This is a genomic window from Mesorhizobium sp. M0001, from assembly GCF_040324255.1.
GTDB lineage: Bacteria > Pseudomonadota > Alphaproteobacteria > Rhizobiales > Rhizobiaceae > Mesorhizobium.
Genome location: NZ_JAMYVS010000004.1, coordinates 1 through 56,968, shown reverse-complemented (window position 1 = coordinate 56,968; position 56,968 = coordinate 1). Strand labels below are relative to the sequence as shown.

The following is a 56,968-nucleotide window of genomic DNA, read 5'->3' as shown; positions in this document are numbered from 1 at the left end:
TTCCAGCGGATCGAACCCGTTGGCGCGGCGCCTCATTACGCCAGCCGACAGGATGAAGCAAGCATGCGCGGCAGTGCAGAATAGGCTGTCCATGCCGGCGCAAAATCGGAAACCACTTTTGCTTGACGCGCTTGGATGCTAAACGCCCGCGTTCAGGCCATGCCGGGCCGTTCGGACCCGGCGCTTTCAGGAAGAAACAATGCCCGCCTTCAAGTCCGATTTCCTGCGCGTCATGAGCGAGCGCGGCTTCATCCACCAGATTTCGGATGAGACCGGGCTGGATCAACTTTTCGCGAAGGAAACCGTGACCGCCTATGTCGGCTACGACGCCACGGCGACCAGCCTGCACATCGGCAATCTGATATCGGCGACCATGCTCTACTGGATGCAGGAGACCGGCCACCGGCCGATCGCACTGATGGGCGGCGGCACCTCGATGATCGGCGACCCGTCCTTCCGTGACGACCAGCGCAGCCTTTTGACGCCCGAGGCGATCGCCACCAACATCGAGGGCATCAAGCGAATTTTTGGCCGCATCCTGCGCTTCGGCGACACTGGCAACGACGCCATCATGGTCAACAATGCCGACTGGCTGATGAAGCTCAACTATGTCGAGTTCCTGCGCGATGTCGGCCGCCACTTTTCGGTCAACCGGATGCTGACCTTCGACAGCGTCAGGCTGCGGCTCGAGCGCGAACAGTCGCTGTCCTTCCTCGAATTCAACTACATGATCCTGCAGGGCTATGATTTCGTCGAGCTCAGCCGCCGCCACGACTGCCGGCTGCAGATGGGCGGTTCGGACCAGTGGGGCAACATCATCAACGGCGTCGATCTCGGCCACCGCATGGGCAGGCCGCAGCTTTATGCGCTGACCACGCCGCTGCTGACGACATCGTCGGGCGCCAAGATGGGCAAATCGGCCAAGGGCGCGGTGTGGCTGAACGGCGACCTCTTCTCGCCCTATGATTTCTGGCAATACTGGCGCAACACCGAGGATGCCGACGTCGAGCGCTTCCTGAAGATCTTCACCCGGCTGCCGCTTTCGGAGATCGCGCGGTTGGCCGCCCTTGGCGGCTCGGAGATCAACGAGGCCAAGAAGGTGCTGGCCACCGAAACCACGGCCATCGTGCACGGCCGCGAGGCGGCGCAACAAGCCGAGGAGACCGCGCGCAAGACCTTCGAGGAAGGCGTGACAGCCGAAACGCTGCCGACCGTGGAAGTGGACGGCGCCGCGCTGGAAGCCGGCATCGGCATCCTGTCGCTGCTGGTCAGCGGGGGCCTTGCCGGGTCCAACGGCGAGGCAAGGCGTCACATACAGGGTGGCGCCGTGCGCCTCAACGACCAGCCGGTGGCGGACGACCGGCGGATGGTGACGCCTCAGGATTTGAGTCCGGAAAACGTCGCAAAGCTTTCAGTGGGCAAGAAAAAGCACGTGCTTGTGCGGCCTGCCTGAGCCGTCTTCTGGGATCCTCAGCGATACTCGAAGATCGACCGGAAAATGCCCGGCGCGATTACCGATAGCGGGTTGATGTCCAGCACCGGCTTGTTGGCGTTGCCCTTAAGCCGGTAGGTGACGCCGATCAGGCCTCGGTCGCGGCCGTTGCCGAGCAGAACGCCGACCAACGGCAACTCGCCGAAGATGCGGTTGAGGCCATAGGCCGGCATGAAGGTTCCGGTCATGTCCATATTGTTGTTCTGGTCGTAGAGCGTGCCTTGGAAGGTGGTGCCGATGCGCGGGCCGCGCAGCACGCCATTCGCCAATTTCAAATAGCCCGACCCCTTGTCGATCTCGGTAAAGCCGCGCTCGAATTTTACCCGCGAGGTGTCGATCTTGCCCTTGACCGCTTCGTTCAGGCTGCGGCTGTCGCCGGTTGGCGTGGTCGATACGATCGACGCAAGCTTCGGTTCATTGACGATGAAGAAGTTGCTCGAATCGACTTGGCCCCGCATCGGGCCGTCGGCTGCGCCGCTGAGCGCCAGCGTGATCGATCCGCCTTCCATATGCTCGTAGATGTTGAGGAAGCGCAATATGGCGCCTGCGTCGGCCGACTTCATGGTGAGCGCGCGAGCACCATTGCCTGCCGTATTGCTGATGGTGATGGCGGCGCCGGAACTTGCCGCGGCGCTGACCTTGAGCCTGTTCACCCTGGAACCGGCGGCACTGTAGTCGAGCTTCAAATTGGACAGGACCTCGTCATGGAACCCGCTTAGCGAATTGACGTCGGCGCTAACCGAAACCGCGTCCGTGCCGGTGGTTTTGGTGGCGGTATCGACGTCGGAGGTGAACTGCTTGATCAGCGAGCGGGCATCGAGCGCGTTGCCGCTGACATCGACTGCGAAGCCCTTGCCCGACCGCTTCACCGTCACGGCGACATCGTCGCCCCGGTTCAAGGCGACTTTGCTGAAGCGGGCCGAAGACAGCGCGCCCTTGACCAGGACGACATCCCCTTCGACCGAAAAGCTCTTTCCGTCGAGGTCGAAGTCGGACAGCGTCGTGGTATCGCCGGACTTGCTCATGGTAAAAGTGGCATTGGCGGGAATGCCCGGCCCCTTGCTCCAGCCTGCCCAGGGAATGTCCAGCCTGGCGCTCGTCAGGTCAACGTCGACGTTCTGGCTGCCGCCTTCGCCGCTCTTGTCGATTGCCACCTTGATGGTGCCGGAAATCAGCGGCGACAGGCCAGGCATGGCGATGGCGCGCGTCTTGTCGTCGAGCACAAGCGCCACCTTGCGGCTGCGCGGCGGCCCGCCATCCCTGAGCGGCTCGACCAGATCGAGCTCGGCTGGAATGCCGTTCAGCCGCGCCTTGGCAGAGATCACCGCCTTGCCGGGCCCGACTTCGATCGAGCCGTCGGCATCGGTCACCATCTGGCCTTCGAACGGCTTGGCGAGCGACAGGTCCTTGTAGTCGAGCGATACCAGCCAATCGAGCTTCGACGTGTCGACGCCGGATTGCAACGGAATGTCGGCCTTGACGTGGCCGGTCACCGTGCCCGACAGGTCGTCCGGCAAGATGCCGACATGGCGCATGGCGTTGATCGGTTCGTAGGAGGCAAGTTCGGCGATGGCCGGCGCCTCGCCGGCGACGTCGATGTCGAGCGCGCCGATCACCGGCGGGTGGTTTGCCGCCTTTACCGACAGTGTGCCATTGCTTGCCGCCACGGTGCGGCCGCTCGGCATATAGACGCTGCCCGACGACAGCGCGACGTCGACATCGTTGCCGTGGAAGGAAACGACGCCGACGGCATCGCGTATCGGCGGGATGCGGCCGGCGGTGTCGAAACGCGAGCCCTCGACCTGGAAGCGGCCGAACACCTCGTCGGCCGAAAGCGGCACGCCGTTGCCGAGACGCCCCGGCACGACCTGGAACTGCAGGCTGGCATCGACGACGCGGCCGCCAAACAGGTTCTGCAGCACCCACAGCCGCGCGTTCTTGGCCGAGAACCAGGGCCACAATTGCTTGACGTGCGAGACCGCCATGTCGTGGACGTTGAGCGACACCGAGATACCCGGCGGTCCGTTGTCGATGAAGGAAACCGCAGCGGTTCCCAGCACTTCGCTCCCCGATCCCGACCTGATGCCGATCTGGTCGGCGACAAGCTTGCGGCTCTTGATCTGATAGACGCCGGCGATGCGGGCGAAGAAATTCAGCGCCGGCTCGGGCGATTCCGAAGGCGCCAGCGTCGAGCCGTCGCTGGTCAGGTCGTAACGATAGGAAGGCTCCTCGCCGGCCGCGCCGGTCGACGGCTTTGGCCCGATCGAGCCGGCGAAATTGAACGCCGAGCGCCCGGTCTTCAGAACCAGCCTGCCGACATCGATCTTGTTGGAGCCGGAGACAAGGGCGGCGTCGACATCGACATCGGCCGGCAACAGCCCGCGTGTGCCGAGGTCGAGCACCGAGCCGGTTAGCGACAGCGAGCCCGTCAGCCGCGAATCGGTCTCGCCCGAGCCTTCGGATCCCGTGAGCTTCAAAGCCATCGCGCCGGTTCGCCCGCCGGCCGCCGGCGTTGTCTCCGCGACATCCGCCATGTCGATGGCGGCGTTCAAGGCGGTGACGCGCATCGAGCTCGTATCGCGGGTGGCGGTGGCCGTGACGGTGAGCGCGCGGCCATCGACATCCGCCTCGGACGAGAACTCCATGCTGCCGGGGCCTGACTGCAGCACCGTGGCGTTGGCGATCGTGACCAGCTTGACCGATCCGGCCTCGGGCAGCTCGAACGCGACATTTTTGAGTTCGATGCGGCGCATCGAATCCTCGCGCACGGCATCGAGTGCACGATTGACGTCACTGAAGACGACGGCGGCCAGTTTTTCCGGATCGATGAGACCGTCTTGATTGCGCAGGCGCGCTATCCAGTCGCCACCCGACGGCATTGCCGCGGTGACGATATGGGCGTCGGAAATCCTGGCGCTGGTCAGCCGAACCTCGCCCGAAAGCAGCGGGACCAGCCGGATGCCGAAGCGGACGCGCCCGGCATCGGCCATCGGCTTGCCGTCGGCCGTCTCGACGCTGACATCCTTGACCTGCAGCGCAATGAAGCTCGATCCGTCAAGTGTCAGGCTGGCAGGACCGACGGCGACTTTGACGTCGAAACCGGCCAGTTTCTCGATCGCCGTTTCGGCTTCCAACCGCAGCCGTTCGCTGCCGATGCCGGTGGCGCCGATGACGTAGACGGCGGCCGCCGCCAGCAGCACAAGGGCTCCAATGCCGGCAAACAGCCGGGCAAGGATGCGAAAGCCGCGGCCGATCCGTGCCTTGCCGAGCGGCGGCACGCGGCAAGCGGACGGGAAAGCCCCCAGGTCGGTGATCTCGTCACGCCTGAACCGGATTTTCTCGTGCTGCGGTTCTTCCTGATCCACGCAATTTTCCGTTGTGCGAATTCGATCGTGGACGAATCCCCGCCCGACACTATAACGACGCAGGCTAGAGCATGATGCCGAAAAGTGTGAGGCGGTTTTCTCGGACAAACGGTTTCCGTTTGTCCAGACATCATGCTCTATCTCTTTGATTTAGGGCCGCGTAACCTCAAACAAGGGCATCGATATGGCTGATCTCGACGTTGGCGACGTTGCGCCGCAATTCGATCTTCCGCGCGACGGCGGCGGCTCGATCAGCCTTGCCTCGATGCGGGGGAAGCCCGTTGTACTTTATTTCTATCCGCAGGACGACACCACAAGTTGTACCAATGAGGCGATCAGCTTTTCGCAGCTGAAGCCGGAGTTCGAAAAGGCCGGCGCCGTGGTGATCGGCCTGTCGCCGGACAGCGTGAAGAAGCACGACAAGTTCAAAACCAAATACGATCTCACCGTCGGCCTGGTTGCCGACGAGGAGCGCAAGGTGATCGAGGCTTACAATCTGTGGGTCGAAAAGACGATGTATGGCCGCAACTATATGGGCGTCGAGCGGGCGACGTTCCTGATCGGCAAGGACGGGCGGATCGCCGGGATCTGGCGCAAGGTCCGGGTGAAAGGCCATGCCGAAGCAGTGCTGGAGGCGGTCCGCGCGCTCTGAGGCGCCACCGATCTGGCCAACGCCGCGCAGTGCATTAGGGGCATAAGACATATATGCGGTTGGCTGACACCGTTGGTCACTAGCGCGCCCGCGACGGCAAAACTTTGTTAACCCTAATAATGTGTAATCGGGCTTCGTTGGTGTCGTAACGAAAGCTTGGTCCCGTGAACCTAACCGGTCAGTCAGCGGTCTTCGGCAGGCGCAAGGAGCCGCATACGGTCATCATTGCGCGGGGCAATGAAATACGGCATTTCACCATCCGGCCGTGGCTCGTCGCCTTTCTCGGCTCGGCACTGGCGGCGATCGCCATCGGCTATCTCTTGGCGACCTCCTATCTCGTACTGCGCGACGATCTGATCGGCGCCACCACGGCCCGGCAGGCGCGCATGCAGCAGGCCTATGAAGATCGCATTTCCGCATTGCGCGCGCAGGTCGACCGCATCACCAGCCGCCAGCTTCTCGACCAAAAACTGATGGAAACCAAGGTCAGCGAATTGATCGAGCGGCAGAGCCAGCTCAGCCAGCGCCATGGCCGCCTCGGCCCGATTCTCGAGCGGGCCGAAAACGAAGTCGGCACGCCGGCCGCCGCGGATGTGGCGGCAAAACCCGACGAGCATGCCGAACTGACTGGCGGCGAGCCACTCGCCTATTCGGTCGCCAGCCTTGGTTCGGGCGACACCAGGCCATTCTCGCTGTGGTCGACACGTTCCGATCCGCTGCCCAGCGAAACGGCTGCGGACCGCGCCGACAAATTGTTCGTCTCGATCAATGATTCACTGAAGGCTATCGAGAGCCAGCAACTCACCCGCATCGAAACCCTGGCCGACAACGCCTACAAGAACGCCGATGCCATCACCCAGGCGCTGGAAGCGGCCGGTCTGCCGGTCGACAGTGATTTCGGCAAAAACGAAAGCGATGTCGGCGGACCGCTGATCCCGCTTGACAGCTCGATGATGTTCGACAGCAAGGTCAAGGAACTGGACGAGGCGCTGGATACGCTCGACCAGTTGAAGAAAGAGGCGCGGCGGCTGCCGCTCGCCAACCCGGCGCCGGGCCACTCCGTCACCAGCCCGTTCGGCGTGCGCACTGACCCCATCCTCGGCACCGCTGCCCTGCACTCGGGCATGGATTTCCGCGCGCCGGTCGGCATGGCAGCCAAGGTCACGGCGGCCGGAATCGTTACCAAGGCCGGCTGGAACGGCGGCTATGGCCGCATGGTCGAGGTCGATCACGGCAACGGCTTTGCCACGCGCTACGGCCATCTGAGCGAGATCGACGTTGCCGTCGGCCAAAAACTCGCAGCCGGCGACATCATTGGCAAAACCGGCAGCAGCGGCCGTTCGACCGGCCCGCACCTGCACTACGAAGTCCGCCACAATGGCGAGGCCATCGACCCGCTGCGCTTCCTGACCGTCGGCAAGAAGGTCGAGCAGTATCTGTAGGGTCAAGCCAGGCGGCTGGTTGCACGCCCCCGCCTCCTTCACCCGTTGTACAATCCTGTTGTTTGGCAATCCGACATCGCGTGCTCCGGCGTCACGTTCTGGAGCCTGCGGCTGCCGCGCGCTTTGCCGATGCTGTTCTCATCGCTGAAGATTGCCTCGGCCACCGCCGTGATCGGCGCCATTGTCGGCGAATGGATCGGCTCCGACCAAGGACTTGGCGCGCTGATCGTCCAGGCGTCCTTCAACTACCAGTCGGACCGCCTCTACGCGGCGATCGTGCTGTCATCGGGCCTGTCGATCGTCCTGTTTTGTCTTGTGGTGCTGATCGAGCGCCGGACGATCCAATATTGAGCAGATGCGTCAGGCGGGTCGCGGTGGCGTCCGTCGTGGCTGACCGGTCAGGATTTGACATGGATGTCTCGCGGGAATTTGGTCAGCGTCTCATGGCCGGTCTCGGTCACCAGAATGGTCTCGCTGATCTCGATGCCCCAGCCATCCATCCACATGCCAAGAATGGAGTGCAGGACGTTGCCGGGTTGCAGCGCGGTCTTGTCGCCGGGCCGCAGGCTGATCGTGTGCTCGCCCCAATCCGGGGGATAAGCGACGCCGATGGAGTAGCCGATGCGCGATTCCTTCTTCAGCCCGTAGCGCTGGATAACCTTGCGCCATGCGGCCTCGACCGCTTCGGCTGTGGTCCCCGGCCTGACCGCGCCGAGCACCGCATCCATGCCTTCGATCACCGCCTTTGCGGTGTCGGCGACACGGGCCGGCGTCTTGCCGAGTTGCATCGTTCGGGCGAGGCCTGCGGCATAGCGGCGGCAGACACCGGCAAGTTCGAGCGCAATCGTTTCGTCCTTGCCGAAGCGCCGATCGCTCCACATGATGTGCGGAGCCGATGCATTCTCGCCGCCGAGGATGGTCGGCGGCAGTGCCGTGATGTCGCCGGCGAAGTCTGGACTGCCGGCAATCTGCGCCGCCTGGATCGCGGCAATCGCATCGCATTCGCGCACGCCTGGCGCGATGACTTCGAAGGCCCGCGAAACCGCCGATTCGGCAAGTGTCGACGCCTTGCGCAGATAAGCAATTTCGGGCGCGGATTTGACGGCGCGGATCCAGTTCACCAGCAGATCGGCGTCGTGCCATTTCGCATTGGGCAGGCCGGCGACGAGCCGGGCATGCGCCTTCGGCGAGAAATAATAGGCTTCGAGCTCGATGCCGATATGTCTCGCGCCCCAGCCCTTGGCGACGATGCAGGCCGCTATCCAGTCCATCGGATGGCGATCGGCGCGCTGCACGTGGTCCTCGGGGAAGCCGACCACATTCTCCGGCTTCATCCAGGCCGTCAGCAAGCCGCCTGCCGCATCCATGGCGCGGCCGATCCAGACCGGCTCGGCCTCGTTTTCGATCGGGACAAGCACGACCTGTGGCGTGTAGAACGACCAGCCGTCATAGCCGGTGATGTAATGCTGGTTGGCGATGTCGTTGACGACCAGCAGTTCCAGCCCATGCGCCGCCATCTCGGCGCGGATCTTCTGAAGCCGCCGCTGGTACTCATCGCGCGCAAAAGGCAATTCGATCATCGGCTTTTCCTGCTGATCACTGGTCGGGCGAGCCCCGCGCCCGCCTGACGTCATTCACCATTGCGGTGGTTTCAGCCCGGCTGCAATCGGCCAGCGCGACGAATGGGACAGGTCCTGCACCGCCCGGGAACCGTCGCGAATTATTTTTGAATTCCATTTGACTGAATAAATTGCCTGTGCAAGTCTTGGCCTTCCTAAGGGGCGCGGGACATGGCACTGCGGGGGACCAATCAGGAGTTCGGGCGGCCTTACAACCGGCGCATCGTGCTGGAGTCCATCCGCCTTCACGGTCCCATCGCTCGCGGCGACATTGCCAGCCGGGTCGGCCTCACCGTCCAGACCGTATCGACCATCGTTCGCGAACTCGAAGAGCACGGCTATGTGCTGTCGCTGCGCGAAGAGCCGCGCGGACGCGGGCTGCCGCCGGCGACGCTCAGGATCAACCCCGAGGGCGGCTATGCCGTCGGCGTCCACCTCACCCCGTTGGGGATCGACGCGGCGCTCATCAATCTCAGCGGCGATGTTATCGAGAGCATGCATCGCGAGGCGCCGCATGCGACGCCCAACCATGCCTTCGAGCTGATCGGCGCGATGGTGCCGGAGTTGACGGCGCTGCGGCCCGGCGGGCGCGTGCTCGGCATCGGCATGGCGCTGCCTGGACCGTTCGGCGTGGAGTCGATGAGCTTCGTCGGCCCGACGACCATGGCCGGCTGGAAGGATGTCGCGCTGCCGGAACGGCTGGCCGCGTCGACCGGGCTGCCGGCCTTCTTCGAAACCGACATGGCGGCGGCCGCCATGGGGGAACGGCTTTACGGTCTCGGCTCCGGTTATTCCGAATACTACTACCTCTATTTCGGCGTCGGCCTCGGCGGCGTCATCGTGCATGACGGCGCGGTGATGCGCGGCGCCTGGGGCAATGCCGGCGAAATCGGACACATCCCTGCCGTTCCCGGCGGCGAGCCTTGCCCATGCGGCAACAGCGGCTGCCTCGAACGGTATCTCTCGCTCGAAGCACGTCGCCGCCGCAACATCAGCGACGCCGCCTGGGTGGCCGAGATCGCGCCGATCTTCCGCAACGCCATCGTCACCATCGAGAATGTGTTCGACCCGGAAACCGTCATCCTCGGCGGGCTTGCGCCCACAGACCTGCTGGAAAAGCTGGTCAGCGCGGCCGGACAGTTCCCCAATTCGGTCTCGGCGCGGCGCGACCGCAAGACACCGCGCGTGACGGTGGCGACCGGCGGCAAGCATTCGGTGCTGCGGGGCGCTGCCGCATTGGCCGTGTCCGGTGTGCTTTCGCCGCGCTTCGGCCAGATGTTCATTGCCGAGCGCGAGCGCCGGCCAGACCTCATGCACAGCAAGGGAGTGGCGGCATGACCGAACCGCTGCTGGTACTCGAAAACGTCACCAAGAATTACGGCGCCATTCATGCGCTGAGGGGCATCAGCTTCTCGATCGGCAAGGGTGAAGTCGTGGCGCTGCTCGGTGACAACGGCGCAGGCAAGTCGACGCTGGTCAAGATCATTGCCGGCGGCCTCGAGCCGAGCTCCGGCCGCATGCTGTTCGAGGGCAAGGAGTTTCTGGCGAAGACGCCGGCCGAGGCCAAGGCTGCCGGCATCGAGACCGTCTACCAGGACCTGTCGCTCTGCACCAATGTCGACGTCGTCGCCAATTTCTTCATGGGCCGCGAAATCACTCGCAAGGTTCTCGGTGTCCCCATCCTCGACGAGCGCGCCATGGAGGCCGTCGTCGGCAAGGCGCTGGCAAGTGCCGGCACGCGCATCCCGTCGCTGCGCACCAATGTCGAGCATCTCTCGGGCGGCCAACGCCAGGCCATCGAGCTCAACCGCTTCGTGCACTGGGGCGGCAAGCTTGTGCTGCTTGACGAGCCGTTCGCGGCCCTCGGCGTCGAGCAGACGCGGCGCGGTCTCGAGATGATCCGCCAAGTGGCCAACCAGGGCATCGGCGTCGTCATCATCACCCACATCATGCAACAGGCCTTCCAGGTCGCCGACCGGATCGTGGTGATCCGGCAAGGCGTCGTGGCCGGCGATGTCGCACGCAACAAAACAAGTCCCGATGCGGTGATCAACATGATCACCGGTGAGACGCTTGCCGGTGCCGGACCGGCAAGTTGAGGGACAAAAGAGGGGTCCGGTATAAAAGAGGAGCGAACGACATGAAGCGAATACTTGTTCTTGTCTTCGGTATCCTGGCACTGGCTCTTGCCTCGCTCACGCCGGCAATGTCCCAGACCAAGGGCACCGTCTACTATATGGTCCCGACCCTGCTCGATGAATTCCAGACCGGCTCGGTGAGCGCACTGGAGCTGTTCCTCAAGCAGGTCGGCTATGAGGTGAAGACACTCAACGCCGACAACAAGACCGATGCGCAGCAATCGCAGATGAACGACGTCATTGCGCTGAAGCCGGCGGCGATCATCCTGGCCGCCGTCGATTTCAACGCGCTGAAGCCATCCATCGAAGCGGCACGCGCCGCCGGCATTCCGGTGGTCGAGTTCGACCGCCAGATCACCTCGACCCCGTCCGACTTCACCTCGGTAGCGGGCACGGTCGAGATCGGCTACGTCGCCGCCGAGCAGGCGCAAAAACTTCTGACCGCCAAGAACGGTTCGGTGAAGGGCAAGATCCTGCAGGTGCTCGGCGATCCCGGCGATCCCTACACGCTCGACATCCAGAAGGGTTTCGAGGAGAAGTTGAAGGCGTTTCCTGACGTCAAGATCATCTCGCTGCCGGCCATGCAATGGGAAGCCAGCAACGCCGGCACCATCGTTGCCGACCAGATGCTCGCCAACCCCGACATCGACCTGATCTTCAGCCATGCCGCGCATCTGTCGGTCGCTGCCGTCGCCTCGCTCGAGGCCGCCGGCAAGAAGCCGGGCGACGTCATGCTGATGAGCTCGAACGGCGCCCCGGTCGGTCTCGACCTGATCCGCAAGGGCTGGCTCAATGTCGAAGTCGAGCAACCGCTCTACGCGCAGGCCGCAGCCGTCGCCATGTTCATGGACAAGATCGCCGGCAAGCAGGAAATCAAGCCTGGCGAGTATGACGTGCTCGGCTTGAAGTCGACCGTGACCAAGGAGAGCTGGGGCCCCAACATCAAGATCCCGGGCGCCGCCATCACCAAGGAAAACGTCGACAATCCGGCCTTCTGGGGCAACCAGAAGCCGCCGACGGACACGATCAAGTCTGTCGAATAGTCGCCTAGCGAAGCGCTCCGGGCCATTGCGGCCCGGAGCCTGCCCATTCACGACGCCGCGACCCAGGACGCCGTGGCGAACCTAAACCCGCGCCTGAACCCGACGAAATCGAGTTGATTTCTCAGCCTGATTTTCTCGGGGGCGCCAACCGGATCAGCCCATGAACCCGCGCAGCCGCAAAGCCCTGGAGTTCGTCCTCGACAACCTCGTCTGGTTCATGCTGATCTTTGTGGTGGTTGTCTTTTCCATCTTCGTCCCCAACTACTTCCAGCTCGGCATCTTCGCCAACATCATCGAGGCCTCGAGCGTTCTCGGCGTGATGTCGATCGGCCTGTCGCTGGTCATCATTGCCGGCCATATGGACCTGTCGGTGGAATCGGTGGCCGCGCTCAGCGCCATGACGGTCGGCATCCTGTTCTGCTCATCGGGCATCGGCATGGGCATACAGCTCAATCCGCAATGGCTGATGGTTCCGGTTTCGCTGCTGGTTGCGCTGGCCGTCGGCGGCCTCATCGGCGCCTTCAACGGCTATCTCGTGGTCAAGGTGAAGATGAGCGCCTTCATCATCACGCTGGCGTCCTACATCTGGGTGCGCGGCCTGGTGCTGGTGATTTCCGGCGGCCGCTCGGCACAGGATCTGGCGCCGGCCATCCGCTGGTTCGGCATCCAGCGGCTGGCCGGCCTGCCGCTGACCGCCTGGATCGCCGTCGCCTGTTTCGTCCTGTTCTCGCTGATCATGGCCAAGACGCCGTTCGGCCGCCACCTCGTGATGATCGGCGGCAACGAGACCGCGACCTTCCGCGCCGGCATCCGCGTCAACCGCAATCTGATCATCGCCTTCGTGCTGGCCGGCGCCATTGCCGGCCTCGCCGGCTGGCTGCTCGCCATCCGCACCTCGGGCGCCACCGCCAATCTCGGCACCGGGCTGTTGTTCAACGCCTTTGCCGCCGTCGTCATCGGCGGCGTCAGCCTGAAAGGCGGTGTCGGCACCTTGCCCGGCGTCTATGCCGGCGTGCTGCTGCTCTCCTCCATCAACACGGCGATCAATCTGATGGGCTTGCCGGCCAACTTCACCCAGGTGATCCACGGCCTTTTGGTGCTCGCCGCCGTGCTGCTCGACGCCTTCAAGCAAACCATTCGCCAAAGACTGGCATGAGAGGACGGCTCGCATGACCGGACGGCTTGAGAACAAGGTCGCGCTTATCGTCGGCAGCGCACGCGGCATCGGCAAAGGCATTGCGCAGCGCTTTGCCGAGGAAGGTGCCAAGCTGGTCCTGGCCGACAGCGAGGCCGAGGCCGGCCAGGCGGCCGCGGACGAACTCGGCGCTGCCTTCATCCGAACCGACATCTCGCAAATTGCCGACGCAGAAGCCGCGGTTGCGCTGGCGCTGAGCCGCCACGGTCGTCTCGACATCATCGTGCAGAATGCCGGCATCTATCCCTGGCAGCTCATCGAGAACACCAGCCCGGACGACTGGGACCGGGTGATGGCCGTCAATCTGCGCGGCACCTTCAACGCCACGCTGGCGGCGCTGGCGCCGATGAAGGCGCAGGGCTACGGGCGCATGCTCTACACCTCGTCGATCACCGGTCCGCACGTCACCAGCCCCGGCCACGGCCATTACGCCGCCAGCAAGGCCGGCATCAACGGCTTCATCCGATCCGCGGCGCTGGAATTTTCCGGCTACGGCATCGCCGTCAACGGCGTCGAGCCCGGCAACATCCTGACCGAAGCGATCGAGCTGCATCGGGGCGCCACCTACATCAAGAACATGGAGGATTCGATCCCGCTCGGACGCCTCGGCAGCCCGCGCGACGTCGCCAACGCCTTCCTGTTCCTCGCCTCGGACGATGCCAGCTACATCACCGGCACGACCATCGTCGTCGACGGCGGCCAGTTGCTGCCCGAAGGCAAGGATTTCCGGCTGCTGCCGCCGTGATCAGCCGGATTTCTTGTAAAGCAGCAATTCAGGCCGGTACTCGAAATGCATGGTGTCGTAGTGATACCAGCGCCCGCCCCAGATGAAGCCGTTTTTCTCGAACAGTTCCACGATTTCCAGCGGAATCCGGTTCTTGAAGGGAATGTGGGCCTTCGGGTTGGTTTTGTTCCTGTTGTTGTACCAATAGTCGGAGAAGCCGACATTGATATCGAAGGCCGCTCCGAACGAGTGAACGCTCAACCGGTCGGTGCCGGCGATCGGCCGCCAGACAAAGCCGCCGCCGGGCTTGAGCCCATAACGGCTCAGCTCCGCGGGCATCGCCTCGAGCGCAGCGGAGACCTTGCCCAGCCGGTCGTTGATGCCAAACACCTTGGTCACCTGCACGGTTTTCTTGCCGAGCTTCGGCAACCATTTGACGTTGGCGATGTGCTTGCCCACCTCGCCGGCACTTGCCCCGTAGAGCTTTTCGAAGAAAGGTTCGTTGCGGATGCGGCCGGGATCGAAATCCTCCGCTGGGACCAGGGCGCCCTCCGCTGCTCCGGGATAGACGTAGCGAAACATGTCTTCGATGTCGGGGCTCTCCAGCAGCGCCTCGGCGTCGCGCGCCTTGCCGTCGTCCCACACCATTGTGGTGCCGTCGGTCCAGGTCAGGACATTGCCCTTGATGGTGAAAAGTCCGGGATAGGCCTTGAGCAAGGAAGCCTTGGCGGCCGGCTGGTCGACGCCGTCGCCCGCATTCCCTGCAAAGGCGGAGCGTCCAGTGCCGACGATTGCCAATGCGAACAGCAACCGCAGCATCAGGCGCCCTGGATGATCCATCATTGTCCTGCCGTCCCGGAGGGCTTTCGTTCATCGTGCATTTAACAAGGCTGCTGTACCATGCTGGTCGAATCGAACGGGAGACAAATCGTGTCAAAAACCTTCAATGCTTTGATCCGGATGACGTTTACATTCATCTGCCTGGTCGGCCTGGCCTCGTCCGTGTCTATTCTTTTTCCAGCCACCGCATCCGCCCAGCGGATGCAGCGATGCGCCGACGAAGGCGAAATCTGCCGCCTGCCCTACCCCTCGGAAGTGGTCTACGGCGCGCCCGGGCAGACCACTTCGCGCTTCTTCGATCGTCGTTCCGTGCCTTGCTCGAATCGCGTCTTCGGCGACCCGGCGCCCGGCCGCGACAAGGCTTGCTATATCGTGAAGCGCGGGGGCGGTAACGACTATGGCGACAATGACGACGACGGCGACAATTACGGCGATGATGATTACGGCCAGGGCCGCGGCAGATGGGTGGCCTGCGCCCGAGAGAATCAGTTCTGTGATTTCCGTGGCCGCCAAGTGGTCAGATACGGAGCGCGCGGTCGGTTCACGCAAGGCGTTTTCAGGAACGGCGTGCGCTGCGGCAACGATGCCTTTGACGAGGATCCCGCTCCCCGTGCGAAGAAGACCTGCTACATCAGGAAGTAGACTGGTGCCGGCATGAAAGGGGGTGCGGCTCTTTGAGGCCGCGCCCGGAATCCGGGATCTTGGTGGGCGATGACGGGCTCGAACCGCCGACATCTTCGGTGTAAACGAAGCGCTCTACCAACTGAGCTAATCGCCCGCTCCGGCCGGACCTTTAAGCGGTCGCAACCGGCTTCGCAAGGCCAAATGAACAGCTGCGAGCTTAGCCGCACAGTGGTTTTCGCGGGCAAAGTGCCGCCCGTCAAAAAACCTTCTCCTGATGCGTTTATGCTGTCCAGCTGCGCTTGACACCCGGTGGCGAACCCCTTATCCACCGCCCCAACGACGAACACGGCTGACACGTGCTCGTCCAATGCGCGGGTGTAGCTCAGTTGGTTAGAGTGCCGGCCTGTCACGCCGGAGGTCGCGGGTTCGAGCCCCGTCACTCGCGCCATTCATTTCAAGGGGTTAGCTACCGCCCCTTGAAAAGTTTCAACTCTCATTCTCCGGAGAGTTTCAACTTTCTGTATTCGTTCCGTTCCAGGCCAAGCAGCTTTCTGCCCTTGCGGCGGCTGGCATCGGCTGAGCGGACGGCGGCCAGATTGACCGGCATATAGGTCTTCTGCAGCGCCTTGTTCCCGTCGATCGAATTGCCCATCTTGGCCGAGATTGCCTCGACCGACGCGCCTCCGGCATTCGCCTCGACCGCGCCGGAACGCCGCATGTCCATCAGCCGCCGCTTCTCCGATGTCCCGAATACCAGCGTGCGCAGATCGGCAAAGTCGTCGACCAGAGAATCCTTCGTGTAAGGCACGCCGGCGCGCGGCCGGCCGCCCTTCAGGCCCGGCGCGAAACCGCGCGAGCGAAAGATCGGCGCATCGTCAAGCAGGGTGACGCCTAGTGATTCGACATAGGCCAGCACCAGGCGCTGCGTGCGTGACGACAGCGTGCCGAAAGCCGCCTCGCCACTCTTGCTGCGTGCAATCAGAAAACCCCATTCCTGTGCTGTCTGCATTGCCTGCGCCGGTTTGAGCGTGCGCACGTCGACGGGTGAGAAGCTCGTGTCCCACGCAACGGCGATGATGCAGGCCAGTCCGCGGTAGCCGGCGCGCCAGGCGCCCTTGACCATGCGCACCGCCTCGCCTGCCGTCCAGGTCTGGTGGCGCGGTGGTGGCGTCTGGCGGCGGATCGCCTGCGATGGGTCGGAGCCGGGCGGGCATAGCTTCATGCCGGCCATGACATTATAGAGCGAACGCCACGTCTTTACGGCACGGTAGGCGATGTCGACACCTTTGACCCGCAGCAGACGGCCATACCAGTCGTCGAGCAGCTCGAGGGTGATGTCGGCTGGCGGCAGGTCGGCGAAGTACGGCTCGATGAAGGTCCAACCGCGCTCCCAATCCTCGCGGGTGCGCGGTGGCTTGCGCTTCCATGCATCCATGCGGCGATAGCGTGCAAAGGCGTCTCCGATGGAATCCTTTGGCCATACATGCAGGCGCGACGGCTCCCTGCCCTTGCGGAGTTCCTGCCAGCGGTCTTCCCACTCCCGGGCTATCGTCCAAGCCTCAGGCCCGTCGATTCCACAGGAAATGCATCTGAAGCCAGCTTCGACCATCTTCGGCGTCGGCAGCCAGTAGCCGTATTTGCCCTTACGGATGACGTAGTGCTTCAACTTGATCTTACCCAAGGGTCGCCAGCCTCGCTCTTGCAATGTCAATGCTAGACTGCGCGCCGGATCCTGATCCTGCAAGACCCGAGCGTTGATCGAGCCAGGCGTCGATCGCAACCATGTCGTAGTTGCCGGTGATTGGGCAGGCCTTGGGAAAGCCTTGATCCTGCAACTCGGGCAGCAATTCCATGAATTCCCGCAGCGTCAGGTGGAGATAACGCGCCGCCTTGATCGCCGGCACCAGCCGTGGTTGTACCGGGAAGCGGATAGATGACGGTTGTAATGTGTGGGTTTGGCTCATGGCACCAAAACTCTATCCACCGTCCATCGGGCAGCGGATGGGCGCCTTGTGGTTGGGCGGGTGTGAATCTCGCCCGTGTAAGAACCTCCGCCGTATAGCATGAGATTTTCCTACTCCATGATCTCGTTATTCCTGCATCGAGGGGGAATGAGGCTTAGAATAGCGGCCTTTCTCCCCCATGCCTATTCATCCAATCCTTAATCGCAGAATCGGCAGCCACAGAGCGAGAATACTAGTAATCGGCGGCTTCGAAGCCGCTACGCCCGGCCAACCCAGCATCGCCATGACAGCGTCTGGCTTGTGGGTAGTCAGAATCGCACCCTGTGCTCTGGCGAAATCACCAGCCTTGAAACGGCACCCTCGTTTGGGGCGGCGGCCCGGCGTCTCGCCTGCGGCGTCGCCATGCTGACGCTCCTTCGGCGCCGGTTAGCTGATTTCACGGTCACGAACTTGCTTCGGCAACGAAATCGATTTCTTCCCGACTACGACGACTGACATGGAGATGCGCAGTTAGCGAGCATGAATGGTCTCTGCGAATTCCTCGGTCTCGATGAGCCAACGGCATGCGCGTCAGCATCGGCCCGGCATGGTCAGGATCGATCCAAGGTTCCCTTGCCATATCCGTCCAGTGGCCATCTCACGTCGTAACGGTCAGATCCTTGGCATGCCTTTTGGTCGCAGTGTTCGCCTCTGCCGGCAATGCGGAAGAGAGCGTTGGGAGCCCGGTAACCGCGACAGCCGCGGCGCTCGACGATCTCAAAGACGAAACCTTCGCTGTAAGTTGTAGAGCTGGAGCACGCTCTACACCGTGGATGGGGCAGCCGCGCTCGCTCCGAGACCATTAGGTCGAAATAGTCGTCGGCCTGTGGCTGAGACCCGATCGCGCTGTTTTACCGTTCGGGATCGGGACAATTGAGAGGCGAAAGCTGTGACAATGGAAAGCCCGCCACCGTGAGCCAGACCAGAAAACTCGTATTTTAGCACCGACGAAACAAAGCTCGCTATTCTGCGTTGAGGCTCGTCGAACAACGGAGCTTCACGAATGGATCCGGCAACTGCAGCTGTGATGATTTTGCTTTCTTGCAGTCCCGCCCAGGGAGTCTGCAAGCCACTCGATACATCACCGTCCATGTTCGGATCCCTTGACACATGCCAGTTGGCGTTATCCGTGAGGCTCGAGGGCGCTCCCAACGGGGAGATCGTGGGGCGATGCAGTTCGATCGATCCCTCCGCTACAGGTTCCGTTCCAGCCGGGTATAGCACGATTGTCGTCACGCGGGGCACAGGGGCGGGGTGCGGTGAGCAGTCGCTACATCGTGCCACACAAAAACTGAAGCCAGCCACCGTCAGGCAGCCTGCTATTCATTCTCGACCGGACAATTAGAGGCCTTGCCCTCCCTCTATGAAGCCATACTCGGCATCGGCGGCTTCGCGCTCGTCGTCCGCTTCGCCATGGTCGTCGCCTTCCCTGTCATCGGTCCCGGTGACTTCGATGCCACCGGCCAGACAGGGTTCGAGATCCGGGTCGGGCTCTACGAAGTCGAGCAGCTACATCAGGCGTTCTTCATCTTCGATCGAGCGACGGACCGCCATGTCCGAAAGGCAGAGGTTCGTGGCTGGATAGCGAAGAATCGCACACGGCTTTCCTTCATTTGCATGGTCCGCAGAGATTAGCATTATCGCCTACTCTCATCTCGTCCGGCGTCGCTCCCTCAAAGCAGCGCCGGTAAGGCTCGGCGCCCTTCTTGGTTTCTCCCCGTATGTCAAAAGGAGGTCGCCGGGCCTTACCAGGCCCCGCTGCTCATCGCTTGCGGGGTGTCCTGATGGCTGAGCTTGGCCCCGTGGCCTAACGGCCAGAACCAAACGTTCCGAAAAGCCTTCCTAGGCTGGGCGGCAGCCGAAGGGCTGCACAAGAGGGATCGTCAGACCGCTCCTGGCGCACCACAGCGACACCACCAAGCTGTAAGTCAGGTCCATCGGCCCTGCTGATGAGTGCCCTTGGACAGATGGATTGCGTTTGCCACGAAAAAGGAATCGTACCGGCCCGTTCTCAGCACGTCAGCCGGAACGGGCCATGGGCAGAAGCAGCCGACTAGCTAAAATCGCAAGACGATCGAAGGACCACGTCGGCGATAGCACCGGACCCGACGGCGCCCGTGTCGCCAGTAACTACGGCAGACTCTTCTCCAGCCCCGCCGGCGGCGGCGGCGCCGGTGGTAGTAATCTGGGTCGTAGTCTGGGTCGTAATCTTGGTCGTAGTAGCGCCGATGGTTGACCGGCTCCACTTCCGCGTGAGTACCTTCGTTGTCGAAGGCGTCTGGCGCGTCGAGTTCTTCGAGAATGCCGCTTTTGGCCGCTGGAACACCGGCCAATGCGTTGATAGGCCGGACCGCGCTTGCAAAGGCTGCTGCCCCTGCAACGCCAAATATCGCTGTCAAAAAGGATCGCCGATCCATAGTAAACCTCCCAAGTTACATGAGCTGAACAAAGCGCCCCGCCTGCTGAAGGAGCAGGCCCAGCGCACGGTAAAATAGAGGATTCGCCAGCCGCTCAAGCAACTCGCGAATCCTATCAGCGCAGGAAGGGACCTGGCTGCGCCGATCCAAGACATGTCAGCTAAGGACGACCGCCATTACCAGAAAGGTAACGGCTGTTGCAAAAATCGGTGCGAGCAACCATCGCGCCTGGCCAACACTTTGATCCATTTGTTCTCTCCCGTTGTGGAGAACCAACAACCTGAAGCCCTAATCCGTTCCGCCTAGTCCAAAGGTAAGACCATTGCGTTGTACGGTCGGACTTTAGACCAATCGGATTAGACAAAGGTGCGTAGGCGGGAACGTTTACCCCGGTTCAAAGTTGGTTGCCGGGCAGTGCGGGACGATGATCGTCGTGTGCCGGTCCTTGCAGGAGAGAAGATATGAAGATGCACTTCGTGAACACCGCCGCAGCCATGTTGCTCTTGGCGGGGATCGGCTCCGCCGCCGCTGACGACATTATCATCCAGCCGGAACAGGACACGGTCATCCGTGAGTATGTCAAGAAGCAGCCCTTGGCTTCGGTGAACCTTCCCGGCGTGGAATTGAACGTCGGGACAGCTCTGCCGGAAACTGTTGAGATCCACGAGGTCCCGAACGTCAAATACCGTTACGTGGTGGTCGACAACCGCACGGTCCTGGTCGATCCGGGCACCCGCAAGATCGTGAAAGTTTACGACTGAGATTTCGAACGAACCCACGCTCGCCACCCTTGGGTGGCGAGTGTGTGCATTCAAACGATACTCAGCCGGACAAATTCAAATTGCCACTCAGCCGGACAATGAACATGACGAACCCTGAACTCGAGAGGACGCAAGCCCTGGCTGCCCGCTTGGCTGATCTCCAAGCAAGAATGCAGGCAGCACGTCTTGTTGGAGCCGAGGTAACAACCGTCCGAAAGGTTGCAGCCACAATCGATGACGGCTTGCGACAGGCCGGCCTCACACCGTTAGAAATCGCAGAAGGTCAAGAGGAACAGTTTAGCGTTACTAAATGTTCGACTGGCTATGGACAGCCGAACCTTCCTCTCAGCAGATCAAGTCAGAGCAGCACGAGCCCTACTGAACTGGCCGCGTGTGCGACTTGCCGCCAAGGCCAATCTTAGCGAAATGGTGATCAGCGATCTTGAGAACGGATTCAGGAAGCCGCGTCCCCACAACATCGCCGCCATCCGCAAAGCGTTTGAGGATGCCGGAATCGTTTTCACCGTCCAAGGCACTCCATCGCTAGCCCGCTCAGAAGGTGATAGCGGCCTAGCCGCCGATAATAGACGGTGGCGGGGCCGGGAGAAAAAAGGATAGCGGGGAAAAGCCCGTGTACCCACTGCACCCGATCTCTAAAGCGGCCGCTAACAAGGGCGGTTGTTCACTGACTTTGTGCTGGCGCTCACCTTTCTAAGGTGCCGCTCGAATATGGCCAGCTTCTCTTGGTAGCCGATCCGCACTCTGGACCTGCAACTATCGCATTTGAAACCGGCAATCGTTTCAGCCAGGATCCCCTTCTCACCATAGCGCGTGAACAGGAGGGGCATTGGAATTCTAAAGGTACGTCGCGAAGTTCATTTGATAGAGGCGCTGTGCATGTTCTCCTCAGCGGCACGGCCACTGCAACAAAGTAGAAGGAGAAATGTTTCCGGCTTCGGCCATTTACGCGGAGCAATCAGACCTAAGTCCAAATGCTGAAGGGGGCAGGCAAGCTGTTCCTTGCCCTTCGATCCGGATCGTCTCCGTGGCCTCACCATACTCGGCCGTAGCTCAAAGGCTCGTATCACCGGCCAGAACGCGCAGTTCATCCAGTGGAATGGGCCAGGACCGGCAAAGCCTCGCGACCGAACTTCTCGAGATTAGACGGATCCGTTGGCCTTCCGCAGAGGCCATGGCATAAGATTCGAGCTCGATCAGCTGTCTTCCTTGCCCTTCTCTATAACGCGGACCAGCCATTCTCAGCAGGCTTCGGCCACTCCACACTGTCTGAGTGTGTGTTCTGAACTGTGCCGCCCATCGCAGTTCCCTCCACCTCCAATAGGCTAATTACGGATTATAAGACCTGGGGAATCGATCTCTCAAGGTGGAATCCGCATTAGCGCTGGATGTTGCATCGCGGCGCGGAGGGGTTTTATTAGCTCCCCCTCATCTTGACGCTGGCGCCGGCTGCTCCAAAGTCTTGGGCATGGCTCGGGGAACTATCAAAGTTGGCGACGAGGTCGCAGTCACGGCGATTGTGCGCGGCCGCGTGACGCCCGATCGCATAAGCGTGACGATCCCCTCCTACGACTTCCCGCATTCTGTTGTCGATTCGACTTCGAAGGCTGTAATTGGCCAGCATATGGAATTGATCGGCCCTGTCACACGCATCGACGGGGACAAGGTAACCGTCAGCCTCCGGCCATTGGTGACTGTCGACGCCGAGCACGTGCGCCTGGTCGAAAGCAACGTGGCGCTTCCGCGAGCGCGAAAAAGGCCGCTCGTTGACAAAGTTTAACTTGCCTGCCCACCCAAGGAACGGCCAGTGAAACTTTCTCCTTCACATCGGCTCTGGTCGCCTCCCGCTAGCTGCCGGCGCGTTGCGATATCGGCACAGTAGACGGGTTGGCATTTCCGAACTTTCCGCCATGTCGTCGCGATGACGTTGGCGAAGGCGCTTCAGCAGATCGCGTGAGGCTTGGATCGCCCTGCGCGATTGATCCATGTTCTGGCGAAACGTGGCGCGTTCCTCCATGGACTTCTGCCACTTCAGCAAGGTGGCCGTAGTCGCAGTAGCGGCTTGGGCGATTTCTATGGGCGTTGCAACCATCGCATTCTCCTTAAAAAGGCAATGGTAAACGCAATCTTTATAGGCCCAACGAAACCCTTCTCCAATTAAAAACGACCATACGGCATACGGCAAAATGGCTATTCGTCGGGGCGCTCGACGGCAGCTTCGTCGACCTCGGCTTCCATGTCTCGTCGTTGACGGTCTTGGTCTTGCCAAAACCGTCCATCGCCACACCGTCAAAGCCCTGCAGCCACGCGTCGGCATGTTCCTGCCAGTAAGCTGGCACCTCACGCTCCTTGCCATCCTTGCGCGCTTAGGCGCCGTACATCCAGGCGTAGGTGGCGCGTTCCTGATCTTTCTTAGGCATGGCCATTTGCATCATCCTCCCGGAAATCCAGCAGCCTTGCGTGCCGCAGCTTCTCTTCGCCTTTTCCTAAGAAAGGAGAGGGTCTGTGGACAGCTGTGGCTCTATCCGGCTGTAAGTTGCCAGACCGCTACGCTGGCGAGGGCAAGGCCCGCTGCGCCTTCGATTGCTCGCGATATGGTATCGAACAGCCGTGGCCTGCTGTCGAAAAAATGCACCAGGCGCTCCCGAAACAAGATCGACAGTACCGCCACGCTGGACAGCGTTAGGGCCACGCCCACCATCATGGTGATTGCGAACAGAATTCCAGCTCCCGGCACCCCTCTGGAAATCGCGAAGGTCATGACAAAAAGGGTCAGCGGGCACGGAATCAAACCGGCCATGACTCCAACGGCCTCGCCCTCATGCTTGTGATGGTGGCCGTGGCTCACCGAACGCCAAAGCATCCAGACGCCGATCAGCCCGAGCAGACCGCGACTCACACCCTCAAGCAGTGGTGCGCGTCCAACGCTGCCCAATGCAATCGAGACGAGCGGCAGGGAGAATACGGCGATCAGCACCGCTGTCGCCACGTGAGTGAAGGACAGCGTAATCGACACCAGGAGGCCGCGCGAAACCTTCGCATCCGAACCTGCAAGGTAAGTCGCCAAGACAGCCTTACTGTGGCCGGGCGTCAGAGCATGTGCCGCACCGAACAGGAGGCCCATCGGCAGAAAGGCAAGGAACGCAAGCCAATCACCGCCAACTGACAGCAGCTTTATCTGATCTGCGAGCGCCAGGTATATGGAGCGCTGAAATTCGACAAGCGCCTGGAACATCAGCCGAGACCGGCAAAAGCGAGTGGTTTCCGGCAGTTGTCAGTGCTGGTGGCCGTGATGTTCGCCCTGATCATGAGAGTGCGGATGCTCGTGCTCACCTTGGTCGGTCGAAAACCGGATGTTGGCAGCTGCGAGCGCCGGCATGTGTTCGAACAGTTCGTTCTCCAGCGCCGCCGTGATCTTGTTTGCCTCTGAGAGAGGCAAGGTTCCGTCGGCTGCAATAGCGATGTCGGCATGCAACTTGTGGCCAATCCAGCGGGCCTTGGCGTCGACAACGCGAGCACCCTGCACATGCGCAGCGGCATGCTGAATTTCGGCCATCACGCCCGGCTCGACGCCGTCGAGCATGCGGGTGAGCACTGAGCGCGCCGATTGCCAGACGATACCGAATATAGCGACCGTGATGAGAAGCCCGATGATCGGGTCGGCCAGTGGAAATCCGAGCCAGACGCCCATGGCGCCGATGACCACTGCAAGGCTGGTAAGCCCGTCGGTGCGGGCATGGTAGCCGTCGGCGACGAGCGCCGCACTGTTGATTTCCCTGCCGATACGGATGCGAAACACCGCGACGGCCTCATTCCCGAGGAAGCCGACAATGCCCGCCGCGGTCAGCCAACCGAGATGAGTCACTGCCTGCGGACTGACCAGGCGCTCGATAGCCTGGTACCCGGCGACGATGGCGCTGAACAGAATGATCAGCACGATAATGATACCGGCCAGATCCTCTACCCTGCCAAGGCCGTAGCTGAAGGTCCGTGACGGCTTGCGTCGTGCCAGCATGAATGCGATCCAGAGCGGAATGGCGGTTGTGGTGTCGCCTATGTTGTGGATCGTATCGGCCAACAGCGCCACGCTGCGTGACACCAACACCACGGCCATCTGCAATGCCGCCGTCATGGCCAAGATGACGAACGACCATTTGACGGCCCAGATGCCGCGGTCAGTGGTTGCAATCGTTGCGTCGATGACCCCGTGCGTATGGCCGTGCGAGCCATCGTCATGAGCATGCGCGTCATGATCATGTGACCCGAAGCCGAACCAATCCAAGACGCGTGCGCCGATACTGGTCATAGGTATTTCGCCAGTTGCTTGAGCTCTGCCAGCGAGTTGCCTCCCGCTTCCGTGTCGATCAGACAATGTTCGATATGATCGTGGATCAGTTCTCGCTTTGCGCTGCTGATGGCGCTCTCCACTGCATGGAGTTGCTGCGCCAGGTCCAGGCAGGATCGCTGCGCCTCGAACATGCCAAGCACGGATGCAAGATGCCCCTGTGCGCGCTTTAAGCGCTTCACGATAGCCGGATGAGAACTATGGATGCCTTCGGACATGCCCACCGGTATCCCCCCAGGGAGGATGCGTCAAGTATGATGTGAGGGCAGATCGGCTCTTGATCAGCCACCCCGCAGAGCGTGTATCCATGGCGCTGAATGGTTCCGGAAATTGGAATCTGGGCTTGAAAGGGCTTGCCCCTGTGCAATACAGGAACCAGCCATTAAACCTACCAACTCAATGAACCGTCCAACTTCGATGGGGTCAGTTCACGACCGGGCCTTTCTTTGCGTGGTGAAACTGAAGAAGCCCGTCGGTCGGATCAGCGGGCTTTGTGATGGATGGCCCGCGCCGGCTTCCGAGGCTGCGCGGGCCGACCATGACGAGTGAGGGACGCATCTTGGTCACCGGCCGGACCGCTGAAGAACGAGCCGGGTGTGACCGAACTGCCTTGGAGCGGGAATGTTCCCGGCTGACGCAAAAAGCCCGCCAGCATGAGCCGGCGGGCAATCGATCTGGAGTAGCTGGACTCATCCAGCATAGTTCAACGACGGCGGAAGGTTCGGTAGCAACCCGCGCTCGTCGCTCCCCAAGGATCCAGGGAGCGGCGAGTTGGTGCCCTGCGAGCGCGACACAGAAACTTCGCCGCGCCATGAAAGGACGGCGTGGAGCGCGCAAGCTCTGCAACAAGCTGCCGGCGCTCTGGGAGGTCTGTCCGCTTTTCGGATTGCCAGTGCCAGTCCAGACCAGCACCCTGCCTGGTGAGCGTAATCCCGCAATTGCCTGCGCTTAAGGCGGCGTAGGGCCGCCCATTGGGCGAGACTGGACTTCTAGACTGGAAGCCACCAATTCCTGCACCGCTTCGGGAACGGCCAACGGCACCATCTGCGCCGGATAGGGGCCGTCGATCCAGCCGTTCGCGGAGCGCTCGCTATCAGTTTGGCCGTTCAGGCTAGCCATTCGCGCCACTTCGCAGAAAGCCTCCCGGTTGGGCCTTATGCGGCACGTCCCAACCGAAATAAACCATGGCCGGCTAGGACGACGTCTGGAGAAACTGTTGCTCTCTCGTCGGCGTCTTCGAAAACGCTGTGATTATCGCCTCGAGCGATACATTCAAGGCGTTGGAAAAGGTCCTTCCCCTCTGCCAAATCGCCACGTAGTGATAGAGCGCGGACGGTTCCACTGGCCTTACTCCCAGCTGAAACGCCGCGTACTCACGTGCGATGATCTCGTTTGTGATCGAAATGCCCAGGCCAGCCGAAACGTATCCGGCTTCGTGACCGTTGCAATCGAATTCCACCAGTATGTCCGGCTCAACGCCGGCGAAGCGCAAGGCATTGAAGTTCATCTGGTGGGCGGCAAACTGGGGATCGATATCGACGATCGTTTCGCCTGCCAGGTCTTGCGCCTCGATACAGGTCTGTTTTGAAAAGCGGTGGTCGGGATGAAAAATGCATACGTTTCGTGCCGACCCAAGCGGCGCCCATTCAAACAAGCCTGGATCCAGAGGCAGTCTCGAAATTCCAAGATCGGCGCGGCCGGCCAGGATGTGTTCGCCGATCTGCTCGTAGCTTCCAGAAATCGACCGGACATTCGAAGCGGTCTTTGAGCGGATAATCGCCACGACCTTGGGCAAGGTCACGAAACCGAAAACAGAGGGCGCGGCAATCGCAATCCGCTGCTTTTCCTCGTTCTTCATAGCGAAGATCGACGCGTCCAGGCGATCCAGCGACGTCAGGGCCAGTTCTACGTTTCGCAGGAGTTCCCAGGCTTCCTGCAAGGGGACGATGCGGTTGGCTGATCTCTTGAAGAGTGTGATGCCGAGCGTGGTCTCAAGCTGCTTCACATGTTGACTGACGGCCGGCTGGCTTATCCCGAGCGCAGCCGCCGCCCGCCTAGTCGAACCGGCCCGCAACACTTCCCGGAAGACCTTCAGCTGACGGAGCTTGAGGTCGCTCTGCAACAACTCCATTCCCTGCGCGCCTTTCCCTGATAACCACCCGGCGGCAGACAACGCCAACCTGGGGAGCAACGAACTGCCTCAGTATATAACGACGCGTTATAGATCAAATAATAAAAGTTATAGATTGAGTGTGTAATTTTAAGCGCTAGAATTGGCCAGTATCTCAAATTAACTGCACATTAGAAATATAACAACTCGCAACCTTGGGTTATATGGCTTGGTCTCGGCAATAAAGACCGGCGTATCCTGCGGCAATTGCGAGCCGAGGAAAGCGCCCCATGGGTGGTTTTACTACTCAGTTTGTTGTCGCACTTACCGTGACCATAAGCCTGGCTCTTGTCAGCGGCTGCCTGGGTACGGCATTCGGGCTGTTTTTGGCGATTTCGAAGGGCACGGCAAAGCCGCGCCTCAACGCGGTCGTGGCCGCCTACACCACAGTCGTCCGTGGTGTACCAGAACTTCTCGTTATCCTGCTCATCTACTTCGGCGGAACCACGCTCGCCAGCAAGATCGCCGGCCGGTATGTCGAGGTGAACGCATTCACCGCAGGGGTTATCGCGCTCTCGGTCATTTTCAGCGGTTATGCGACCGAAGTGTTTCGCGGCGCGATTGCGGCAGTGCCAGCGGGCCAAACCGAAGCGGCAAAGTCGCTTGGGCTGAACGCCTGGCAGCGCTGGATGTTCGTCATCGGTCCGCAGATGCTGCGGCTGGCGCTGCCTGCCTATGGCAATCTCTGGATTTCGCTCTTCAAGGATACCGCACTGGTTTCGATCGTCGGCCTGACCGACATCATGCGCGTTGCGTATGTGGGGGCCGGATCCTTGCGCGCACCATTGACCTTCTACCTTGCGGCCTCCGCTCTCTATCTGTCGCTGACCACCGTCACGTTGCTGTCGATCCGGCTGACTGAGCGGCGCTATCCGGCTCTCGGCCGGTAGGAGGGAAGGCCCATGAACCTCGGCTTGATATTTGACGCACTGGTTGTCTTGCCCTCGGGCATCGGTCTTACATTGATCCTGACGGTGTTGTCGCTGACGGCCGGATTTCTTCTGTCCGTGCCGCTGGCCTTCATGCGCGCTTTCGGACGCCCCGGCCTCTCGCTCGCAGTGCTCTCATACACCTATGTGATCCGCGGAACGCCGATGCTTGTTCAGCTCTTCCTGCTCTATTACGGCCTCGCTCAGATCGAGGCGGTGCGGGCCAGCATCTTCTGGGTGATCCTGCGCGACCCCTTTTGGTGCGCCCTTCTGACATTTTCGCTGAACAGCGCGGCACACACCACCGAAATCCTGTGCCGTGGTCTCCAGTCCGTGCCTAAGGGTGTCACCGAGGCGGCCACGTCTCTGGGCTTGAAACGCTTCCAGATCGCTCGCCTGGTCACCTTCCCGATCGCTTTCAGGATATCGCTCCCGGCCTACGGCAACGAGATCGTCGGGATGATCAAGGGCTCGTCCCTGGCCAGCACCGTGACGCTTCTCGAGATCACCGGGATGGCGAGACAGATGGTGTCGACCACGTTCGCGCCGTACGAGATCTTCGTCGTCGCCGGAGCGATCTACCTATCGCTCACCTCGATCGCGGTGAAAGCGATCCAGTTGCTGGAGCGATGGCTCTCGGGCGACGGCCATCCGGTGCGTCGACGAAAGGCGCGATTGCGCCCCGCCCTACCTGATCCAGAGATCACGACGCCCCTGCCCTGACGCCGCAGGTTCTGGGCTCCCTCCATCACAAACCAAAGAAGAGGTGCATCATGCGCATACCCCTGGCTATTGCTGTTTCTGTCGCATCCCTGATGTCGGCATTCCCCGCTGGCGCCGAAAGCGCGCGCGTCATATCGATCGCCTCCGAAGGCGCCTCGCCTCCCTGGGACAGCACCGACGCGAACGGTCAACTCTATGGCTACGATATCGATGTCGGACTGGAACTGTGCCGTCGCATCGAGATCAAATGTACCTTCGTCCCGCAGGATTGGGACGGGATCATCCCGGCACTGCTTGTCGGCAAGTTCGACGTCATCATGTCCGGCATGGCGATCACGGAAAAACGCAAGCAGTCGATCGCGTTCTCGATCCCCTACGCCACCGGCTTCAACCAGTTCGTTGTGCGCAAGGACCTGGGCCTCGACGCCGGCGACATCAAGCAGAAGGTCAACCTTTCGACCATCGGCGACAAGGAAAAGGCGACCATCGAGCGCCTCAGATCGACACTCGCCGGCAGGGCGATCGGGGCCCTGCGCTCGTCGAATTCGGAAGCAGTGGTGAAGGAAATGCTGGGCGATGTCGTGACCATCCGCAGTTATGACAGCCAGGACAACATGAAGCTCGATCTTGCTGCAGGTCGCATCGACGGCGGTCTGGCCGACTATTTCACGTGGCGAGATTTTCTGGAGACGCCTTCCGGCTCGGATGTGGTGTTTTTCGGCCCTGAACTGAATGGCGGGCTCTGGGGGCCGGGCGTCGGCGCAGGTCTGCGCAAAGACGATACGGAGTTGCTCGCCAGGTTCAACGCGGCCATCGACGCGGCCACCAAGGATGGGACGATCAAGGCGCTGAGCCTGAAATGGTTCAAAAGCGATATCTCGCCTGCAGTCGCGCAATAGGCAGCAACCGACTTCGACATTGACGTGGCGCCGGCCGGAATGCCAGCGCCCTCCCCTCCTTCAAGGCGAGCCCCATGAAAGACCAGTTCTGCGCGGTCGTTACCGGCCAATCCCTGATCAAGCACGATATCCGTGACATCAAAGACGAACGCTTCATCGCGGTTACGGACTTCCTGCGACAAGGCGACGTCGTCTTCACCAACTTCGAGTCGACGATCCTGGGCAAGCACGGCGGGTGGCCGACCAAGGGCAAATACTTCGGATATTCCAGGGCTGAAGTGCTCGACGCATTGCAGGCGAACGGTTTCAACGCGCTTGCGCTCGCAAACAACCACGCCTTCGATCTCGGCGTTGGCGGCATCCTGTCGACGCTGGAGGAGGTGGAAGCGCGGGGCTTCCTCCATGCCGGCATCGGGGCCGACGAGACGGATGCGAGGAAACCGGGCCGCCGCCAGCTGGGCGCGCGCGAGGTCGCACTTCTTGCGATGGATGCAGGCCCTGGCCCGACCAACATGTATGCCGAAGACCGTACGGCCTTCCGGCCGGCTCGGCCGGGCGTCAATCGCCTGAGCACCGTTCGCAAGATGGGGGTGCCGGACGGACATTTCAGCAGACTGGCAAGGCTGGGCGCCCATTTGCAAAGCTCCCCGTTTGAACTGGCCAACTATGCGCAACCGGAGGACCCGGTAGAGGTGGCAGCCGGCAAGGAGATCAATTTCTACGGCACCGTGTTCACGCAAGCCGCCGATTTCGGCCGCCTCATCGAAGTCGACCAGCAGAGCGCAGCCATCCATCTGTCCGCCATCCGGCACGCCGCGGCACAAGGCGATTTCGTCATTGCCTATCTGCACCACCATCATTGGGAACCAGGTTGGCAGAACGTGCCGCGCTGGGTGCAGGCCTTTGCCAGGATGTGCATCGACGCCGGCGCCAACCTGTTCGTCAGCCACGGTGCTCCGGTGCTGCAGGCAGTGGAAATCTACAATGGCTCGCCGATCTTCTACGGCCTCGGAAATTTCCTTTTCCACGTCCACCCGAAGGAAACCGAATGGGATCCACCGGAAGTCTGGCAAAGCATCGTCGCGGCCTGCCGCTATGATGGGAGCGGAAACCTCGCAGGAATAGACCTCCTGCCCGTCGTGATCGGCGCGAAAGCTCAGTCTCTCGGATCAGCAACGGGCAGATTGGTACCCGTCGCCGTCGCTGGAAGCGCGGCGCGAGACATCCTCGAGGGATTCGCGACCCGATCGCGGGCGTTCGGCGTCGAAATCGAAGTGTCCCCGACTTGCGGCCGCATCGCCCTGCCCGCTGCACGAAAATTCGGCTGACGGCCCGACCGACCGCTCACACCGTCTTGCATTCCGCCGGCGGGGACTCGCCGCCCGTCTCGCTATCTGCCTTTGTGTCTAGCTGGGCCAGTTCTTCTCCTAACGCCGCGATCAGGGACGAGACGCGACCGCGCACACGCGGCGGAAGTTTCACTAGCCCTTCAATCAGTCGCCGACCCTCCGCGCTGGCAATGAAATCCAGGCGCTCATCGACCGGCAGGGGCCGCGCCTCGACGCGGGTTTCATCGTTTCCCGGCAGGCCTTCAAAGAAGCGGCCGACAGGAACGCCGAGCGAACTGGCGATCTCGTAGAGCATCGACGCGCTCACGCGATTGCGCGCGTTCTCGTATTTCTGCAGCTGCTGGAAACTGATGCCGATGGATCGGGCAAGCTGGGCTTGCGATACGTCCGATTGGACGCGAACCGTCGCAATCTGCCTGCGACATGCTGATCGGCGGGATGCGGGTCGCTTTCGATCTTCGGCTTCGGCCCCGTCCGAAGGAGGACTGAGCGTTGCGGTTTCAACAAGGCCTTTCGATCCTCCATTAGTCAGCCGGACAGAGAGTCTGTCGCCACGCGCCGGGCTCTCCGCACCGATGTGATCTGCAGGTCGACTCGCCATTTTATATACCTTATGGGGTGCAAAATGACCCTATTGGTGGCAAAGAAAATCTGCCTGCCGATTGTGGCCTCATGGTCAGTCCACGACAGATTCGAGCCGCACGAGCTTTGCTTGGTTGGTCGCAGCAGGAGCTTGCGGACAAGGCAATCGTGTCGCTGAACGCTCTGACCCGGTTGGAAAACGGCAAGGTAGATTCCCGGATCAGCACTTTGCAGGCCATTGAGGCGGCCCTGATAAAGGCGGGTGTCGAATTCTTATCCGCAGGTCAAAAGGGTGAAGGTGTTCGGCTCTTAGATCCTCAGGCTTGAATGTCCCGTTGGCGGAAGGACAGGTTCTCGCAGCTGCAACCGCCACAACTACCCTCCGGCGGGTGACGAGAGGCAAAGTCGTGGTATTGTCGGAATCAGCCATGATCCGAGTTTCCTGAAGCTTGGTTGTGGTCAGGCTGGGATGACTCCCCGACGCACGTCCTCAGCCGAGTCCAAATGTGAGCCCCTGCTCCTATGAAACTTTGGAAGCAGAAAAACTATGTGAGCTATTTCATATCACATGAGCCATAAGTGATCAACTTGAAATTAGATGATATGAAAGAAATTATGGGCGCCCAGATCAGAGGAGCGCGAGGATTAATACGTTGGAGTGCCGAAGATTTGGCCGATGCGGCGAGCGTGGGAGTAGCCACAGTTAGGCGCGCAGAAGCTGCGGATGGCGTCCCTCCAATCACAATAGCAAATCGGAATGCGATCCGTGGTGCCCTGGAAAGGGCGGGCATCGAGTTCATTTCGGAAAACGGCGGTGGCGCTGGCGTGCGCTTGGCCAAACGGCAATAGCGAACAACGCGCAGCTTCGAGCGATCGTCTAAATCTCATCGCCGACGTCCCGCTTGCTTTTTGCACTAGGTGCGGCCATCCGCACAGGTGACATTGAACGACTGAAAAGGGGCCGAAAGGGGACTGTCAGCTTCTAAGCACGAATTTTCACAAGCGGACTTTCATGCCGCAATGGAATCGACCTGACAGGGCGCAATCCAAGCCCTAGCCAGGGAACAGGAATGCCGAGGCAGGATCGAAGAAAATGCGTTGACCCGGTGCGATGGCGCTGTCCGCTTCCTCTGCATCGGAGGTTGGCCTGACGTCGATATCTTCTCCGGCCGCCGTGCGCGCCACGATGCGCCGGCGGTCGCCGAAGAAGGCGGTATCGACGATCTCGACGCCGAGTGCTGCGCTCGCTGGCCCGGGCGTCAGGCGGAAGGCTTCGGGGCGTACCATCAGGCGCACCTTTTGACCTTGACCAAAGGATGTTGTCGTCTTTACGCCGGTCACGATCGAGCCGTCGGCCAGGCGGACCGTCGACGCGCCACCTGCGGTTAGCAGATGCTCGGCCGGCAGGAAATTCGAGTTGCCGATGAAGCCGGCGACAAACTCGCTCGCCGGCCGGAGGTAAAGATCCTCACCGGTGCCGATCTGTTCGATACGGCCTTCCCTGAACAGAGCGATGCGATCCGAAAGATGCAGCGCCTCCTCCTGGTCATGCGTGACATAGAGGATCGTGACGCCTGTCTCGCGGTGGATGCGGCGGATCTCGGCCTGGATCTCCTGGCGCAACTTCTTGTCGAGTGCCGACAGCGGTTCGTCCATCAAGAGGATCGGTGGGTCGTAGGCCAGCGCGCGTGCAAGCGCCACGCGCTGCTGCTGGCCGCCAGACAGCGCGCCCGGATGGCGGTCGGCGAAGTTTTCGAGGCGCACCAGCGCCAGCATGTCGGCAACCTTGCGCTTGACCTCACCGTCGGGCCGGCGGCGCACGCGCAGCGGAAAGGCGACGTTCTCGGCGACGCTCAGATGCGGAAAAAGGGTGTAGCGCTGGAACACCATGCCGATGTTGCGCTTGTGCGACGGCACCGAAAGCAGCGATCTGTCCTCCAGGAGCACATCGCCCGAGCTCGGATCCTGGAAACCGGCGATGGCGTACAGCGTGGTCGACTTGCCGGAGCCCGACGGGCCGAGGAACGTCAGGAACTCGCCCTTGGGCACATCGACGGTGACGTCGTGGACGGCGACGAAGGCACCGAACGTCTTTCTTACTGCGCGTATGGACAGGAAGGGAGGGATCATCTGGTCAATTTTCTGCGAAGGAGTGCGGTCACGATCATCAGGCACAAGGTCAAGCCGACAAGCAGGCTGGAGGCGGCGGCGACGACCGGGCTGAGGTCGGCGCGCAGGCTGCCCCAGATTTTCACCGGCAAGGTTTGCAAGCTCGGGCTCGCCATGAAGATCGCCACCACGACCTCGTCCCATGAGGCCAGGAAAGAGAAGATCGCCGCCGAGAAGATGCCGATCCTGATCGACGGCAAGGTGATCCTAAGCCTCGCCTGCAGCGGGCTGGCGCCGCAGACGATGGCCGCGTCCTCGATGGATTTGTCAAAACCCTCGAGCGCGGCCGTGATCGGAATGATGGCGAAAGGCAGCGCCAAGATGGTGTGGGCGATGACGAAGCCGACCGTGGTGCCGGCAAGGCCGATGCGCAGGAAGAAGGCGTAGATGGCGATGGCGAAAACGACCACCGGCAGCACCATCGGCGTCAACAGCAAGCCGCGCAGGACCTGGCGTCCGCGAAACTCACCCCTGACCAGGCTGAAGGAGGCGAACAGGCCGATGATGACGGCGAGGATAGCGGCCATGGCGGCAATTCGGGCACTGGTCAGAGCGGCATCGATCCAGGTCGGGTCGCCCAGTAATTGCTGATACCATTTCAGCGTCCAGCCGGGTGGCGGAAAGGCCAGCCAGCGCGACGAGCCGAATGACAGGAGCACGATGAAGACCACCGGCAGCAGCAGGAAAGCCGTGACGGCCGCCGTGAAGCCGCCAAGCACCATCCGCAGCCATCCGAGCCGTTCATAGTCGAGCAGCATGTCAGGTCCCTCCCCCGGCGCGCCTGGCCCCAACCAGGCGAAACTGGATCGCGTAGAGCGCCATGGTGACGGCAAGCAGGACAAAGGCGGCCGCACTGCCGAGCCCCCAGTTGAGCAGCGACTGCACCGTCTGGGCGATCATCTCGGCCAGCATCATGTTCGATGTGCCACCGAGCAGGGCCGGGGTGACGAAGTAGCCAAGCGACATGACGAAGACCATCAGGCCGCCAGCAGCGACGCCGGGAAGCGACAGCGGCAAGAGGATGCGGCGGAAGGCCTCGAACGCGCTTGCGCCGCAAAGGGCTGCCGCGCGCAGCGTCATCGGGTCTATCGACCTCAGTGTGCCGACCAGCGGCAGGATCATGAAGGGCAGCATGATGTAGACCATGCCGATGGTGACGCCGGCCAGATTGTTGATGAGCGGCAGCGGTTCGTGAATGATGCCCAGGCCCATCAGTGCCCGGTTAATGACACCGGTGCGCTGCAGCAGCACCATCCACGCATAGGTGCGGGTAAGAAGGTTCGTCCACATAGACAGGATGATGATGCCGAAGACGATCGAGCCCAGGGCGGGCGGCATGATCGCCAGCATCCAGGCGACGGGGAACGCCACCAGGATGGTGACGGCGGTTACGACCGATGCAACCAGAAAGGTGTTGAGGAACACCCGCACATAGGTGCCGCTGCCGAACAGCGCCGCGTAGTTCTGTAAGCCCGGTTCGGGATCGGTGACGCTGCGCAGCAGCAGGGCGACCACCGGCACGATAAAGAACAGCCCGACCAGGAACAGGGCCGGCAAGGCGCTGCCACTGCCGGTCGGCAGGCCGACGATCGAGCCGCGTCTAGGAGAATTTCCTTGCATCGAGCGGTCCTGTCTCGAAACGGGGCGCGCAAGCCGCGCCCCGTCGGTCTGCAACGGTGTTACTTGGTCTGCCAGGCATACCAGCGCGTCGCGATCTCGTCGCGATGCTCGGCCCAGTAGTTCATGTCCAGGTTGATCTGGCCCTCGACATGGGCATCTGGCAGGGCCTTGACGGAATCGGCCGGCATCTCCGCCTTGGCCTTGGTGTTGATGGGCGCATAGCCGCTTGCTTCGGCGAATTTCGCTTGGCCGGTCGGGCTGGTGGCGGCGGCAAGGAACTTCATCGCGCTGGCCTTGTTCTTGGTACCCTTCGGCACGACGAGCACGTCGGCGGCGGTGAGGTTCTGGTTCCAGGAGACGCCGACATCGGTGCCGTCCTGCTGAAGGGCGAAGACGCGCCCGTTCCACAATTGCCCGAAGGCGGCCTCGCCGGAGGCGATCAACTGCTGCGACTCGGCGCCGCCGCCCCACCAGACGATGTCGGACTTGATGGTGTCGAGCTTCTTGAAGGCACGGGCGAGGTCGAGCGGATAGAGCTTGTCCGCCGGCACGCCGTCGGCCAGCAGAGCGATCTCGATCACGCCCGGCGCCGACCATTTGTAGAAGGTCCGCTTGCCGGGAAACTTCTTGGTGTCGAACATGTCGGCCCAGCCGGCCGGTTCGCTCGCGACCGCGCCCTTGTTCCAGGCGAGCACGAAGGAATAGTAGAAGCTGCCGACGGCATGCTCATTGCTGAAGCGCGGGTCGAGATCGGTCTTGGGCACGACCGCATAGTCGATCGGCTCGAGCAGTCCGTCCTTGGCGGCCTTGATGGCGAAATCCATCTCCACGTCGACGACATCCCAGGTGACGTTGCCGGCGTCGACCATGGCCTTGAGCTTGCCGTAGTCGGTCGGTCCATCCTGCAAAACCTTGATGCTGGAGCTGGCCTCGAAGGGGGCGGCCCAGGACTTGGTCTGCGCCTCCTGCGTGGTGCCGCCCCAGCTGGTGAACGCCATCTCATCGGCCTTGGCGGCTGTCGCCGCGAGCAGTCCGGCCAGCAGGCCGGTCAAAATCAATTTCATTGTCATTCTCCTCTGTTGGTCTGTTCTTGTTTTTCTCAGTGCACCTGCGCCCTGCGCAACTCAGCGCATGACGAAGGGATCGGGGATCGGCTCGTCCGAGGTGTTGATCCATACGGATTTCGAGCGCGTGTAGTCTCTGATGGCGTCGAGACCGCCTTCGCGGCCGAGGCCCGACAGACCGTAGCCGCCGAACGGAACGAGCGGCGATACGGCGCGATAGGTGTTGACCCAGACAACGCCGGCATGGATGTCGCGCGCCATGCGATGCGCCTTGCCGAGATTGCTGGTGAACACGCCGGAAGCCAGGCCGAACGGAGTGTCATTGGCGAGTGCCAGCGCCTGCGCTTCGCTGTCGAAGGCAAGCACGCTGAGCACCGGTCCGAACAATTCCTCCCGCACGCAGGGCAGGTCGCTGCCGCCGGCATCGATGATGGTCGGTGCGTAGTAGAAGCCGCTGCCGACTGGCCGTGTTCCACCGGTGACCAGCATGCCGCCCGCGGTGAGGCTTTCCGCGACAACCTTCTCGATCCAGTCGCGCTGCCGCAGCGTGGCGAGCGGACCCATTTCGGTCGCCGGATCCTGCGGATCGCCGATGCGAATCGCCTCGGCCTTGCGCTTCAGGCGAGCGAGGAATTCATCCTTCACCGAACGTTCAACCAGCAGCCGCGAGCCGGCGACGCAGCTCTGGCCGGTCGCCGCGAAAATGCCGGCGACCACCGCATTGGCGGCACTGTCGAGGTCGGCGTCGGCAAAGACGACGACCGGGCTTTTGCCACCGAGTTCGAGCGTGGTGTAGGCAAGGTTTTCCGCCGTGTTCCTGACGACGGCGCGCGCCGTCGACGGACCGCCGGTGAAGGCGACGCGCGAAACCAGCGGATGGCTGGTCAGGCGCCGGCCGCAATCATGGCCAAAGCCGGTGAGGATGTTGACGACACCGGCTGGAAAGCCGGCCTCATGAACCAATTCGGCAAAGGCAAGCAGCGGCGCCGGCCCATCTTCGGAGGCCTTGAGCACGATGGTGCAGCCGGCGGCGAGCGCCGGGCCGAGCTTGACGGCCGAGAGGAAGAGCTGCGAATTCCACGGCACCACCGCGGCAACGACGCCGATCGGTTCGCTGCGTATGGTGACGTCGAGATCCGCCTTGTCAACAGGCACATGCGTGCCTTCATGCTTGTCGGCAAGCCCGCCATAATAGCGGTAGTAGTCGCCGACATAGGCGATCTGGGCGCGGGTTTCGCGGATGATCTTGCCGGTGTCGCGCGTCTCGAGTTCTGCAAGGCGCCCGACATTGGCGGCGACGAGGTCGCCGAGCTTGACCAGCAGTTTTCCACGCGCTGTCGCAGTCATCCTTCGCCATAGGTCTGAGCGCAGTGCGCGGTGCGCCGCCCCGACGGCACGGTCGACATCGGCTTCGCTCGCCGCCGGCATCCTGGCCCAGGCCGTCCCGGCCGATGGGTCGACGCTGTCGAACGTGGCGGACGGCTCGTCGAAGCGGCCGTCGATGAAGTTCCTGAAAACAGCGTCGGTCATGGGCTCGCGATCAGAGGAAGGCCGGCATCACCCGGTCGATGAACAATTGCAGCGATTTCATCTTGCGCTGGTGCGAAAGGCCGCTGTCGATCCAGATCGAATACTGGTCGTAGCCGAGCGCCTCATAAGCCTTCAGCCGGGCGATGACCTCATCAGCCTCGCCAATTACCAGGTTCTGCCTGATCTTGTCCGGCGCGTATTGCGGCATGGCGGCGATCTCATCCGCCGTCAGCGGCTCCAATATGCCTTGATGCACCGGCTTCTTGTTCTGGAACCAGGCGCCGAACTGGCAGTAGAAAGTCGACAGGTCCTGGGTGAGGCGATCGGCATCGGTCGCGTCTTCGGCGACGAAGGTGTGCATCAAAAGCATGATTTCCGGTCTTTCGATCTCGGGATGCGCGGTGCAGGCGCCGTTAAAGCGCTGCATCAGGCTGGTCACCTCGTGATCGCCGGAAGCCAGCGGCGTCACCTGGACCTTGCAGCCATTGGCGACGGCGAAATCATGCGAATTCGGGTCGCGGGCCGCCACCCAGATCGGCGGGTAGGGTTTCTGCAGCGGCTTGGGCGAGGAGGTGGTGGCCGGGAATTGCCAGAACTCGCCGGAGAGTTCGAAGTCGCCGTCCCAGAGGCCGCGGATCGCCGGTATGATCTCGCGCATGCGCTGGCCGGCCCCCCAGGCGTCGAGGCCTGGAAAGATGCGCTGATATTCATAGCTGTAGGCGCCGCGCGCGATGCCGATGTCGAGCCGGCCGCCGCTGATTACGTCGGCCATCGCGGCTTCGCCGGCAAGCTTGATCGGGTGCCAGAAGGGCGCGATCACGGTTCCGGTACCGAGGCGGATGCGGCTGGTCTTGGCGGCGAGATAGGCGATGTTGATGAAGGGGTTCGGCGAGATGGTGAATTCCATGCCGTGATGCTCGCCGATCCAGGCGGTCTCGAACCCTGCCTGCTCGGCCAGCAGGACCAGTTCTTCTAGCTCGGTCACAAGCTCGGAATGCGGCTTGGCCAGGTCCGATCGTTCCATGTGCACGAAGAGCGAGAATTTCATCGCTGGTCACCTGTATTGACGGCGGAAGCGCCGGCGCTGGCGAGCGGCCGGACCTCGCCTTCGACATTGTTGCCGACATAGACACCGAATGCATCCACCGAGCATTCCCTGACATAGCGCGCGAGCATCGAGCGGATGGCCGGATCGGCGATCTTCAATCCTTCGATCGCGTCGATCTCGATCAGCCGGATGCCGCGATCGCTGGAAGCGGGCACGTCGAACGTGCCGCGATAGTAGACATGCGTGCGTGAAACAGTTCCGGCATCGTCCCAGACGGCGAAAAGGAAGCCGAGCTGAGCCTCAATGGCCTTTGCCACAAGCAACCCTCGGAGGCTATTGCCATCGCCCGCCGAGCCCAATCCCCGGCCACGCGGCAGTTCAAAACCGTCCGCGGTTTCCACGAACAGGATCCGGCCGCCATTTTCGAGGATGGCGCCAACATCGGTGCCGGGTTGGGTTGCGGCGAGCGCGTCCTGGCTGAGGCCGGGTGCGACATAGGCGCCGCGGCAATAGCCGAGCGGCTGCGAGGAATTGTGCTGGAAATCGCGGACGCGCCCAATGAGGATCGAATGATCGCCGGCCTCGACCAGTCGCTCCATGTCACAGTCGAAGGACGCGACGGAGCCGTCCAGCACAGGGCTGCCGGTCCGTCCCGGCCGCCAGGCAACGGCGGCGAACTTGTCGGCCACTTTCGAGGCGAAGATGCCGGACGCTGCCTTTTGACCCTCGTTGAGAACGTTGATGGCGAAGCTCTTCGATGTCGCGAAGACGGGATGGCCAAGCGCCTTGTGTGCGATGCAGACCAGCACCAGCGGCGGATCGAGCGAGACCGAGGTGAAGGAGTTGGCGGTGAAGCCGCGCGGCTCGCCTTCGGGGCCGATCGTGGTGACGATGGTGACGCCGGTGAGGAAGGAGCCAAGCGCACGGCGGAATTCGCCGCTGTCGAACCCGGTATTCGCTTGCGCAGGGCCGTCTTGTTCGGTCGCTTCGTCCTCGGTGAGGAAGTCAACGATGCAGCGCGTGGTGAGGTCCGGTGCCGCGACCGCCATCATGTGCTTCTCACCCGGCAGTACCGTGCAGCGGCCATGCGGCGCCAGGCGTGCCATCGCGGCTGACATTGCCGGTGAAGAGTTCCTGTCCTCGGAGCCGGTCATGAACAGGGCCGGCACGGCCAGCGTCGGCAGGCGATCAGCATGATCGCCGTCGGCACGAGTGAACAGGCGATAGGTGCGGGCATAGCCTTCCGGGTCGACCGCGCTCAGTGCGGATGCCGTCTTCTGCGCTGCCGCTTCCAACTCGACCGGCACCGGATCGCCGAACCAGCGGGCGATGGTCCGTGCCGTGCCGGCCGTATCGCTGCGGCCGTTGAGCGCCACCGCGCGCTGGCGAACGGCTTCGGCCAGTTCAGGTGTACGCCGGAACACGGCATTCAGTGAAACGATGCGGCGGACGCGCTCCGGTGCGCGCAGCGCGAGTTCCTGAGCAACGAGTGCACCCATCGAGTGGCCGACGACGGATACCTTGTCGAGGCCGAGATGGTCGAGGAGGCGAATGGCTTGGTCGGCATAATCGGCCAGTTCCGGATCTTGCGGTGGCAGCGGCGACTGACCATGGCCGAGCATGTCGATGGCGATCGCGTCGAAGCGGCCAGCCATGCGCTCGAGCTGCGGCTGCCAGATCGCAGCGTTCATGCCGACACCATGGATGAACAGCACTGGGGCACCGACACCGGCCCGGATGAAGCCGGTGCCGTCGGGCGCCGTGCCCTGTCGAGCCCATGCGGAAGCATCAGCCATGCACGTCCCCAAGCTCCTTGAGGTCCTGATAGCGGTCGCCGATGCGGTGATGCGGGCGACCGCCGATCGAAGCGCCAAGCGCGACCACCAGTTCGTCCGGCGCCGGCGCATCGCCGATCTGGAAATGCACGGTCAGGTAATGCGAGCGCCGTCCCTCGTCATTCTTATCCATTAGCGGGATCATGATCGGCGTGTTTGGCCCGCCGCGCAGATTGGTGAAGGCAAGATAGGTCTTGGCGCCGACGGCACGCCGATAATGATTGCCGAAATGGAGTGTGTGGATCAGCGCCGACGCATGCTCGATCTCGCCCGACGTACCGCAGATGGCGGCCTTGCCATAGCCCTCGATAGCCTCGCCGGAACCGGCGACGGCAACGATCTCGCGGGTCAGGATCTCCCCCAGCACCGGCGCACAGGCTCGGATTTGGGGCGACAGATCGTCGGTGAAGCCGCGACCGGCCCAGGGATTGGTCAGCACCGCGGCGACGCCGATAAGGCGCAGCGGCCGGGGGGTGGCCTTGCCGCCTTCGATCAGCGTGTTCTCGGTATAAGTCACGATCTTACGGATGGCGGTCTGCATTGGATTTCCTCGGGTAGGTGATGCCTCGGAACGTCCAATCCCGCTGTCATCTTATGGTATACCATGATATGGAGCGCCAAGTACCTTGTCAACCGGGCGTCGAATCTGTTTTGGTAGGGCGCAGGAGGCATACATGCCAGACGACAACCTTCGCATCGACCGCAGCGCCAAGACCTTGAGGACGCTGGCGCTGGAGCGCATGCGCGAAGCGATCATGGATTTCCATTTCCAGCCTGGCGAAAGGCTCGTCGAACGGCCGCTTTGCGACCAGCTCGGCGTCAGCCGTTCCGTCGTGCGTGAGGTTCTGCGGCAGCTGGAGGCAGAGGGGCTCGTGCAGATGATCCTTGGGCATGGGCCGGCCGTCGCCAGGCCGGACCTCGGCCGTACCGACGAGATCTACGAGCTTCGGGCTCTGCTTGAAGGCATCGCGGCCCGAGCCTGTGCCCTGTCGGCCACCGGCGAGCAGTTGGCAAGGCTCGAAGGGGCGCTGGCGGATTTGTTCGATGCGTGGGCGTCGGCGACGCCGCCTGCGGTGATGCGGGCGACGACCAAATTCTACGAGGCGCTGTTCGAGGCCGCCGACAAGCGTGTCGCCTGGGAAATCGTCTCCGGGCTGAATGTCCGCATCAACCAGCTTCGTTCGATGACCATCGTCTCGACCAACCGGCGCGAAGCGGCGATCACCGAGATGAATGAGATCATGGATGCGATAAGGGCGCGCAAGCCCGATGAAGCGGAAGCGGCGGCACGGCGACATGTCGAATCGGCGTGGCAGATCGCTCGAGATAAACTTCGCCTGGTCTAGGTCCGCGTGAGCCTAGCCTATCCAACCCTTCGAAGCGCCTTGCAGAAAATGTCTGCTTCCCGGCAACGAAAATGCAACTTTACGACTGAGATGACCCGCAAAGCGGTCCGGCAGCTTCGGAGCCGTATCCGGACGGTCTGCTTCTAGGAAGCGCTCGTCGGTAAGCTGCCGTTCGAGTTCACGGTCATCGAGCGAAGTTTGCCTTGTCAACTGACGAATACGCTGCTTTGACGACCAAGTTTAGCGGGCGCTCTTACCGGCCGGCACCTTGACGGCTGGAACAGGGCCGGTAGCGGATCGGCAGCTTGTGGAGCCACGCAGCCGAAGAGCGGTCATTCCATGACGTTGTTTACAGCTCCAGGAGGAGTGTCACTCCTCCTCGAATAACAACCTGCCATTCGTCAACGCCTCCTTCCAACCTAGGGAGAACCGCCGGAAATCAGGCTGTCAGATTGCACACCGTCGCGTGGAGTCATTCATCGCGCCAGTATGGGTGGGAACAGCTGAATTGGCGCGAGCCAACCAGACGGCGTTTGGTCTCAGATATCGGTCCTCGGACGGGCAGATCATTCGCGGTCATGTTGGGTACGAAACTGTAACCCTGATCGACAAGCTGCAGTTTCAGCTCCGCCAGGTGGCGCCTGAATCCATTTTCGATGTAGCTGCGCGGATACCGCCATCCGTTCCTGCATGCTCGCACGAGAATGTCGGAATACAGTTCAGAGCTGGCAGCTTTCACCGCTTCTTCGGAAGTCAGTTTGCTGTTGGTTTGGGTACCTTCGGACAAGCATCGCCCCACCGACACCAAAAGCACCAGTATTACGGTCAAGACAGACAACTTTGTCATGGAGCCCTCCGTGTTCTGAATCGACCAGGCCTGCCAAGCAACCTGCCCTGCCGATCTGCAGAGACTAGGATGCTGACCCGTCGCATGGAATCGTGCAAATGCAGTGTTTTCGATATCGCATCTGTAGTATTTTCATCCTGATGTAAGGCCATCGGGTTCTGGCCACAGGTCGGCAGCAAGGAAAATGGAACGATGCTTCGCGCCGTAGGCAATCCTCTCGCCGGCTTATCGGATCGGGAGTTGATGGTCGCGGCAAAGTTTGCGGAGGGCATGACTTATCGCGAAATCGGCGAAACACTTTTCATAGCGCCTACCACCGTTCGGACCCATCTTTCGGCCATTTATCGGAAGCTCGATGTTCGTAGTAAAGTGGCGCTTGCTGGGTTACTTGCCGATCACCGCCAGCAGGACCGCAGCCATGCACCACCCGGAAGTCTTTCGACCGATGAGCCGGGTCCGCCGGTCCTCGCAGTTCTCCCGTTCGACAATTTAAGCGGAGAAGAACGCTGGACTCGTATCGCTGATGGTTTGTCGGCGGACCTCATAGTTGATCTCTCTCGCTACCGGGACCTTGCGGTGATCGCCCGCCAAACAATGCTTTCCTACAAGGGACGGCATGTTGACGTGCGAGCTCTCGGACGAGAGTTGAATGCCGACTATGTGATCGAGGGAAGTTTTCAAGTGGACGGGCAGCGGGTGCGCATCCGCGTCCAACTCGTCGACGCCCACACAGGGGTCGATGTCTGGACGATGCGTTACGATCGTTCCGCGAACAACCTGTTTGCGATGCTGGACAGCGTGACCGAAAACGTCATCAATGTCCTTGCAACTTGCCACGGTCAGCTCGCCAATCTGCGACGCGATGCGGCTCGTCGGAAGGCTCCAGCAAGTTTGCAGGCCTATGACTGCTATCTGCTTGGGCTTGAGCAGAAGCACCTTTTCACCCGTGAGTCGAACAAGGAGGCGATACGGCTACTGGCGCGTGCGATCGAACTCGACCCGGGTCTAGCAAGAGCTTGGACCGCGCTGGCACTTGCGCATGCTGTGGAAGCTATCAACGGGTTTACCGACAACCTTTCCGGCTCGATCGAGAGCTGGAGCCAATGTGTCAAGCAAGCGCTGGCGCTCGATCCGTCCGACATTTACGCCCGCATAATGCTTGCCGATCTTCGGGCATTGCAGGGCGATGTCGAAGCTGCTGTCGAAGAACATGACCGAGTGTTGGTGGCTGCTCCAAATGACGCGGACTCACTTGCCTTTCTTGCGGGTAGCCTTGCTCTTGTTGGCAGCGACCCGAAGCGTGGCTACGAACTGGCCAAGCGAGCGGTCCGGCTAAATCCTTATGTTCCCTGGTATCATGGAATGCTCGCTCGATGCAGCTACGTTCTTGGCTTTTACCGTGAATCACTGGTCGCGCTACGTCAATCTGCGCCAGATTCGCCCGCCACCCTTCTGTTTCTGGCAATGGCTCATGCGATGCTCAATGAAACTCCTCAGGTCGCCAGGATCAATTCGCGACTGAAGGACGAGTTCCCGAATTTCACGGCTGAGGTGTTCATCAGAACCTATCCGGTTACCAATCCTGTCGCCATTGCTGCAATCAGAGAAGGCGCCCGTCGTGCGGGTTTGGCCTAGCTTCTTCACTCTGGTCACCTCAGAGGCGCATTGCTCCTCGGGCAGCATTGGGGCCGAATGCGGACTGGCGGCTTTAACTGAGCAGCAATCAACAACGGACGATTGCACCATAGCTTTTGAGGCCAGCCAAATGGCTTTGTCGTCCTGGGCGGGTTGCATAAGGCTGCACTCCAAACATGGCTTTCAAGGAAGCTGGACGATTCCCTCAAGCGCCGCGTAGACCGAGATTCGAAGCCAACGGTCCATGCTTCGCGCGAGGCCGGGGTCGCCGATGAGGAAAAGGCCGCCCCTCTCTTTCTCACGCTCGATGCTGGAGCGGCCCTCCAGGATGGCTCCCAGCGAAACAACGCCGGTCTCGACGTAAAGATCGACGTCCCGGCCGGGGTCGAGCGTGCATAGCTCGGGCAAGTCTGAGCCTGGCTCGACCACAAACCAGTAATGGGGACACCTCGGTGGGGGATCGTCGCGGAAATGGAAGCGGATGACGGCGCGCCGCCGCGGCAGTTCAGCGAGGTCAATCTTTCGCCGCACGGCCCACATGAGGGTCGAAACATCCACGTCGGCGAGCGCGATCTCCGCCTCGATGTTGCATTGCGCCCATTCCGCCAGCGCGTTCATCGCCGGCTCGAGCCTTATCGACTTTTCGGTACGGAAATAGCTGATGGTGCCCGTCGCCTCGTCCTCGACGCGCTCGACCAGGCCCAACGCTTCCATTTCCTTGAGCCGCCTCGACAAGAGGGCGGACGAGACGTTGCCCACCCCCTTGCGAATGTCATTAAAGCGGGTCGAGCCGTTCCAGAGCTCGGTCAGGATTTGAATTGTCCAGCGTGGCTCCAGGAACTCGCAGGCGTGCGAGATCGGGCAGACCAGTCCGTAAGGCCGTCGCGTCATGGCTGACCGCTCCTTTGCCGCAGGTTAGGCCTTTCGGAGGTCTGAGGCCAGTTCACAATCTGAAGCGGAACGCTTCCGAAGCTGCCCTGGCGCCTTCTCGCCTTCTGCCGTCACGTGATCGCCATTCGCATTCCCGATCAACGGAGGTTCACCATGACTTGGCGTAACATGACGCAAACGACAATAGGCCAGACCGCACGGCGCTTGCCGGGCACTTTTCTTGACCCTCCGCTCGAACGCCTGCTGGCCCTTGTCCGTGAGTGGAGGACCCGCCGCAACATAGAGCGCGGGCTCGGTCACCTGTCCAACTTCCTTCTGCGGGACGTTGGCTTGACCGAAGCGGACGTCGAAGCGGCCTGCGCCGACAGCTTCGATAGGTCCGCCTCTCGCGCGCTCCAGAGTGCAGCGCAGAACCGCACGGGAAATTGGTGAGAAGGGAGAGCCCCGGGATCGGAAGCCGTTTTGACGGCGGCAATTGATCAGCCGAACTCAGGGCCATCCCCAGTAGCGCCTTGGTTTCAGAGATCTAGCGCGCCGAAGCGATTCGAATGCATACTTCCAAGTGGTCGGCCGGCTCTTCGGATTCATCGTGAGGAACGTCTGCTGTTGGAAGAAACCCACCGAAGCTTTGACAACCGAGTTGAGGCGCTGAGCGCACGCTCGTGCGGTATAGTAGGTCCGATAGCGAGCTACGAGCACGGCACGATCCGCAACTATCGAAGCCCGGCAATGCGCAGCCCCTCTACATAGAGAGCCCGGTGCTTGTCGTGAACGATCGGATGAAACTTGTCTACCCATTGAAGGGATAGGGACGGTTGAAGGCGCTTGGCCTGCGAAAGCGCATGAACCGCGATGTCCATTTCACCGGCCATCCCAGCGGCCGCCGCGTACGTCCGCCATGCAGACCCAAAATGGGGCCGGAGTTCAACCGCGCGACATTCGCATTCGACCGCGTCTGCATATCGTCCAGCCATGAAATGACATAAGCCAAGGATGGAGAAATTCGCAGCATATGTGTGATCGCGAGGACTTAGCCTACCCGCGATTTCAAGATGGTCGAGCCCCTCGGCGGGCATGCCCCCATATCCGTAAGTTGAGCCCAGGATCGAATGCGCAAAGGCGAAGCTCGGGTTTAGCTCGATCGCTTCATTTAGTTCTCTCACAGCAGAGTCGAAGCCGCGCGAAATCATGTGGACAAACCCTGCCGCTAAATGCGTCCACGGGTCCTCGGGGTCGCCTTGGATTGCCCGCTGCGCGAGGGCGCGAGAGGTGGGCAGAATGTCTGCTGCGTTGGCCCATCCTGACAAAACGCGGGCCGCGTGAGCCCACGCCAACAGGCTGTTGGCGCGGGGATAGTCAGGATCGAGGTCCGTAGCCTGCTTCAGAAATCCCTGTGCAATCTCGATTTCCGTAGCCGAACTCCAGGTCCAGACATATGGCATCGCCTTCATGACGAATCCCCAAGCGTCAAGATTGGTGGGGGACCTGCTCTGAAAGCGTTGCTGTTCCGCCGTGTAGAGCCGCGGCTCGATCGTAGCGATGACACTTTCGGCAATCTGATCCTGAAGCGCGAAGAATTCCGACAATTCCACATCGTATCGTTCAGCCCACACTTGTACCCCGGTCGATGTGTCACTGACTTGCGCGCTTATCCTGAGTCGATGACCTGAGCGCCTTACACTTCCGTCCAGCACATACCGCACACCAAGCTCTCGACCGACTTGTTTTAAGTCGACCGCTTTTCCCTTGTAGGTGAACAAAGAGTTCCGGGCGGACACGAAGAGCCAACGAAGACGCGACAGCCGAGTAATAATGTCTTCGGCAAGGCCGTCGGCGAAGTATTCCTGTTCGGGGTCGCCGCCCATGTTCTGGAATGGCAAGACAGCAATCGAAGGGTTGTCGGGCAGCGCCAGCTGTTCGGAGGACCCGGCAGTCGCAGCCAGATCGGTTTTTGGGACCGTGTCGCGCATACATAGGCGATAGGTGCGCACCGGGCGTGCGATATTTTTGAGCTCTTTCTCGCCCAGATCGACAAATTCTTCCTTCAGTTTGTCGCGCACCTGTTCGTAAGCGGCGGCCGATAAACAGATGCCGTTCGGCTCAGCGATGCTTTCTAGACGGGAGGCAATATTGACACCATCTCCCATCAGATCGCCGTCGCTCTCCTCGACAACATCGCAGAGATGAATGCCGACGCGAAATTCAATGCGTCGCCCGGGCGGTAAGCCAGCGTTGCGCTCAATCATGCCGTTCTGCATTTCGATTGCACAGCGTACGGCGTCAACAACGCTCCGGAACTCTACGAGGGTGCCGTCACCCATAAGCTTCACAACGCGCCCATTGTGGACAGCGATGGTCGGATTGATGAGATCGCTCCGGAGCGCCCGTAGCCGCGCCAGCGTTTGATCTTCGTCCGACCCCGCCAACCGGCTGTATCCGACCACGTCGGCGACCAGGATCGCCGCAAGTTTCCGCGTCTGGCTCACTTTGCCCACTCCTGTCGACTAAGTGGCATAGCACAGATTACAAAATCCCGTTTTCGAAGGCGACGTTCGATAGGTGAATTCCGAGATAGCCTCAAACAAAGCAGCGCGGGATCTGATTGGAAGTGAATTACGGCAACCACGATCTGTTGGCGAGGCGGACCTTAGGTGCCGTTGAAAATTTTCAGTCAACGAAGCGCGTCCTGTCAGACTTGATGATGACCTCGGCGAAATCGGGCGAGACCTTGCCGCACCAGGCCATCAAGAGTTTTCTCACCGCCCTGATACGGTGAGCCGCGCCAGCACCGTTTCAGCCTCGAGGCGAGGCACCACGGCGATACCATCGCGGTCGCCGACCAGTATGTCTCCCCGCGAGATGGTCATTCCTCCCAGTACCACCGGGAACCCGGCCGTGCCTGGACCATTGCGCGCCGGCGAGTTCGCGACGATCCCGGCACAGTAAACCGGCACCCGCCCGCCTCGATCCCGACAACATCGCGCACGAGGCAGGCGCACCCCTTGTTTCGCACCATGCCAAGGACCAGATCCTCAGTGACCGCCGCACCAGCAAAGCTGTCGGTGGCCGCAACGATGATATCGGCCAGTATCGCAGTACCTGGCGAGAGTGCCTTAATCCCTGGTGCAACGCCCCTCGCCCGCCCATGGCGTCTAGGACTAGGCTCACGGGCAAGCCGGAAAAGGCACTGATGATCTCTGCCGCAGGCCGTTCGAAACGGCTTTTGATGGTGAGCAGCGGTGGGTCTTCAATCATGTGGCGGCCTCACACCCTGAACGAACGAAAGACGAGCTGCAGCGGGATATTTGCGGTTCCTCAAAGGCGCTGCCGCAACTTCCATGCCCTTGAGAGATATCGAAGGCGAGGATCTTCGCTCTGGGGGCGCGGTGAAGTTCAAGCACCTGGCAGCTGAATTCCTCGCCATCGTAAAGAGCTGCGCGTCGTCGATCGCATCGAGGCAGCGACCCAAGGCGCCTCGCCGAGAGTGGAAGACGAGGAATAGTTCGCCCGATTCGCGTGATCGCATTTCGCGATAGCCGCCGGCGAGCCAGTCATTGGCTTCTCGGCGCCGGCCGATCTGTACTCCAGCGACCAGGTTTCAGAAAAGTTTCAGAATTTCGCCGGTACGCACCGCTCCACATGCGCCATGATCCCTACAATCTAGGGAGTGGCCATCATGGAAAACGACGTCGAAAGGCTCCGCATACGGCAAGAGCTTTACGAGTTGTACTTCAGTGGGGTCAACAGCTTGGCCTGCGCGCCAATGCCCGGCACCTTCTTCGAACTTCTAGAGTTGGGCGCCCTGGCTCGCCATGAACCCGTGCCTGAGGGGGCAGAACCTGCGGCTGCGGCAAAGGTCTTGACCGTAAGCGCGGATGGCCCCTGTATGTCGACGAGCCCGGCTCGGTTTGGCAGAGCGCTTCTGAATGTCGCATACAGAATCAGGGAGCATAGCAATCGGCGAGTGCGTGTTTGACACTTCGCGCGGCTTGCTGTTGCGCCAGGGTCATCCCGTCAAACTTCGTCCCAAGACATTTGCACTCCTGAGCCATCTCGTTGGAAAAACAGGGCACGTCGTCAGCAAGTCGGAGCTGATGGAGTCCGTCTGGCCTGGGCTGTTTGTAACCGAAGACTCGCTCACCCAAGGCGTGCGCGAGTTGCGCAAGGCGCTGCGCGATGACTCACAAAGTATAATTCGCACCGTCTCAGGCCGCGGCTACCTCCTTTCACCGCTTGGCGCGCCGGCGAGGCCGCCGTCCGACCTGCCTTCTGTAGCGGTGCTGCGCTTCACTAATGAAGGCGATGCGACTGACACGCCTCTGGTCGATGGTTTTGCCGAGGACATTGTCAACGCTCTGGCGCGATTTCGCACTGCTGTTGTCCTGGCGCGCAACTCAAGCTTTTCCTTTGCGTCGGAGGACCCCGGCAACTGGACCGAGGTCGGCAGGAGACTCGGGGCAACCTTCCTGGTTCGGGGACGCATGGGCCTTCGCGACGGCACCGTACGGGTGGCGATCAACCTCATCGAAGCGGCAAACGGCGCGGTCTTGTGGGGCGAGAAGTTCACAGCATCGGGCTCAGCTGTTTTCGACATGCAGGAAGAGATCGCGCTGCGTGTGACGAACCGTCTTGTCGCACGGCTCGACGATGCGGGCTTGACGCGCGCCCGTCCAAAGCCTCCAGCAAGCCTGGCGGCTTATGAGCTTCTTCTCAAGGGGCTGGTGCATTTGCGTGGCTACGGCGCCGACGATAATCAGGCAGCACGGAACTACTTTGCTGCGGCCGTCACCAAGGATACGCATTATGCGCTCGCGCGCTCATACCTTGCATTTGCCGACCTGATTATCGGCGATTATGGAATGGCTCCTCCGGAGGTGCTGGCCGACATAGTAGAGCAAGCCCGCTTCGCGGTAGGACTCGCACCAGAGGAGCCTCGCTGCCATCGGATTCTTGCCCAAGCACTGCTGTGCACGCGCACATACGATGCCGCCGAGCGGCACTTTCGAAGATCCTATGACCTCAATCCCTTCGATGCGGACACGATCGCGCAGATCGGCTATCTGCTTGCCATCAGGGGCAAGCCTTTCGAAGCCCTGACCTGGATCGACAAGGCGGTTCAGATCAATCCGATACATCCAGACTGGTATCATTCCGACCGTGCATTCGCCCAATACGCGGCGGGAGACTACAAGGGAGCCGTTGTCAGTTGGTCGATGTTGCCCATGACTTCGGCCGTAAGGCTCACATGGCTGGCGGCGGCACAGGCGAAGTTGGGCAACCAGGACGCGGTATCGCGGCTCGTTTCGGAACTCAAGCGTATCGCGCCATCCTACACTCCACTGGAGTCGATCCGGGCCAGCATGCTTTACGAGCATGAATCTGACGCTGACCATCTTCTCGACGGAGTCGCGAAAGCGCTGATGATGTGGAGCGCCGCCTGAACTGTTTGGTTACCGGCCGGACTGGCGGAGCTTTGGGCAACGTTGAAACATTACGACACCGATGTGTCGGATGGTTTGCATTCAAAGGTTTTTGCGACGCTATCTGAGAGCTCTCGTCGGTGATCGCGGGAGGAACTATGGAATCGCCCGAGCATGCTTTCGAAATCATCCGCTACAAGAAATTGGACCGTCCGCGTGCCGGCCTATAGCAACACGCTGACCTTCGCTTTCGAGGCAGAAAGCTACGCACGCTCCTATGCGGATGGCCAGGCTTTCCGCCTTAGCGTCGAGGTGGCTGAGCGCAAGAAGTGTGCGTGAAGGGGGCCTACAATCCTGGTCGTTTCGCCCCAGACGGCTGAACCCGACGATGTCCGCCACCAGGATTGCCGCAATCTTACGGCGCTTCGGTCATTTCTGCTGCCAAAACCGCCACAAGCTTTCGTTCTGGGCGCGCCACGATCCCCTCCGGCCCTACACCTGGGTTTGCTCTAACGTGGCACCCCTGCCTACGCGCAACCAGCTACCAGAGTCCGCTTCAATCGGCGGCAGAGCTCGGCCCAATGGCCGAATTGCGGCGCATAGCGGAATATGGCATCGCGCCTAGACGGTTGAGATTCAACCGCGGCTCAGAACTCGCCGGAGAGCACTGAAACGAATGCGATATTGCGCCGGCGTCAGCCCGACCTTGCGGCGGAAGAGACGCCCGAAAAAACTCGCATCCTCGTAGCCGACTTCATTGGCCACACCCTCGACCGCCAGGTCGCCGGTCTCCAGCAGTTCCTTGGCCGCTTCGAGCCGGAGCGCGTGGATGTAGTCGATTGTCTTCATGTCCGTGGCCCTTGCGAAGCGGCGCACGAAGGAGCGCTCGGACAGGCCTGACAGCTTGGTCATGGCGGTGACGGGCGAAGGGGTCCGGTAGTTGCGTTCGGCCCATTTCTGGCAGCGGTTGATCACCGCGTCGTCGGTCTGGCGAAAGCGCATCAGCGCTGCGAAGGGCTGCTGGCCCATGTCGTGCCACTGCAGCATGTAGACCTTGGCGACCTCCATCGCCTCCCTGAGGCTGACGAAGCGCGCGATCAGATAGAGGGCGAGATCCTGCCAGCTTGAGCCGCCCCCGGCCATGACGATGCGCTGGGCCTCGCCGCTCAGCACGAGCGACTGGCCCGGCTTCACCTTCACGCCGGGATAGTTGTTCGTGAGCGTCTCGACATAGCCCCAGTGAATGGTGGCCTCGCGATTGTCGAGCAGCCCGGCCTCACCGAGCAGCACCGCGCCCGAACATGCGCTGGCCAGCATGGCGCCGTCGTCATGCGCTCGCTTCAGCCACGCGGCTTCGGCGTCATACTGCCCGGCAACGCTTTCGCCCGGATTGACGAAGAAATCTGGAATACAGACGATGTCGGGTGGCGGGCAATCGGCAAGGCTGTGATCTGGGCGCACCCAGATGCCGTTTGCCGCGCGAAACGGGCTGCCGTCCCCGGCGACCACATAGGGCCGCATGCGTGGCGTGCCCGCGGCTCCGCTGGTGATGAACAGGAAATCCCTGCCGGGCGAGGAAAACAAGTCGAACATGCCGTAGATCGTGGAGGCGGTAGCCTCCGGAGCGGCAAGGATCGCCACATTCAATGGTCTCGCCTGTTCAACCATGGCAGAAATGACCGCCTTCCAGCATTTTCGACTTTAGCGGCCGTGCCCGCGCCGCGCTAGCGTGTGTCAAACGAGGAGACCGCTACATGGCCGCCACCGCTACCCTTGCACAATCGAGCATCGATAGCTTCCGTTCCATCTTGTGCGGCGAGGTGCTGGAGCCGTCGAACCTGTCCTATGACGCGACGCGGGTCGTTTGGAACGGCATGATCGACCGCCGTCCCGCCCTCATCGCGCGCTGCCGGAGTGCTGCCGATGTCGTGGCGTCGGTGAATTTCGGGCGCGAGCATCGGTTAGCGATCGCGATCCGCTCGGGTGGCCACAATGTTGCAGGCTACGCCGTCTGCGAAGGCGGCCTGATGATCGACATGTCGCTGATGAAGGGCGTGCGGGTCGCGTCCGGCCTCGACCGTGCCCTCGTCGAGGGCGGCGCGACCTGGGCCGATGTCGATGCGGCCACCACCCCGCTTGGCCGCGCCACGCCGGGCGGTCTCATCTCGGCGACGGGCGTTGCCGGCCTGACGCTTTCCGGTGGCATCGGCTGGCTGCGCGGCAGCCACGGCCTCAGCGTCGATAATCTGCTGGCCGCCGATCTGGTGACCGCCGATGGCCGGCTCATCCATGCCGACGCGACGCAGAACCCGGATCTCTTCTGGGCGCTACGCGGCGGCGGCGGCAATTTCGGCGTGGTGACGAGCTTCGAGTTCAAGCTGCACCCGATCGAACCGGAGCTGATGTTATGCGGTCCGGCCTATCCCGAGGAGCGCGCCAACGAGATCATTCCGCTCTGGCGCGACTTCATGCAGACCGCACCCGACCGCCTGAGCGGCCTGGCCGAGTTCTCCACCCTGCCCGACGACCCCTCGATTGCCGAGCATGCAAGGGGCCGGCGCGTCCTGGCGCTCGCGCATGTCTATGACGGACCGGCCGACGAGGGCGAACGGGTCGTGGCGCCGTTGCGCAGTTTTGGGGAACCGCTCGTCGATTTCAGCGGCCGCATGCCATATCGCACCATCCAGTCGCTCTATGACGGGCTGTTCCCGAAAGGCCGCGACCGCTGCTACTGGAAATCCACTTACCTTTCGCGCCTCGACGACGAGGTCGTCGGGGAGACCACTGCTTGGATGGCGAAGCGCCCCTCCGAAATGACCTTCGCCTCGATCTGGAAGTTCGGCGGTTTCGTCCAGCGCGTTGCAGCCGATGAGACTGCCTTCGGCGACCGCTCCATGCCCTTCATGCTCAGCCTCGACGCCATCTGGCCAGGCGCTAACGAGGACGATGCGAACATCGGCTGGGTTCGCAGCTTCTGGCAGGACATGCAGCGCTACTCGACCGGCCGCCTCTATCTGAACTTCCCCGGCCATGGCGAAGGATCGGATCTCGTCCGCGACGCCTTCGGCGCTGAGGCTTACGCGCGGCTCGCCAAGATCAAGCACAGATACGATCCGGACAATCTGTTCCGCCTCAACCAGAACATCCTGCCAATGCGCTGACGCACAATCAAAATCGGGTGTACGGTGCGACCCTCGTCTCGCCGTGGGAGCTTTGATCGCGCTGAGTCGCGAGCGACGACCAGCGTGGTCGCCGCGATGCCCGCTTTCAATCAGTGGCAAATCTGTCCGCAACGGCTGAGATGAAGCGCAAAGCTGTCGGGCAACCTTGGGGACCGCAAGCCAACTGGCAGCTTTAAGGCTTCAATCCGTCAGAAGTGGACGTTCAGCGTGCGCGAGTTCCGGTGGCCAGGATCACGTCTGCTTTATGACTTCATCTCGACACGGATACCATGCAGGGTCTTGCTCGAAGCGTTGAGCACGCGACCCGCTGGTTGGGGGGCCATATGCACCACGAGACAGCCTTGACCGTCCCATGCCTGAACCGCCTGGATGACATCTCGATTGGGCGGCATCATGGTTCCATCCGGCGCGAAGTCGTGGATAGGGCCTTCCACCTCATCGAACACGAATACTGAAGGCCAGCGGTGGTGATGTGTCGGCTCTTCCTCGTCGGGCTTGAGGATTACCTCAAGCACACGTAGCCGGTCATTCTCAAACAACACCTTATGGTTTCCGGGAGCCGCGATAACGGCGTCAAGCTTTGGATCCCACTGCGTAGGATCGGTCTGGTCGATCACCTTGGTAGTCATGGCGTAATTCTCCTCTCAGATAGACAGGCGGCCCTCACGCCGTCGTCACTGGTTGAATTGTGCCTTGGGCGCAGAACTGCTGCCCGTCCGCCAGTCGCGCATAGTTATGAACGATCTGGTTCTCGTGATCTTGAACCTGCACGACGAAGTTGCCGCCTTGCTCGGTCCAACTCATGATGAAAAGTCCGGGTCGAACGCCGGTCAGATTGCTCTGAACCACCTCGTCGATCTCGGTAGCGCCGATCGTCGCCTGCACCCGCAATTCGGTCGGCGACAGGACCGTCAACCTCGGTACGAACTGTCCGAATGAGCAATCAAAAGTCTTTCCGACGAGCGAGGTCGGAGCACCATTGGTGGTAGCCATCCTAATCCTCCTTGATGATTTTCGAAATCAGCTCGGCCGATGCTCGGGACAGATGCCGAACTGCCACTTTCAATTTTTGGAGCGCTCCAAGTGCAAGTTCCAACATTTTGGACCTAGCGTCAAGAAAAAACTTGGAGCGCTCCAAGAAATTGTCTAATTGAGGGAAATGAACGCTTCTAAAATGCCTACGCTCGCCGATGTCGGCCGGCTCGCTGGAGTCTCCCGCGGCACCGTCTCCAACGTATTCAACCATCCGGATCTGGTGCGATCCGATCTGCGCCAGCGCGTCGAGGCCGCGGCGCGTCAGCTTGGTTATGATGGCCCCGACCCGAGGGGACGCGTGCTGCGCGACGGCAAGTTCAACGCCATAGGCCTGATCCCCCCGGGCGCATACGCCATTGCCGATATGATCAGGAGCCCATATCTGCGCGAGCTGGTGCTTGGCGTTTCGCTTGCTTGTGACGAGGCTGGAGCGACATTGAGTTTGGTCAATGGTACGGACGAGACACGCACTTCCACCATTCGAGAGGCCTTGGTTGACGGCTTCATTCTGGGCCACAGCGCGGACATCGAGTTGATTGCGTCTTTACGGCGCCGGCGGCTGCCCTTCGTCATCCTCGAGAGCGATGCCGGTCCGGACGTCAATTCTATCCGGATAGACGGCAGGAGCGGGGCGCTGGCGGCCATCAGGCATCTGGCTGCTCTTGGACATCGGCGTTTTGCAATCCTTTCCATTCGGCGCACATCGGGGTCACCCATCGTCCATTTGCCTGGCAATTCCCCGCGCGCTATCTCTGCCGGTTTTCAACTCGATCAGGAGAGACTTTTCGGCTTCGCCCAGGGTTTGGCTGAGCTCGGTCTGTCAATCGACAATGTCCCGATCATCGAGACGACCCCAGGTGAGCCTTCGGCCGGAGCGGTCGTATTCGACCGGGCTCCGCAAGCAACGGCGATCTTGACTATGTCGGACTGGCAGGCAATCACCGTCCTGGACGAAGCGCGTCGGCGCAATATCAAGATACCCGAACACATGTCTGTCGTCGGCTTCGATGGCACTGCGGAGTCTTCGCGCACCACGCCCCCGCTCACGACAGTGGCTCAAGACATTGTCGGGAAGGGGAGACTTGCCGCCACGACGGTGTTTGCAAACGGCGCCCCGAGCCAGGTGATCATACCGGTCGAACTCTTGGTCCGCGGCTCGACCGCCCGACCACGCGGTTAGGCCGGTCACCTCATACTCGTCGTAACGCACAGTGCGCACTGCGAACTCCAGCGTGGTCGCCGTCAACGTCTGCTTTCAGAAGGTATCAAAGGTGGCTGCAACGGCCGAGATCAGGCGCATTGCGGTCCGGCAGCCTTGGGGCCGGGACCAGTAAGTCCGCTTGTGGTCAGTTAAGAACGACAGAGGCCGATCTCGACCCACATCAGCCATGCGGCAACATCCGGTTTCGCACAAGGCTAAGCCATGAGGGCAATGTCTTCAAAACGACGTGGTTGCATTATCGCTGTCCAGTAGGCCAAGCATGCTCGCATTCGAAACGCCAGTCGAATACGCTCAGCGAAGCTTTGAGCTAGGGAGGCAGGACAACCGCACATGGAGCGAAGGCTTACCGCGATCCTTGCTGCCGACGTGGTCGGCTACAGCACGCTCATGGGCGAGGATGAGGTCGGCACGCTCGAACGACTGAAGGGTTGCCGTCGAGAACTGGTCGACCCCGCGATCAAGGAATTCCACGGTCGGATTATCAAGCTCATGGGAGACGGGGCGCTGGTCGAATTCGCCAGCGTCGTTGATGCCGTCCAATGCGCTGCCGCGATTCAGCGCCGGATGGCTGTCCGAGACCCGGGCACCTCCGACCCCCGCCACATCCGGTTTCGCATCGGCGTCAATCTCGGTGATGTCATCGTAGAGGAAAATGACATCTACGGCGATGGCGTCAACATCGCCGCGCGCCTCGAGGCTATGGCCGAGCCGGGGGGTGTATGTATCTCCGGAACCGCATTTGATCATGCCGTTCACAAGGTTGATGTCGGCTTTGCCAGTCTTGGCGAGCAGCG

52 protein-coding genes, 2 tRNA genes and 1 pseudogene are annotated in these 56,968 nt (G+C 61.5%); 28 read left to right on the top strand and 27 right to left on the bottom strand.

Annotation, left to right across the window (positions count from 1 at the left end; genetic code table 11):
• The first annotated feature begins 199 nt into the window (after nt 1-199).
• Nucleotides 200-1,453: a tyrosine--tRNA ligase gene (gene tyrS, locus NKK50_RS13020; protein ID WP_352543530.1), complete on the top strand. Its 1,254-nt coding sequence runs from the start codon at nt 200-202 to the stop codon at nt 1,451-1,453.
• 17 nt (nt 1,454-1,470) lie between these two features.
• On the opposite strand, the gene NKK50_RS13015 is transcribed toward tyrS, so the two are convergent.
• Nucleotides 1,471-4,857: a hypothetical protein gene (locus NKK50_RS13015; RefSeq protein WP_352543529.1), complete on the bottom strand. Its 3,387-nt coding sequence runs from the start codon at nt 4,855-4,857 to the stop codon at nt 1,471-1,473.
• A gap of 184 nt (nt 4,858-5,041) precedes the next feature.
• Here NKK50_RS13015 and NKK50_RS13010 point away from each other — a divergent pair, with 184 nt between their 5' ends.
• The 3 genes and pseudogenes from NKK50_RS13010 to NKK50_RS13000 all read left to right on the top strand — a co-directional run.
• Entirely contained in the window at nt 5,042-5,509 is a 468-nt protein-coding gene (locus tag NKK50_RS13010; protein WP_023669136.1) for a peroxiredoxin, read from the top strand.
• Nucleotides 5,510-5,673: 164 nt separating this feature from the next.
• The gene (locus NKK50_RS13005; RefSeq protein ID WP_023822411.1) at nt 5,674-6,951 is read left to right on the top strand and encodes a M23 family metallopeptidase; all 1,278 of its coding nucleotides are present in this window, start codon (nt 5,674-5,676) and stop codon (nt 6,949-6,951) included.
• Between the two features lie 93 nt (nt 6,952-7,044).
• A pseudogene (locus tag NKK50_RS13000) lies at nt 7,045-7,302 on the top strand (ABC transporter permease); the annotation flags it as partial.
• A gap of 47 nt (nt 7,303-7,349) precedes the next feature.
• Here NKK50_RS13000 and NKK50_RS12995 read toward each other — a convergent pair.
• The gene (locus tag NKK50_RS12995) at nt 7,350-8,531 is read right to left on the bottom strand and encodes a M24 family metallopeptidase (protein WP_352543528.1); all 1,182 of its coding nucleotides are present in this window, start codon (nt 8,529-8,531) and stop codon (nt 7,350-7,352) included.
• A 210-nt stretch (nt 8,532-8,741) separates the two neighbouring features.
• Between NKK50_RS12995 and NKK50_RS12990 the strand changes: the two genes are divergently transcribed.
• The 5 genes from NKK50_RS12990 to NKK50_RS12970 all read left to right on the top strand — a co-directional run bounded on the left by NKK50_RS12990 (nt 8,742) and on the right by NKK50_RS12970 (nt 13,691).
• Nucleotides 8,742-9,908 carry an ROK family transcriptional regulator gene (locus NKK50_RS12990; RefSeq protein WP_352543527.1) on the top strand — a complete coding sequence of 389 codons (1,167 nt, stop codon included), beginning with the start codon at nt 8,742-8,744 and terminating at the stop codon, nt 9,906-9,908.
• The gene (locus tag NKK50_RS12985) at nt 9,905-10,669 is read left to right on the top strand and encodes an ATP-binding cassette domain-containing protein (RefSeq protein ID WP_352498172.1); all 765 of its coding nucleotides are present in this window, start codon (nt 9,905-9,907) and stop codon (nt 10,667-10,669) included. The genes NKK50_RS12990 and NKK50_RS12985 overlap by 4 nt, the downstream gene beginning before the upstream one ends.
• A 41-nt stretch (nt 10,670-10,710) precedes the next feature.
• Nucleotides 10,711-11,751: a sugar ABC transporter substrate-binding protein gene (locus NKK50_RS12980; RefSeq protein ID WP_023684845.1), complete on the top strand. Its 1,041-nt coding sequence runs from the start codon at nt 10,711-10,713 to the stop codon at nt 11,749-11,751.
• Nucleotides 11,752-11,911: 160 nt separating this feature from the next.
• Entirely contained in the window at nt 11,912-12,907 is a 996-nt protein-coding gene (locus NKK50_RS12975; protein ID WP_352543526.1) for an ABC transporter permease, read from the top strand.
• Between the two features lie 13 nt (nt 12,908-12,920).
• Nucleotides 12,921-13,691: an SDR family oxidoreductase gene (locus NKK50_RS12970; RefSeq protein ID WP_023745954.1), complete on the top strand. Its 771-nt coding sequence runs from the start codon at nt 12,921-12,923 to the stop codon at nt 13,689-13,691.
• Here NKK50_RS12970 and NKK50_RS12965 read toward each other — a convergent pair whose 3' ends face one another.
• Entirely contained in the window at nt 13,692-14,513 is an 822-nt protein-coding gene (locus NKK50_RS12965; protein ID WP_023745953.1) for a M15 family metallopeptidase, read from the bottom strand.
• Nucleotides 14,514-14,570: 57 nt separating this feature from the next.
• Here NKK50_RS12965 and NKK50_RS12960 point away from each other — a divergent pair, with 57 nt between their 5' ends.
• A complete protein-coding gene (locus NKK50_RS12960) occupies nt 14,571-15,152 on the top strand; it encodes a hypothetical protein (RefSeq protein WP_352543525.1) in 582 nt (193 codons plus the stop codon).
• Between the two features lie 60 nt (nt 15,153-15,212).
• Here the strand turns inward: NKK50_RS12960 and NKK50_RS12955 are convergent.
• Nucleotides 15,213-15,288: transfer RNA gene (locus NKK50_RS12955), tRNA-Val, on the bottom strand.
• 217 nt (nt 15,289-15,505) lie between these two features.
• On the opposite strand from NKK50_RS12955, the gene NKK50_RS12950 reads away from it, so the two are divergent.
• A tRNA-Asp gene (locus NKK50_RS12950) sits at nt 15,506-15,582 on the top strand.
• Between the two features lie 45 nt (nt 15,583-15,627).
• Here the strand turns inward: NKK50_RS12950 and NKK50_RS12945 are convergent.
• Both NKK50_RS12945 and NKK50_RS12940 read right to left on the bottom strand, forming a co-directional pair.
• On the bottom strand, nt 15,628-16,815 hold the full coding sequence (locus tag NKK50_RS12945) for a site-specific integrase (protein ID WP_050589311.1): 1,188 nt from the start codon (nt 16,813-16,815) through the stop codon (nt 15,628-15,630).
• Nucleotides 16,808-17,098, bottom strand: a complete 291-nt coding sequence (locus tag NKK50_RS12940; RefSeq protein WP_023731498.1) for a hypothetical protein — start codon at nt 17,096-17,098, stop codon at nt 16,808-16,810. The genes NKK50_RS12945 and NKK50_RS12940 overlap by 8 nt, the downstream gene beginning before the upstream one ends.
• A gap of 1,389 nt (nt 17,099-18,487) precedes the next feature.
• On the opposite strand from NKK50_RS12940, the gene NKK50_RS12935 reads away from it, so the two are divergent.
• The 3 genes from NKK50_RS12935 (at nt 18,488) to NKK50_RS12925 (ending at nt 20,933) form a co-directional block, all read left to right on the top strand.
• Nucleotides 18,488-18,772, top strand: coding sequence for a hypothetical protein (locus tag NKK50_RS12935; protein WP_023684836.1), 285 nt, complete (start codon nt 18,488-18,490; stop codon nt 18,770-18,772).
• Nucleotides 18,773-20,015: 1,243 nt separating this feature from the next.
• Nucleotides 20,016-20,315 (top strand): DUF1236 domain-containing protein, encoded by a 300-nt coding sequence (locus NKK50_RS12930; RefSeq protein ID WP_023669226.1) that lies wholly within the window; start codon nt 20,016-20,018, stop codon nt 20,313-20,315.
• A gap of 324 nt (nt 20,316-20,639) precedes the next feature.
• A complete protein-coding gene (locus NKK50_RS12925) occupies nt 20,640-20,933 on the top strand; it encodes a helix-turn-helix domain-containing protein (protein WP_081726963.1) in 294 nt (97 codons plus the stop codon).
• A gap of 1,222 nt (nt 20,934-22,155) precedes the next feature.
• On the opposite strand, the gene NKK50_RS12920 is transcribed toward NKK50_RS12925, so the two are convergent.
• From NKK50_RS12920 to NKK50_RS12900, 5 genes are all read right to left on the bottom strand, one after another.
• On the bottom strand, nt 22,156-22,425 hold the full coding sequence (locus NKK50_RS12920) for a hypothetical protein (protein WP_023824750.1): 270 nt from the start codon (nt 22,423-22,425) through the stop codon (nt 22,156-22,158).
• Nucleotides 22,426-22,854: 429 nt separating this feature from the next.
• Entirely contained in the window at nt 22,855-23,568 is a 714-nt protein-coding gene (locus NKK50_RS12915; protein ID WP_023684830.1) for a HoxN/HupN/NixA family nickel/cobalt transporter, read from the bottom strand.
• A gap of 39 nt (nt 23,569-23,607) precedes the next feature.
• Nucleotides 23,608-24,639 (bottom strand): cation diffusion facilitator family transporter, encoded by a 1,032-nt coding sequence (locus tag NKK50_RS12910; RefSeq protein WP_023684829.1) that lies wholly within the window; start codon nt 24,637-24,639, stop codon nt 23,608-23,610.
• Nucleotides 24,636-24,896 (bottom strand): metal-sensing transcriptional repressor, encoded by a 261-nt coding sequence (locus NKK50_RS12905; RefSeq protein WP_023684828.1) that lies wholly within the window; start codon nt 24,894-24,896, stop codon nt 24,636-24,638. Before NKK50_RS12905 ends, NKK50_RS12910 begins: the two co-directional genes overlap by 4 nt.
• A 974-nt stretch (nt 24,897-25,870) precedes the next feature.
• Nucleotides 25,871-26,809 (bottom strand): LysR family transcriptional regulator, encoded by a 939-nt coding sequence (locus NKK50_RS12900; protein ID WP_352462401.1) that lies wholly within the window; start codon nt 26,807-26,809, stop codon nt 25,871-25,873.
• Between the two features lie 269 nt (nt 26,810-27,078).
• Between NKK50_RS12900 and NKK50_RS12895 the strand changes: the two genes are divergently transcribed.
• The 4 genes from NKK50_RS12895 (at nt 27,079) to NKK50_RS12880 (ending at nt 30,727) form a co-directional block, all read left to right on the top strand.
• Entirely contained in the window at nt 27,079-27,738 is a 660-nt protein-coding gene (locus tag NKK50_RS12895; protein WP_023683618.1) for an ABC transporter permease, read from the top strand.
• 12 nt (nt 27,739-27,750) lie between these two features.
• Entirely contained in the window at nt 27,751-28,500 is a 750-nt protein-coding gene (locus tag NKK50_RS12890; RefSeq protein WP_023731781.1) for an ABC transporter permease, read from the top strand.
• Nucleotides 28,501-28,550: 50 nt separating this feature from the next.
• Complete coding sequence (locus tag NKK50_RS12885; RefSeq protein ID WP_023829978.1) at nt 28,551-29,399, top strand: transporter substrate-binding domain-containing protein; 849 nt, start codon at nt 28,551-28,553, stop codon at nt 29,397-29,399.
• Between the two features lie 74 nt (nt 29,400-29,473).
• Complete coding sequence (locus NKK50_RS12880; RefSeq protein ID WP_023731779.1) at nt 29,474-30,727, top strand: CapA family protein; 1,254 nt, start codon at nt 29,474-29,476, stop codon at nt 30,725-30,727.
• Nucleotides 30,728-30,743: 16 nt separating this feature from the next.
• On the opposite strand, the gene NKK50_RS31325 is transcribed toward NKK50_RS12880, so the two are convergent.
• Nucleotides 30,744-31,349, bottom strand: a complete 606-nt coding sequence (locus tag NKK50_RS31325) for a helix-turn-helix domain-containing protein (RefSeq protein ID WP_502896556.1) — start codon at nt 31,347-31,349, stop codon at nt 30,744-30,746.
• 71 nt (nt 31,350-31,420) lie between these two features.
• Between NKK50_RS31325 and NKK50_RS12865 the strand changes: the two genes are divergently transcribed.
• Nucleotides 31,421-31,657 carry a helix-turn-helix domain-containing protein gene (locus tag NKK50_RS12865; protein WP_023716174.1) on the top strand — a complete coding sequence of 79 codons (237 nt, stop codon included), beginning with the start codon at nt 31,421-31,423 and terminating at the stop codon, nt 31,655-31,657.
• Nucleotides 31,658-31,933: 276 nt separating this feature from the next.
• Nucleotides 31,934-32,179 carry a hypothetical protein gene (locus tag NKK50_RS12860; protein ID WP_023804518.1) on the top strand — a complete coding sequence of 82 codons (246 nt, stop codon included), beginning with the start codon at nt 31,934-31,936 and terminating at the stop codon, nt 32,177-32,179.
• A gap of 204 nt (nt 32,180-32,383) precedes the next feature.
• Here the strand turns inward: NKK50_RS12860 and NKK50_RS12855 are convergent, their stop codons facing one another.
• From NKK50_RS12855 to NKK50_RS12820, 8 genes are read right to left on the bottom strand one after another with little or no spacing between them, the layout of a single operon-like run.
• A complete protein-coding gene (locus tag NKK50_RS12855; RefSeq protein WP_023716175.1) occupies nt 32,384-33,460 on the bottom strand; it encodes an ABC transporter ATP-binding protein in 1,077 nt (358 codons plus the stop codon).
• Nucleotides 33,457-34,257: an ABC transporter permease gene (locus tag NKK50_RS12850; RefSeq protein WP_023716176.1), complete on the bottom strand. Its 801-nt coding sequence runs from the start codon at nt 34,255-34,257 to the stop codon at nt 33,457-33,459. The genes NKK50_RS12855 and NKK50_RS12850 overlap by 4 nt, the downstream gene beginning before the upstream one ends.
• Before the next feature lies 1 nt (nt 34,258).
• Nucleotides 34,259-35,119: an ABC transporter permease gene (locus tag NKK50_RS12845; RefSeq protein ID WP_023829979.1), complete on the bottom strand. Its 861-nt coding sequence runs from the start codon at nt 35,117-35,119 to the stop codon at nt 34,259-34,261.
• A 59-nt stretch (nt 35,120-35,178) separates the two neighbouring features.
• The gene (locus NKK50_RS12840) at nt 35,179-36,183 is read right to left on the bottom strand and encodes an ABC transporter substrate-binding protein (protein ID WP_023716178.1); all 1,005 of its coding nucleotides are present in this window, start codon (nt 36,181-36,183) and stop codon (nt 35,179-35,181) included.
• A 60-nt stretch (nt 36,184-36,243) separates the two neighbouring features.
• Complete coding sequence (locus NKK50_RS12835) at nt 36,244-37,713, bottom strand: aldehyde dehydrogenase (RefSeq protein WP_023825145.1); 1,470 nt, start codon at nt 37,711-37,713, stop codon at nt 36,244-36,246.
• A gap of 10 nt (nt 37,714-37,723) precedes the next feature.
• Entirely contained in the window at nt 37,724-38,761 is a 1,038-nt protein-coding gene (locus NKK50_RS12830) for an LLM class flavin-dependent oxidoreductase (RefSeq protein WP_023697483.1), read from the bottom strand.
• Nucleotides 38,758-40,557, bottom strand: coding sequence for an alpha/beta fold hydrolase (locus tag NKK50_RS12825; protein WP_023716180.1), 1,800 nt, complete (start codon nt 40,555-40,557; stop codon nt 38,758-38,760). Before NKK50_RS12825 ends, NKK50_RS12830 begins: the two co-directional genes overlap by 4 nt.
• Nucleotides 40,550-41,137, bottom strand: coding sequence for an amino acid synthesis family protein (locus NKK50_RS12820; protein ID WP_023716181.1), 588 nt, complete (start codon nt 41,135-41,137; stop codon nt 40,550-40,552). The genes NKK50_RS12825 and NKK50_RS12820 overlap by 8 nt, the downstream gene beginning before the upstream one ends.
• Nucleotides 41,138-41,270: 133 nt before the next feature.
• Here NKK50_RS12820 and NKK50_RS12815 point away from each other — a divergent pair, with 133 nt between their 5' ends.
• Nucleotides 41,271-41,942, top strand: a complete 672-nt coding sequence (locus tag NKK50_RS12815; protein ID WP_352543524.1) for a GntR family transcriptional regulator — start codon at nt 41,271-41,273, stop codon at nt 41,940-41,942.
• Between the two features lie 472 nt (nt 41,943-42,414).
• Here the strand turns inward: NKK50_RS12815 and NKK50_RS12810 are convergent, their stop codons facing one another.
• Complete coding sequence (locus NKK50_RS12810; protein WP_023716183.1) at nt 42,415-42,789, bottom strand: hypothetical protein; 375 nt, start codon at nt 42,787-42,789, stop codon at nt 42,415-42,417.
• 192 nt (nt 42,790-42,981) lie between these two features.
• Between NKK50_RS12810 and NKK50_RS12805 the strand changes: the two genes are divergently transcribed.
• Complete coding sequence (locus NKK50_RS12805) at nt 42,982-44,424, top strand: LuxR C-terminal-related transcriptional regulator (RefSeq protein ID WP_023716184.1); 1,443 nt, start codon at nt 42,982-42,984, stop codon at nt 44,422-44,424.
• A 183-nt stretch (nt 44,425-44,607) separates the two neighbouring features.
• Here NKK50_RS12805 and NKK50_RS12800 read toward each other — a convergent pair whose 3' ends face one another.
• Entirely contained in the window at nt 44,608-45,315 is a 708-nt protein-coding gene (locus NKK50_RS12800) for a winged helix-turn-helix transcriptional regulator (RefSeq protein ID WP_023716185.1), read from the bottom strand.
• 153 nt (nt 45,316-45,468) lie between these two features.
• On the opposite strand from NKK50_RS12800, the gene NKK50_RS12795 reads away from it, so the two are divergent.
• A complete protein-coding gene (locus NKK50_RS12795) occupies nt 45,469-45,747 on the top strand; it encodes a YjiS-like domain-containing protein (protein WP_023716186.1) in 279 nt (92 codons plus the stop codon).
• A 281-nt stretch (nt 45,748-46,028) separates the two neighbouring features.
• Here NKK50_RS12795 and NKK50_RS12790 read toward each other — a convergent pair whose 3' ends face one another.
• Nucleotides 46,029-47,801: an adenylate/guanylate cyclase domain-containing protein gene (locus NKK50_RS12790; protein ID WP_023716187.1), complete on the bottom strand. Its 1,773-nt coding sequence runs from the start codon at nt 47,799-47,801 to the stop codon at nt 46,029-46,031.
• A 270-nt stretch (nt 47,802-48,071) separates the two neighbouring features.
• A complete protein-coding gene (locus tag NKK50_RS12785) occupies nt 48,072-48,269 on the bottom strand; it encodes an RraA family protein (RefSeq protein WP_196813640.1) in 198 nt (65 codons plus the stop codon).
• A 1,014-nt stretch (nt 48,270-49,283) separates the two neighbouring features.
• Here NKK50_RS12785 and NKK50_RS12780 point away from each other — a divergent pair.
• Both NKK50_RS12780 and NKK50_RS12775 read left to right on the top strand, forming a co-directional pair.
• Nucleotides 49,284-50,756, top strand: a complete 1,473-nt coding sequence (locus NKK50_RS12780; RefSeq protein ID WP_023829984.1) for a winged helix-turn-helix domain-containing protein — start codon at nt 49,284-49,286, stop codon at nt 50,754-50,756.
• A gap of 195 nt (nt 50,757-50,951) precedes the next feature.
• On the top strand, nt 50,952-51,074 hold the full coding sequence (locus NKK50_RS12775; RefSeq protein ID WP_023825152.1) for a hypothetical protein: 123 nt from the start codon (nt 50,952-50,954) through the stop codon (nt 51,072-51,074).
• A gap of 297 nt (nt 51,075-51,371) precedes the next feature.
• Here the strand turns inward: NKK50_RS12775 and NKK50_RS12770 are convergent, their stop codons facing one another.
• Nucleotides 51,372-52,376 carry a GlxA family transcriptional regulator gene (locus tag NKK50_RS12770; RefSeq protein ID WP_245260153.1) on the bottom strand — a complete coding sequence of 335 codons (1,005 nt, stop codon included), beginning with the start codon at nt 52,374-52,376 and terminating at the stop codon, nt 51,372-51,374.
• A gap of 113 nt (nt 52,377-52,489) precedes the next feature.
• On the opposite strand from NKK50_RS12770, the gene NKK50_RS12765 reads away from it, so the two are divergent.
• Nucleotides 52,490-53,896 (top strand): FAD-binding oxidoreductase, encoded by a 1,407-nt coding sequence (locus NKK50_RS12765; RefSeq protein ID WP_023716192.1) that lies wholly within the window; start codon nt 52,490-52,492, stop codon nt 53,894-53,896.
• Between the two features lie 263 nt (nt 53,897-54,159).
• Here the strand turns inward: NKK50_RS12765 and NKK50_RS12760 are convergent, their stop codons facing one another.
• Both NKK50_RS12760 and NKK50_RS12755 read right to left on the bottom strand, forming a co-directional pair.
• The gene (locus NKK50_RS12760; protein WP_023699225.1) at nt 54,160-54,546 is read right to left on the bottom strand and encodes a hypothetical protein; all 387 of its coding nucleotides are present in this window, start codon (nt 54,544-54,546) and stop codon (nt 54,160-54,162) included.
• 34 nt (nt 54,547-54,580) lie between these two features.
• Nucleotides 54,581-54,910, bottom strand: a complete 330-nt coding sequence (locus NKK50_RS12755; RefSeq protein WP_023699226.1) for a MoaF-related domain-containing protein — start codon at nt 54,908-54,910, stop codon at nt 54,581-54,583.
• A 166-nt stretch (nt 54,911-55,076) separates the two neighbouring features.
• On the opposite strand from NKK50_RS12755, the gene NKK50_RS12750 reads away from it, so the two are divergent.
• A complete protein-coding gene (locus NKK50_RS12750; protein ID WP_023825156.1) occupies nt 55,077-56,132 on the top strand; it encodes a LacI family DNA-binding transcriptional regulator in 1,056 nt (351 codons plus the stop codon).
• Between the two features lie 372 nt (nt 56,133-56,504).
• Nucleotides 56,505-56,968, top strand: a 464-nt coding sequence (locus NKK50_RS12745) for an adenylate/guanylate cyclase domain-containing protein (protein WP_352543523.1), incomplete at its 3' end; no start/stop codon positions are given.

Coding starts and splice junctions, on each gene's coding strand:
- tyrS (WP_352543530.1), top strand. CDS start 200: ATGCCCGCCTTCAAGTCCGATTTCCTGCGCGTCATGAGCGAGCGCGGC.
- NKK50_RS13010 (WP_023669136.1), top strand. CDS start 5,042: ATGGCTGATCTCGACGTTGGCGACGTTGCGCCGCAATTCGATCTTCCG.
- NKK50_RS12995 (WP_352543528.1), bottom strand. CDS start 8,531: ATGATCGAATTGCCTTTTGCGCGCGATGAGTACCAGCGGCGGCTTCAG.
- NKK50_RS12990 (WP_352543527.1), top strand. CDS start 8,742: ATGGCACTGCGGGGGACCAATCAGGAGTTCGGGCGGCCTTACAACCGG.
- NKK50_RS12985 (WP_352498172.1), top strand. CDS start 9,905: ATGACCGAACCGCTGCTGGTACTCGAAAACGTCACCAAGAATTACGGC.
- NKK50_RS12980 (WP_023684845.1), top strand. CDS start 10,711: ATGAAGCGAATACTTGTTCTTGTCTTCGGTATCCTGGCACTGGCTCTT.
- NKK50_RS12975 (WP_352543526.1), top strand. CDS start 11,912: ATGAACCCGCGCAGCCGCAAAGCCCTGGAGTTCGTCCTCGACAACCTC.
- NKK50_RS12970 (WP_023745954.1), top strand. CDS start 12,921: ATGACCGGACGGCTTGAGAACAAGGTCGCGCTTATCGTCGGCAGCGCA.
- NKK50_RS12965 (WP_023745953.1), bottom strand. CDS start 14,513: ATGATGGATCATCCAGGGCGCCTGATGCTGCGGTTGCTGTTCGCATTG.
- NKK50_RS12960 (WP_352543525.1), top strand. CDS start 14,571: ATGCTGGTCGAATCGAACGGGAGACAAATCGTGTCAAAAACCTTCAAT.
- NKK50_RS12940 (WP_023731498.1), bottom strand. CDS start 17,098: ATGAGCCAAACCCACACATTACAACCGTCATCTATCCGCTTCCCGGTA.
- NKK50_RS12930 (WP_023669226.1), top strand. CDS start 20,016: ATGAAGATGCACTTCGTGAACACCGCCGCAGCCATGTTGCTCTTGGCG.
- NKK50_RS12925 (WP_081726963.1), top strand. CDS start 20,640: ATGGACAGCCGAACCTTCCTCTCAGCAGATCAAGTCAGAGCAGCACGA.
- NKK50_RS12920 (WP_023824750.1), bottom strand. CDS start 22,425: ATGGTTGCAACGCCCATAGAAATCGCCCAAGCCGCTACTGCGACTACG.
- NKK50_RS12915 (WP_023684830.1), bottom strand. CDS start 23,568: ATGTTCCAGGCGCTTGTCGAATTTCAGCGCTCCATATACCTGGCGCTC.
- NKK50_RS12910 (WP_023684829.1), bottom strand. CDS start 24,639: ATGACCAGTATCGGCGCACGCGTCTTGGATTGGTTCGGCTTCGGGTCA.
- NKK50_RS12905 (WP_023684828.1), bottom strand. CDS start 24,896: ATGTCCGAAGGCATCCATAGTTCTCATCCGGCTATCGTGAAGCGCTTA.
- NKK50_RS12900 (WP_352462401.1), bottom strand. CDS start 26,809: ATGGAGTTGTTGCAGAGCGACCTCAAGCTCCGTCAGCTGAAGGTCTTC.
- NKK50_RS12895 (WP_023683618.1), top strand. CDS start 27,079: ATGGGTGGTTTTACTACTCAGTTTGTTGTCGCACTTACCGTGACCATA.
- NKK50_RS12890 (WP_023731781.1), top strand. CDS start 27,751: ATGAACCTCGGCTTGATATTTGACGCACTGGTTGTCTTGCCCTCGGGC.
- NKK50_RS12885 (WP_023829978.1), top strand. CDS start 28,551: ATGCGCATACCCCTGGCTATTGCTGTTTCTGTCGCATCCCTGATGTCG.
- NKK50_RS12880 (WP_023731779.1), top strand. CDS start 29,474: ATGAAAGACCAGTTCTGCGCGGTCGTTACCGGCCAATCCCTGATCAAG.
- NKK50_RS31325 (WP_502896556.1), bottom strand. CDS start 31,349: ATGGCGAGTCGACCTGCAGATCACATCGGTGCGGAGAGCCCGGCGCGT.
- NKK50_RS12865 (WP_023716174.1), top strand. CDS start 31,421: ATGGTCAGTCCACGACAGATTCGAGCCGCACGAGCTTTGCTTGGTTGG.
- NKK50_RS12860 (WP_023804518.1), top strand. CDS start 31,934: ATGAAAGAAATTATGGGCGCCCAGATCAGAGGAGCGCGAGGATTAATA.
- NKK50_RS12855 (WP_023716175.1), bottom strand. CDS start 33,460: ATGATCCCTCCCTTCCTGTCCATACGCGCAGTAAGAAAGACGTTCGGT.
- NKK50_RS12850 (WP_023716176.1), bottom strand. CDS start 34,257: ATGCTGCTCGACTATGAACGGCTCGGATGGCTGCGGATGGTGCTTGGC.
- NKK50_RS12845 (WP_023829979.1), bottom strand. CDS start 35,119: ATGCAAGGAAATTCTCCTAGACGCGGCTCGATCGTCGGCCTGCCGACC.
- NKK50_RS12840 (WP_023716178.1), bottom strand. CDS start 36,183: ATGAAATTGATTTTGACCGGCCTGCTGGCCGGACTGCTCGCGGCGACA.
- NKK50_RS12835 (WP_023825145.1), bottom strand. CDS start 37,713: ATGACCGACGCTGTTTTCAGGAACTTCATCGACGGCCGCTTCGACGAG.
- NKK50_RS12830 (WP_023697483.1), bottom strand. CDS start 38,761: ATGAAATTCTCGCTCTTCGTGCACATGGAACGATCGGACCTGGCCAAG.
- NKK50_RS12825 (WP_023716180.1), bottom strand. CDS start 40,557: ATGGCTGATGCTTCCGCATGGGCTCGACAGGGCACGGCGCCCGACGGC.
- NKK50_RS12820 (WP_023716181.1), bottom strand. CDS start 41,137: ATGCAGACCGCCATCCGTAAGATCGTGACTTATACCGAGAACACGCTG.
- NKK50_RS12815 (WP_352543524.1), top strand. CDS start 41,271: ATGCCAGACGACAACCTTCGCATCGACCGCAGCGCCAAGACCTTGAGG.
- NKK50_RS12810 (WP_023716183.1), bottom strand. CDS start 42,789: ATGACAAAGTTGTCTGTCTTGACCGTAATACTGGTGCTTTTGGTGTCG.
- NKK50_RS12805 (WP_023716184.1), top strand. CDS start 42,982: ATGCTTCGCGCCGTAGGCAATCCTCTCGCCGGCTTATCGGATCGGGAG.
- NKK50_RS12800 (WP_023716185.1), bottom strand. CDS start 45,315: ATGACGCGACGGCCTTACGGACTGGTCTGCCCGATCTCGCACGCCTGC.
- NKK50_RS12795 (WP_023716186.1), top strand. CDS start 45,469: ATGACTTGGCGTAACATGACGCAAACGACAATAGGCCAGACCGCACGG.
- NKK50_RS12765 (WP_023716192.1), top strand. CDS start 52,490: ATGGCCGCCACCGCTACCCTTGCACAATCGAGCATCGATAGCTTCCGT.
- NKK50_RS12760 (WP_023699225.1), bottom strand. CDS start 54,546: ATGACTACCAAGGTGATCGACCAGACCGATCCTACGCAGTGGGATCCA.
- NKK50_RS12755 (WP_023699226.1), bottom strand. CDS start 54,910: ATGGCTACCACCAATGGTGCTCCGACCTCGCTCGTCGGAAAGACTTTT.
- NKK50_RS12750 (WP_023825156.1), top strand. CDS start 55,077: ATGAACGCTTCTAAAATGCCTACGCTCGCCGATGTCGGCCGGCTCGCT.